Source organism: Klebsiella sp. P1954 (genome assembly GCF_018199955.1).
Classification (GTDB): domain Bacteria; phylum Pseudomonadota; class Gammaproteobacteria; order Enterobacterales; family Enterobacteriaceae; genus Klebsiella; species Klebsiella pneumoniae.
Window position 1 is genome coordinate 5,082,924 of sequence record NZ_CP073373.1, and the last position, 56,921, is coordinate 5,139,844.

At 59.4% G+C, this 56,921-nt stretch carries 55 protein-coding genes and 2 pseudogenes (2 of these 57 cut by a window edge); 41 read left to right on the plus strand and 16 right to left on the minus strand.

Features of this window, described 5'->3' with window-relative positions; translation table 11 throughout:
* The 3 genes in view from tdcC to pflB are tightly spaced (at most 28 nt apart) and all read left to right on the plus strand, a layout consistent with a single transcriptional unit that may run on beyond the window.
* Positions 1-963 carry the 3' portion of a threonine/serine transporter TdcC gene (tdcC, locus tag KB890_RS24420; RefSeq protein WP_004145486.1) on the plus strand. 369 nt of this gene lie to the left of the window's left edge, so only the last 963 of its 1,332 coding nucleotides appear in the window; its start codon lies off the left edge, out of view; the stop codon is at positions 961-963.
* Between the two features lie 27 nt (positions 964-990).
* Positions 991-2,199 (plus strand): propionate kinase, encoded by a 1,209-nt coding sequence (gene tdcD / locus KB890_RS24425; RefSeq protein ID WP_004175486.1) that lies wholly within the window; start codon positions 991-993, stop codon positions 2,197-2,199.
* Positions 2,200-2,227: 28 nt separating this feature from the next.
* On the plus strand, positions 2,228-4,522 hold the full coding sequence (pflB, locus tag KB890_RS24430) for a formate C-acetyltransferase (RefSeq protein ID WP_004180412.1): 2,295 nt from the start codon (positions 2,228-2,230) through the stop codon (positions 4,520-4,522).
* A gap of 50 nt (positions 4,523-4,572) precedes the next feature.
* Here pflB and KB890_RS24435 read toward each other — a convergent pair whose 3' ends face one another.
* The gene (locus KB890_RS24435) at positions 4,573-4,719 is read right to left on the minus strand and encodes a hypothetical protein (RefSeq protein WP_004225356.1); all 147 of its coding nucleotides are present in this window, start codon (positions 4,717-4,719) and stop codon (positions 4,573-4,575) included.
* Between the two features lie 289 nt (positions 4,720-5,008).
* On the opposite strand from KB890_RS24435, the gene KB890_RS24440 reads away from it, so the two are divergent.
* From KB890_RS24440 to KB890_RS24460, 5 genes are all read left to right on the plus strand, one after another.
* Positions 5,009-6,067 (plus strand): branched-chain amino acid ABC transporter substrate-binding protein, encoded by a 1,059-nt coding sequence (locus KB890_RS24440; RefSeq protein WP_004189329.1) that lies wholly within the window; start codon positions 5,009-5,011, stop codon positions 6,065-6,067.
* Positions 6,068-6,176: 109 nt separating this feature from the next.
* Positions 6,177-7,091 carry an ABC transporter permease subunit gene (locus KB890_RS24445; protein WP_004175489.1) on the plus strand — a complete coding sequence of 305 codons (915 nt, stop codon included), beginning with the start codon at positions 6,177-6,179 and terminating at the stop codon, positions 7,089-7,091.
* 9 nt (positions 7,092-7,100) lie between these two features.
* Positions 7,101-8,387 carry a high-affinity branched-chain amino acid ABC transporter permease LivM gene (gene livM, locus KB890_RS24450; protein WP_004148804.1) on the plus strand — a complete coding sequence of 429 codons (1,287 nt, stop codon included), beginning with the start codon at positions 7,101-7,103 and terminating at the stop codon, positions 8,385-8,387.
* Positions 8,384-9,259 (plus strand): ABC transporter ATP-binding protein, encoded by an 876-nt coding sequence (locus KB890_RS24455; protein WP_004148803.1) that lies wholly within the window; start codon positions 8,384-8,386, stop codon positions 9,257-9,259. The genes livM and KB890_RS24455 overlap by 4 nt, the downstream gene beginning before the upstream one ends.
* A complete protein-coding gene (locus KB890_RS24460) occupies positions 9,256-9,975 on the plus strand; it encodes an ABC transporter ATP-binding protein (RefSeq protein ID WP_004175491.1) in 720 nt (239 codons plus the stop codon). The genes KB890_RS24455 and KB890_RS24460 overlap by 4 nt, the downstream gene beginning before the upstream one ends.
* Before the next feature lie 5 nt (positions 9,976-9,980).
* Here the strand turns inward: KB890_RS24460 and KB890_RS24465 are convergent, their stop codons facing one another.
* A complete protein-coding gene (locus KB890_RS24465) occupies positions 9,981-10,874 on the minus strand; it encodes a LysR substrate-binding domain-containing protein (protein WP_002910720.1) in 894 nt (297 codons plus the stop codon).
* 283 nt (positions 10,875-11,157) lie between these two features.
* Here KB890_RS24465 and pckA point away from each other — a divergent pair, with 283 nt between their 5' ends.
* Positions 11,158-12,801, plus strand: a complete 1,644-nt coding sequence (gene pckA, locus KB890_RS24470) for a phosphoenolpyruvate carboxykinase (ATP) (protein WP_004180410.1) — start codon at positions 11,158-11,160, stop codon at positions 12,799-12,801.
* A gap of 49 nt (positions 12,802-12,850) precedes the next feature.
* Here the strand turns inward: pckA and KB890_RS24475 are convergent, their stop codons facing one another.
* On the minus strand, positions 12,851-13,327 hold the full coding sequence (locus tag KB890_RS24475) for a GNAT family N-acetyltransferase (RefSeq protein ID WP_002910717.1): 477 nt from the start codon (positions 13,325-13,327) through the stop codon (positions 12,851-12,853).
* Positions 13,328-13,427: 100 nt separating this feature from the next.
* Between KB890_RS24475 and KB890_RS24480 the strand changes: the two genes are divergently transcribed.
* The 3 genes from KB890_RS24480 to KB890_RS24490 all read left to right on the plus strand — a co-directional run bounded on the left by KB890_RS24480 (position 13,428) and on the right by KB890_RS24490 (position 16,774).
* Complete coding sequence (locus KB890_RS24480) at positions 13,428-14,354, plus strand: LysR family transcriptional regulator (protein ID WP_002910715.1); 927 nt, start codon at positions 13,428-13,430, stop codon at positions 14,352-14,354.
* A gap of 303 nt (positions 14,355-14,657) precedes the next feature.
* The gene (locus KB890_RS24485) at positions 14,658-15,953 is read left to right on the plus strand and encodes an MFS transporter (protein WP_004152313.1); all 1,296 of its coding nucleotides are present in this window, start codon (positions 14,658-14,660) and stop codon (positions 15,951-15,953) included.
* 11 nt (positions 15,954-15,964) lie between these two features.
* Entirely contained in the window at positions 15,965-16,774 is an 810-nt protein-coding gene (locus KB890_RS24490) for a substrate-binding domain-containing protein (RefSeq protein ID WP_004145468.1), read from the plus strand.
* Here the strand turns inward: KB890_RS24490 and KB890_RS24495 are convergent.
* A complete protein-coding gene (locus KB890_RS24495) occupies positions 16,749-17,648 on the minus strand; it encodes an L-proline-binding transcription factor PsrA (RefSeq protein WP_004152315.1) in 900 nt (299 codons plus the stop codon). The two genes, KB890_RS24490 and KB890_RS24495, sit on opposite strands and share 26 nt — an antisense overlap.
* A gap of 109 nt (positions 17,649-17,757) precedes the next feature.
* Entirely contained in the window at positions 17,758-18,240 is a 483-nt protein-coding gene (locus KB890_RS24500) for a cold-shock protein (RefSeq protein ID WP_002910657.1), read from the minus strand.
* 190 nt (positions 18,241-18,430) lie between these two features.
* Between KB890_RS24500 and KB890_RS24505 the strand changes: the two genes are divergently transcribed.
* A complete protein-coding gene (locus KB890_RS24505) occupies positions 18,431-19,129 on the plus strand; it encodes an RluA family pseudouridine synthase (RefSeq protein ID WP_020324968.1) in 699 nt (232 codons plus the stop codon).
* A gap of 25 nt (positions 19,130-19,154) precedes the next feature.
* Here the strand turns inward: KB890_RS24505 and KB890_RS24510 are convergent, their stop codons facing one another.
* Positions 19,155-19,694: a DUF2058 domain-containing protein gene (locus KB890_RS24510; RefSeq protein WP_002910652.1), complete on the minus strand. Its 540-nt coding sequence runs from the start codon at positions 19,692-19,694 to the stop codon at positions 19,155-19,157.
* A gap of 114 nt (positions 19,695-19,808) precedes the next feature.
* A complete protein-coding gene (locus KB890_RS24515; RefSeq protein WP_002910650.1) occupies positions 19,809-20,138 on the minus strand; it encodes a gamma-glutamylcyclotransferase family protein in 330 nt (109 codons plus the stop codon).
* Positions 20,139-20,250: 112 nt separating this feature from the next.
* Between KB890_RS24515 and KB890_RS27760 the strand changes: the two genes are divergently transcribed.
* The 17 genes and pseudogenes from KB890_RS27760 to KB890_RS24595 all read left to right on the plus strand — a co-directional run bounded on the left by KB890_RS27760 (position 20,251) and on the right by KB890_RS24595 (position 39,515).
* Positions 20,251-20,469, plus strand: a complete 219-nt coding sequence (locus KB890_RS27760; RefSeq protein WP_153933009.1) for a hypothetical protein — start codon at positions 20,251-20,253, stop codon at positions 20,467-20,469.
* Positions 20,470-20,705: 236 nt separating this feature from the next.
* Entirely contained in the window at positions 20,706-22,046 is a 1,341-nt protein-coding gene (gene tssK / locus KB890_RS24520; RefSeq protein WP_015874925.1) for a type VI secretion system baseplate subunit TssK, read from the plus strand.
* The gene (gene tssL / locus KB890_RS24525; RefSeq protein WP_004180407.1) at positions 22,043-22,696 is read left to right on the plus strand and encodes a type VI secretion system protein TssL, short form; all 654 of its coding nucleotides are present in this window, start codon (positions 22,043-22,045) and stop codon (positions 22,694-22,696) included. Before tssK ends, tssL begins: the two co-directional genes overlap by 4 nt.
* Positions 22,697-22,699: 3 nt before the next feature.
* Positions 22,700-24,397, plus strand: a complete 1,698-nt coding sequence (locus KB890_RS24530; RefSeq protein ID WP_004180406.1) for an OmpA family protein — start codon at positions 22,700-22,702, stop codon at positions 24,395-24,397.
* 186 nt (positions 24,398-24,583) lie between these two features.
* A pseudogene (locus tag KB890_RS24535) lies at positions 24,584-24,708 on the plus strand (hypothetical protein).
* Positions 24,709-24,858: 150 nt separating this feature from the next.
* Positions 24,859-26,871, plus strand: a pseudogene (locus KB890_RS24540) (type VI secretion system Vgr family protein); the annotation flags it as partial.
* A 55-nt stretch (positions 26,872-26,926) separates the two neighbouring features.
* Positions 26,927-27,624, plus strand: a protein-coding gene (locus KB890_RS24545; RefSeq protein ID WP_095033700.1) for an IS1-like element IS1B family transposase whose coding sequence is annotated in 2 segments (ribosomal slippage) — positions 26,927-27,176 and positions 27,176-27,624 — 699 coding nt in all. Because the reading frame shifts where the segments join, the coding sequence is not laid out codon by codon here.
* 269 nt (positions 27,625-27,893) lie between these two features.
* Positions 27,894-28,160 carry a PAAR domain-containing protein gene (locus KB890_RS24550; RefSeq protein WP_004180396.1) on the plus strand — a complete coding sequence of 89 codons (267 nt, stop codon included), beginning with the start codon at positions 27,894-27,896 and terminating at the stop codon, positions 28,158-28,160.
* 3 nt (positions 28,161-28,163) lie between these two features.
* Entirely contained in the window at positions 28,164-29,321 is a 1,158-nt protein-coding gene (locus KB890_RS24555; RefSeq protein ID WP_004180395.1) for a hypothetical protein, read from the plus strand.
* Positions 29,305-32,715, plus strand: coding sequence for an ImcF-related family protein (locus KB890_RS24560; protein WP_020323959.1), 3,411 nt, complete (start codon positions 29,305-29,307; stop codon positions 32,713-32,715). The genes KB890_RS24555 and KB890_RS24560 overlap by 17 nt, the downstream gene beginning before the upstream one ends.
* Before the next feature lie 133 nt (positions 32,716-32,848).
* A complete protein-coding gene (gene tssF / locus KB890_RS24565) occupies positions 32,849-34,612 on the plus strand; it encodes a type VI secretion system baseplate subunit TssF (protein ID WP_020323961.1) in 1,764 nt (587 codons plus the stop codon).
* Positions 34,613-34,641: 29 nt separating this feature from the next.
* The gene (tssG, locus tag KB890_RS24570) at positions 34,642-35,658 is read left to right on the plus strand and encodes a type VI secretion system baseplate subunit TssG (RefSeq protein ID WP_020806092.1); all 1,017 of its coding nucleotides are present in this window, start codon (positions 34,642-34,644) and stop codon (positions 35,656-35,658) included.
* Positions 35,639-36,175 carry a type VI secretion system lipoprotein TssJ gene (gene tssJ, locus KB890_RS24575; protein WP_020806091.1) on the plus strand — a complete coding sequence of 179 codons (537 nt, stop codon included), beginning with the start codon at positions 35,639-35,641 and terminating at the stop codon, positions 36,173-36,175. Before tssG ends, tssJ begins: the two co-directional genes overlap by 20 nt.
* 2 nt (positions 36,176-36,177) lie before the next feature.
* Positions 36,178-36,621 (plus strand): type VI secretion system baseplate subunit TssE, encoded by a 444-nt coding sequence (gene tssE / locus KB890_RS24580; protein WP_004175538.1) that lies wholly within the window; start codon positions 36,178-36,180, stop codon positions 36,619-36,621.
* Between the two features lie 19 nt (positions 36,622-36,640).
* The gene (locus KB890_RS24585; RefSeq protein ID WP_004152260.1) at positions 36,641-38,056 is read left to right on the plus strand and encodes a VasL domain-containing protein; all 1,416 of its coding nucleotides are present in this window, start codon (positions 36,641-36,643) and stop codon (positions 38,054-38,056) included.
* Between the two features lie 131 nt (positions 38,057-38,187).
* The gene (locus tag KB890_RS24590; RefSeq protein ID WP_002910453.1) at positions 38,188-39,102 is read left to right on the plus strand and encodes a sugar ABC transporter substrate-binding protein; all 915 of its coding nucleotides are present in this window, start codon (positions 38,188-38,190) and stop codon (positions 39,100-39,102) included.
* Between the two features lie 83 nt (positions 39,103-39,185).
* Positions 39,186-39,515, plus strand: a complete 330-nt coding sequence (locus tag KB890_RS24595) for a DUF1869 domain-containing protein (protein ID WP_020323957.1) — start codon at positions 39,186-39,188, stop codon at positions 39,513-39,515.
* 80 nt (positions 39,516-39,595) lie between these two features.
* Here KB890_RS24595 and ychF read toward each other — a convergent pair whose 3' ends face one another.
* On the minus strand, positions 39,596-40,687 hold the full coding sequence (ychF, locus tag KB890_RS24600; protein ID WP_002910443.1) for a redox-regulated ATPase YchF: 1,092 nt from the start codon (positions 40,685-40,687) through the stop codon (positions 39,596-39,598).
* A 117-nt stretch (positions 40,688-40,804) separates the two neighbouring features.
* Positions 40,805-41,389, minus strand: a complete 585-nt coding sequence (gene pth, locus KB890_RS24605) for an aminoacyl-tRNA hydrolase (protein ID WP_004180389.1) — start codon at positions 41,387-41,389, stop codon at positions 40,805-40,807.
* A gap of 272 nt (positions 41,390-41,661) precedes the next feature.
* Here pth and ychH point away from each other — a divergent pair, with 272 nt between their 5' ends.
* The gene (gene ychH / locus KB890_RS24610; protein WP_002910437.1) at positions 41,662-41,937 is read left to right on the plus strand and encodes a stress-induced protein YchH; all 276 of its coding nucleotides are present in this window, start codon (positions 41,662-41,664) and stop codon (positions 41,935-41,937) included.
* 221 nt (positions 41,938-42,158) lie between these two features.
* Entirely contained in the window at positions 42,159-43,205 is a 1,047-nt protein-coding gene (locus tag KB890_RS24615; RefSeq protein WP_004175547.1) for a MerR family transcriptional regulator, read from the plus strand.
* Here KB890_RS24615 and dauA read toward each other — a convergent pair whose 3' ends face one another.
* The 4 genes from dauA to lolB all read right to left on the minus strand — a co-directional run bounded on the left by dauA (position 43,206) and on the right by lolB (position 47,600).
* A complete protein-coding gene (dauA, locus tag KB890_RS24620) occupies positions 43,206-44,885 on the minus strand; it encodes a C4-dicarboxylic acid transporter DauA (protein ID WP_020324125.1) in 1,680 nt (559 codons plus the stop codon).
* A 124-nt stretch (positions 44,886-45,009) separates the two neighbouring features.
* Positions 45,010-45,957 (minus strand): ribose-phosphate diphosphokinase, encoded by a 948-nt coding sequence (prs, locus tag KB890_RS24625; RefSeq protein WP_002910407.1) that lies wholly within the window; start codon positions 45,955-45,957, stop codon positions 45,010-45,012.
* Between the two features lie 183 nt (positions 45,958-46,140).
* The gene (ispE, locus tag KB890_RS24630) at positions 46,141-46,989 is read right to left on the minus strand and encodes a 4-(cytidine 5'-diphospho)-2-C-methyl-D-erythritol kinase (RefSeq protein ID WP_004898981.1); all 849 of its coding nucleotides are present in this window, start codon (positions 46,987-46,989) and stop codon (positions 46,141-46,143) included.
* Positions 46,989-47,600 (minus strand): lipoprotein insertase outer membrane protein LolB, encoded by a 612-nt coding sequence (gene lolB / locus KB890_RS24635; protein WP_002910405.1) that lies wholly within the window; start codon positions 47,598-47,600, stop codon positions 46,989-46,991. The genes ispE and lolB overlap by 1 nt, the downstream gene beginning before the upstream one ends.
* 270 nt (positions 47,601-47,870) lie before the next feature.
* On the opposite strand from lolB, the gene hemA reads away from it, so the two are divergent.
* From hemA to kdsA, 6 genes are read left to right on the plus strand one after another with little or no spacing between them, the layout of a single operon-like run.
* Positions 47,871-49,127, plus strand: a complete 1,257-nt coding sequence (gene hemA, locus KB890_RS24640; protein WP_002910404.1) for a glutamyl-tRNA reductase — start codon at positions 47,871-47,873, stop codon at positions 49,125-49,127.
* Between the two features lie 42 nt (positions 49,128-49,169).
* Entirely contained in the window at positions 49,170-50,252 is a 1,083-nt protein-coding gene (gene prfA, locus KB890_RS24645) for a peptide chain release factor 1 (protein ID WP_002910403.1), read from the plus strand.
* Positions 50,252-51,100 (plus strand): peptide chain release factor N(5)-glutamine methyltransferase, encoded by an 849-nt coding sequence (gene prmC, locus KB890_RS24650; RefSeq protein WP_004180387.1) that lies wholly within the window; start codon positions 50,252-50,254, stop codon positions 51,098-51,100. The genes prfA and prmC overlap by 1 nt, the downstream gene beginning before the upstream one ends.
* On the plus strand, positions 51,100-51,492 hold the full coding sequence (gene sirB2 / locus KB890_RS24655) for an invasion regulator SirB2 (protein ID WP_004145428.1): 393 nt from the start codon (positions 51,100-51,102) through the stop codon (positions 51,490-51,492). Before prmC ends, sirB2 begins: the two co-directional genes overlap by 1 nt.
* A gap of 3 nt (positions 51,493-51,495) precedes the next feature.
* A complete protein-coding gene (gene sirB1 / locus KB890_RS24660) occupies positions 51,496-52,308 on the plus strand; it encodes an invasion regulator SirB1 (protein ID WP_002910395.1) in 813 nt (270 codons plus the stop codon).
* 39 nt (positions 52,309-52,347) lie between these two features.
* Complete coding sequence (gene kdsA, locus KB890_RS24665) at positions 52,348-53,202, plus strand: 3-deoxy-8-phosphooctulonate synthase (protein WP_002910393.1); 855 nt, start codon at positions 52,348-52,350, stop codon at positions 53,200-53,202.
* A gap of 86 nt (positions 53,203-53,288) precedes the next feature.
* Here kdsA and chaA read toward each other — a convergent pair whose 3' ends face one another.
* Complete coding sequence (gene chaA, locus KB890_RS24670; RefSeq protein WP_002910392.1) at positions 53,289-54,389, minus strand: sodium-potassium/proton antiporter ChaA; 1,101 nt, start codon at positions 54,387-54,389, stop codon at positions 53,289-53,291.
* A gap of 263 nt (positions 54,390-54,652) precedes the next feature.
* Here chaA and chaB point away from each other — a divergent pair, with 263 nt between their 5' ends.
* Together chaB and KB890_RS24680 are read left to right on the plus strand one after the other, a co-directional pair.
* Positions 54,653-54,883, plus strand: coding sequence for a putative cation transport regulator ChaB (gene chaB / locus KB890_RS24675; protein ID WP_002910389.1), 231 nt, complete (start codon positions 54,653-54,655; stop codon positions 54,881-54,883).
* 136 nt (positions 54,884-55,019) lie between these two features.
* Positions 55,020-55,700 carry a gamma-glutamylcyclotransferase gene (locus tag KB890_RS24680; protein ID WP_004152258.1) on the plus strand — a complete coding sequence of 227 codons (681 nt, stop codon included), beginning with the start codon at positions 55,020-55,022 and terminating at the stop codon, positions 55,698-55,700.
* A 217-nt stretch (positions 55,701-55,917) separates the two neighbouring features.
* Here KB890_RS24680 and KB890_RS24685 read toward each other — a convergent pair whose 3' ends face one another.
* Both KB890_RS24685 and KB890_RS24690 read right to left on the minus strand, forming a co-directional pair.
* Complete coding sequence (locus KB890_RS24685; protein WP_002910387.1) at positions 55,918-56,160, minus strand: DUF1883 domain-containing protein; 243 nt, start codon at positions 56,158-56,160, stop codon at positions 55,918-55,920.
* A gap of 237 nt (positions 56,161-56,397) precedes the next feature.
* Entirely contained in the window at positions 56,398-56,751 is a 354-nt protein-coding gene (locus KB890_RS24690) for a DsrE/DsrF/TusD sulfur relay family protein (protein ID WP_002910380.1), read from the minus strand.
* A gap of 67 nt (positions 56,752-56,818) precedes the next feature.
* Between KB890_RS24690 and nasR the strand changes: the two genes are divergently transcribed.
* Positions 56,819-56,921, plus strand: partial view of a nitrate regulatory protein NasR gene (gene nasR / locus KB890_RS24695; RefSeq protein ID WP_004180386.1) — the start only. 1,079 nt of this gene lie beyond the right edge of the window; 103 of the gene's 1,182 nt are visible here — the first part of the coding sequence; its start codon is at positions 56,819-56,821; its stop codon lies off the right edge, out of view.

Sequence of the window (56,921 nt, forward strand, 5' to 3'; positions counted from 1 at the left end):
ATGACTTTCTGGGAGAACCAGCTGCAGATGCCAGCTCTCAACCGCGGGGTGGTGGCGCTGCTCCTGCTGCTGCTGATGGCGTTTGTCATCTGGTTTGGTAAAGACCTGATGGTCAAGGTGATGAGCTATCTGGTGTGGCCGTTTATCGCCAGCCTGGTGGTGATCTCCCTGTCCCTGATCCCCTACTGGAATAGCGCGGTGATTGACCAGGTCAACCTCAGCGATATCGCCTTAACCGGTCACGACGGCATTCTGGTGACGGTATGGCTGGGCATCTCCATCATGGTGTTCTCCTTCAACTTCTCGCCGATCGTCTCCTCGTTTGTGGTCTCCAAACGCGAAGAGTATGAAGCGCAGTTTGGCCGCGAGTATACCGAACGCAAATGCTCACAGATCATCTCCCGGGCCAGCATGCTGATGGTGGCGGTGGTGATGTTCTTCGCCTTCAGCTGCCTGTTTACCCTCTCACCGCAGAACATGGCGGACGCCAAGGCGCAGAATATCCCGGTGCTCTCCTATCTGGCGAACCACTTTGCCTCGATGTCGGGCACCAAATCCACCTTTGCCACCCTGCTGGAGTATGGCGCGTCGATCATCGCCCTGGTGGCCATCTTCAAATCGTTTTTCGGCCACTATCTCGGCACGCTCGAGGGGCTGAACGGTCTGATCCTGCGCTTTGGCTATAAAGGGGATAAAACCCGGGTCTCCAGCGGCAAGCTCAATACCCTGAGCATGGTGTTCATCATGGGCTCGACCTGGGTGGTGGCGTATGCCAACCCCAATATCCTCGACCTGATTGAGGCCATGGGCGCGCCGATTATCGCCTCGCTGCTGTGCCTGCTGCCGATGTACGCCATTCGTAAAGCGCCTTCGCTGGCCAAATACCGTGGCCGTCTCGACAACCTCTTTGTGACCGCTATCGGTCTGCTGACCATCCTCAACATTGCTTACAAACTGTTCTAATCCGGCTCAGGCCACGCGGAGTACAACATGACTGAATTTCCGGTAGTACTGGTGATTAACTGCGGCTCGTCGTCGATCAAATTTTCCGTCCTGGACGCCGCAAGCTGCGACTGCCTGCTCAACGGCGTGGCCGAGGGCATCAACGCGGAACGGGCATCTCTCTCGCTCAACGGCGGCGAGCCGGTGGCGCTGGCGCAGCGCGGCTACGAAGGCGCCCTGCAGGCGATTGCCGGAGCATTAGCCCAACGCGACCTCATCGACAGCGTGGCCCTGATTGGCCACCGCGTCGCCCACGGCGGCGACCTGTTCACCGAGTCGGTCATTATTAGCGAGGAGGTTATCAATAACATTCGCCAGGTATCGTCCCTGGCCCCGCTGCATAACTACGCCAGTCTCAGCGGCATCGCCTCGGCGCAGCGGCTGTTCCCGGAGGTGATGCAGGTGGCGGTCTTTGATACCAGCTTTCACCAGACCCTGGCCCCGGAAGCTTTTCTCTATGGTCTGCCGTGGGAGTATTACCAGAATCTCGGGGTACGCCGCTACGGTTTCCACGGCACCTCGCACCGCTATGTGTCCCAGCGCGCCCTGGCGCTGCTCGGGTTGCCGGAGCAGGAGAGCGGCCTGGTGATCGCCCACCTGGGCAATGGCGCCTCGATCTGCGCGGTGCGTAACGGCCGCAGCGTGGACACCTCGATGGGGATGACGCCGCTGGAGGGGCTGATGATGGGCACCCGCAGCGGCGATGTCGACTTCGGCGCCATGGCGTGGATTGCCGGGGAAACCCGGCAGACCCTCAGCGACCTGGAGCGGGTAGCCAACACCGCCTCCGGCCTGCTGGGGATCTCCGGTCTTTCCTCCGACCTGCGGGTGCTGGAGCAGGCGTGGCATGAGGGCCATGCCCGCGCCCGCCTGGCGATTAAAACCTTTGTCCATCGTATCGCCCGCCATATTGCCGGCCACGCCGCGGCGCTGCAGCGTCTCGACGGCATTATTTTCACCGGCGGGATTGGCGAGAACTCGGTGCTGATCCGTCGGCTGGTGAGCGAACGGCTGACGGTCTTTGGCCTTGCGATGGACGCCGCCCGCAATCAGCAGCCCAATTCGGCCGGCGAGCGCCTGATCTCCGCCGACGGCAGCCGGGTGCGCTGCGCGGTTATTCCTACCAATGAAGAGCGCATGATTGCCCTCGATGCGATCCGCTTAGGCCGGATCCACACCGCGGCGGCGTTGGCCTGACTTTTTATTCTGTAGAGAGACGATGTTCATGAAAGTAGATATCGATACCCAGGATGTACGATACGCTGACGCCTGGCTGGGCTTTCGCGGTACGGCGTGGCAAACGCAGATCGACGTTCGCGACTTTATTCAGCATAACTACACCCCTTACGAGGGCGATGAGTCTTTCCTCGCCGACGCGACGCCAGCGACCACCGCCCTCTGGGAGCAGGTGATGGCCGGGATCCGCGTCGAGAACGCCACCCATGCGCCGGTGGATTTCGACACCAATGTCGCCACCTCCATCACCGCCCACGCGGCGGGCTATATCAACCAGCCGCTGGAAAAGATCGTCGGCCTGCAAACGGACCAGCCGCTGAAGCGCGCCCTGCATCCTTTTGGCGGCATCAAGATGATCAAAAGCGCCTTCGAGGCCTATGGTCGCGAAATGGATCCTGACTTTGAGTATCAGTTTACGGCGCTGCGTAAGACCCACAATCAGGGCGTTTTTGACGTCTATTCCCCGGATATGCTGCGCTGCCGCAAATCCGGGGTGCTGACCGGGCTACCGGACGGCTATGGCCGCGGACGGATCATCGGCGATTACCGCCGCGTGGCGCTGTACGGCATTCGCTACCTGGTCCGCGAACGTGAGCTGCAGTTTGCCGACCTGCAGCCGGCCCTTGAGCGCGGCGAGGCGCTGGAGGCCACCCTGCGCCTGCGCGAAGAGCTGGCCGAACAGCGGCGCGCGCTGCTGCAGATGCAGGAGATGGCGGCCCGCTACGGCTGCGATATCTCTCACCCGGCGCGCACTGCCCGGGAGGCGGTGCAGTGGCTCTACTTCGCCTACCTGGCGGCGGTGAAGTCGCAGAACGGCGGCGCCATGTCGCTGGGGCGCACGGCCACCTTCCTCGACATCTATATCGAACGCGATCTGCGCGCCGGTTTATTGAATGAGGAGCAGGCCCAGGAGCTCATTGATCACTTCATCATGAAGATCCGCATGGTGCGTTTCCTGCGCACCCCGGAATTTGATTCGCTGTTCTCCGGGGATCCCATCTGGGCGACGGAGGTGCTGGGCGGCATGGGGCTGGATGGTCGCACCCTGGTCAGCAAAACCACCTTCCGCTATCTGCATACTCTGCACACCATGGGCCCGGCGCCGGAGCCGAACCTGACCGTGCTCTGGTCGCAAGCGCTGCCGGCGGCGTTTAAAAAATATGCCGCCCGGGTCTCTATCGCCACCTCGTCGCTGCAGTATGAGAACGACGATCTGATGCGCAGCGATTTTCACAGCGACGACTACGCCATCGCCTGCTGCGTCAGCCCGATGGTGATCGGCAAGCAGATGCAGTTCTTCGGCGCCCGCGCCAATCTCGCCAAAACGCTGCTCTACGCGATTAACGGCGGGGTGGATGAGAAACTGAAGATTCAGGTGGGGCCGAAAACCGCACCGTTGCGCGATGAGGTGCTGGACTACGACACCGTGATGGCCAGACTCGACCACTTTATGGACTGGCTGGCGGTGCAGTACATCAGCGCGCTGAACATCATCCATTGCATGCATGATAAGTACAGCTACGAGGCGGCGCTGATGGCCCTGCACGACCGCGACGTCTACCGCACGATGGCCTGCGGCATCGCCGGCCTGTCGGTGGCAGCGGATTCGTTGTCGGCGATAAAGTACGCCCGGGTGAAGCCGGTGCGCGATCACCACGGGCTGGCGGTGGACTTTGTCATTGAAGGCGACTATCCGCAGTACGGCAACAACGACGATCGGGTCGATGCCATTGCCTGCGACCTGGTGGAGCGCTTTATGCGCAAAATTCAGGCGCTCCCCACCTGGCGTCAGGCGGTGCCGACCCAGTCGATCCTGACCATCACCTCCAACGTGGTATACGGCCAGAAAACCGGCAACACCCCGGACGGACGTCGGGCGGGGACGCCGTTCGCTCCGGGGGCCAATCCGATGCATGGTCGCGACCGGAAAGGGGCGGTGGCGTCGCTGACCTCGGTGGCGAAACTGCCGTTTACCTACGCCAAAGATGGCATCTCGTATACCTTCTCCATCGTGCCGGCGGCGCTCGGCAAAGCCCCGTCAGCGCAGGAAAACAACCTGGTGGGCCTGTTGGACGGCTACTTCCACCACGAGGAGACGGTGGAGGGGGGACAGCATCTCAACGTCAATGTGCTGAACCGGGAAAAGCTGCTCGATGCGATAGAACACCCGGAGCAGTATCCGAATCTGACGATCCGCGTCTCCGGCTATGCGGTCCGCTTTAACGCGCTGACCCGCGAACAGCAGCAGGATGTGATCTCCCGAACGTTCACCAGCCAACTCTGAGCGGCCACCGGGCCACAGGAGAGCCTTTACGGGCTCTCCTGTTATCATCTTCACATTACCGCAACAAAATAATCACCACTGTTGATCATATTCGCATTTTTGCACCACGCCGGCGCGCAGCGACCGCTAACTGCATCTATGTTTAGCTCACGGGCCGGTACGGATACCGCGTTGTCCGGCTCGCCACGTGATGGCAACCGATCTCCTGACCTGAAAGGGAATGCGCCCTTGCCGGATGCGGCACGGGTTGCCGTCGCGTGCGTACCGACCGGGGCGACTGTTCTCCGGTGTTCCACTCCTTCCTGGCGGGATTTTTGCTTCTTCCACCCTGGCCGTCCTGGCGCTGCGCCAACGTCGGCACCACACGGTAAGTGATATTTTCTGCGTCATTCGATGACGCCAGGCTTTACATCGCTGAGGAATATCCGAATGTCTTTGAAACTGAGAACAATGACGCTTCATGTTGTGATAGCAGGTTGTATGAGCATGGCCTTTTACGCCCAGGCAGACGTGAAGATCGGCGTCGCCGGGCCCTTTACCGGCCCCAACGCCACCTACGGCGCCCAGTACTGGAAGGGAGCCTCGCAGGCGGTGGCCGATATCAATGCCGCCGGCGGCATCAAAGGCGAAAAGATTGTGCTGGTGCAGGGGGATGACGCGTGCGAACCGAAGCAGGCGGTGGCGGTGGCCAACCGGCTGGTGGATGAAGCGAAAGTTTCCGCCGTGGTGGGGCACTTTTGCTCTTCCTCAACGATGCCGGCCTCCGAGGTATATGACGAAGCCGGGATCCTGACCATTACCCCCGGCTCGACCAACCCGCAGATCACCGAGCGCGGCATGAAAGATCTCTTCCGCATGTGTGGTCGTGACGATCAGCAGGGGGCGATCGCCGCCAACTATATGCTGGACGTGCTGAAGGCGAAGAAAATCGCCGTCATCCACGATAAAGACACCTATGGTCAGGGGCTGGCCGATGCCACCCGCGCGGCGCTGGCGAAGCGGGGTACCAAAGAAGTGTTGTACGAAGGCCTTTCCCGCGGTGAAAAAGACTTTAACGCCCTGGTGACCAAGATCGGCGCCCTCAAGCCGGACGTGGTCTACTTTGGCGGCTGCCATCCGGAAGCGGGCCCGCTGGTGCGCCAGATGCGCGAGCAGGGGGTGCAGGCCAAATTCTTCTCCGGCGACTGTATCGTCACCGAGGAGCTGGTCACGGCCGCCGGCGGGCCGCAGTTCACCAACGGCGTGCTGATGACCTTTGGTCAGGATCCGCGCACCCTCCCGGACGGCAAAGCGGTGATCGAGAAGTTCCGCGCCAGCGGCTTTGAGCCGGAAGGTTATACCCTCTACGCCTACGCCTCCATTCAGGCTATCGCCGCGGCCTGGAACGCCGTCGGTACCGATAACGCCAAAGCCAGCGACTGGCTGAAGAGCCACGACGTCGAGACGGTGATGGGCAAGAAAGCCTGGGATGGCAAAGGCGACCTCAAGGTGTCCGACTACGTGGTCTATCAGTGGGACGACAAGGGCAAATATCACCAGCTCTGATCGGCCACGACCTGAGGACGCTCTGTCCTTTTGACTTGCGAATTGTCACATGACGGCGGTTGACCGGGAACGGAACCCGGCGGCCGTCTGCCTGGCGGCTGGAGGGGCTATGACGGCGTTTTTTCTGCAACAACTGATCAATGGGCTGACGCTGGGCGCAGTGTACGGCTTAATCGCCATCGGCTACACCATGGTGTATGGGATCATCGGCATGATCAACTTCGCCCACGGCGAGGTGTATATGGTCTCCGCCTACCTGTGCGCCATCGGCCTGGCGCTGCTCTCTTTCTTCGGGATCCACTCCTTTCCGCTGCTGATTTTCGCCACTCTGGTGTTCACCATCGTGGTCACCGGCGTATACGGCTGGGCGATCGAGCGCATCGCCTACCGGCCGCTGCGCAACTCGACGCGGCTGGCGCCGCTGATCTCGGCTATCGGGATGTCGCTGATCCTGCAGAACTATGTCCAGCTGAGCCAGGGGCCGAACCAGCAGGGGATCCCGACGCTGCTTAGCGGCGCGTTGCGCATGACGGTGGGCGATGGGGTAGTGCAGATCACCTGGACCAAGGTGTTTATTCTCGTCGCGGCGCTGGTGGGGATGCTTATCCTGACCTGGATTATTCAGTATACCCGGCTGGGGCGCATCTGCCGCGCCACCCAGCAGGACCGGCGCATGGCGGCGATCCTTGGCATCAATACCGACCGGGTGATCTCCCTGGTGTTTGTCATCGGCGCGGCGATGGCCGGTCTGGCCGGCGTGCTGGTGACCATGAACTACGGCACCTTCGACTTCTATATCGGATTTATTATCGGCATCAAAGCCTTCACCGCCGCGGTGCTGGGCGGGATCGGCTCGCTGCCTGGCGCGATGCTGGGTGGTCTGCTGCTTGGGGTGGCCGAAGCCCAGTTCGCCGGGCTGGTGAATTCGGATTACAAAGATGTCTTTTCCTTTGCGCTGCTGGTGGCGATCCTGATTTTTCGCCCGCAGGGGCTGCTGGGACGTCCGCTGGTGGCCAAGGTCTAAGGAGGCTTTATGGGTGAAATTACGCGCCAGCCTGCGCGGGCTATCCAAAACGCGCTGATCGACAGCGTACTGGCCGGCCTTTGCGCGTTAATTGTCTTTGGTCCGATCGTCGGCGTGGTGCTCAAAGGGTATGGTTTTACCCTCGCGCCTGCGCGGGTGGCGATTCTGGTGGCGGTGGTGATGGCCGGCAGGCTGGCGCTCAGTCTGCTGCTGCAGAGCCACAGGGGAAAAGCCTTTATTGCCCGCTTTGAGGGGGCGGATGACGGGGTATACGTCCGGCCGCCGGGCTACCGCTCGCGGCTGCGCTGGATAATACCGCTGCTGGTGGGGCTGGCCATTGTCTTTCCGTTTCTCGCCACAAAATATCTGCTGACCGTGGCCATTCTTGGGCTGATCTACGTTCTGCTTGGCCTGGGGTTGAATATTGTGGTGGGCCTCGCGGGCCTGCTCGATCTGGGCTATGTGGCGTTTTACGCCATCGGCGCCTACGGCCTGGCGCTGGGCTACCAGTACCTGGGCCTCGGCTTCTGGGCGATGCTGCCGCTGGGGGCGGTGATGGCGGCCCTCGCCGGGGCGTTGCTGGGCTTTCCGGTGCTGCGTATGCATGGCGACTATCTGGCCATCGTCACCCTCGGCTTTGGCGAAATTATCCGCCTGGTGCTTAACAACTGGGTGAGCTTCACCGGCGGCCCTAACGGCGTACCGGTGCCATCCCCCACGCTGTTTGGCCTCGAGTTTACCCGCCGGGCGAAAGATGGCGGCATCCCCATCCATGAGTTTTTCCACGTCAGCTACAACCCCAACCTGAAATTCATCTTTCTCTACGCCGTGCTGTGTCTGGTGGTGATGCTGGTGCTGCTGGTGAAGCATCGCCTGACGCGGATGCCCATCGGCCGCGCCTGGGAGGCGCTGCGCGAGGATGAGATCGCCTGTCGGGCGATGGGGCTCAATCACGTGCTGGTGAAGCTCTCGGCGTTTATGCTCGGCGCGTCGACGGCCGGGATCGCCGGGGTGTTCTTCGCCAGCTATCAGGGGTTTGTTAACCCGACGTCGTTCACCTTTTTTGAGTCGGCGCTGATCCTGGCGATTGTGGTGCTCGGGGGAATGGGCTCCACCCTGGGTGTGGTACTGGCGGCGTTTGTTCTGACGGTCACCCCGGAGCTGCTGCGCGGTTTTGACGAATATCGGGTGCTGCTGTTCGGCGTGCTGATGGTGATGATGATGATCTGGCGGCCGCGCGGCCTGGTGCGCACCAGCCGCAGCGGGGTTGCGTTGCGAAAAGGAGTCGCGCCATGACCGACAGCATCTTACGCGTTGAGCATCTGATGATGCATTTCGGCGGCATCAAAGCGCTGAATGATGTCAATCTGGAGGTGGAGCGGGGGTCGATCACCGCCCTGATCGGCCCCAACGGCGCGGGCAAGACCACGGTGTTTAATTGCCTGACCGGTTTTTATCGGGCGACGGGGGGCAGTATCGTGCTGCGGGCGCGGGAAAAGGTCACCGATGTTATTCAGGTGCTGGGGCAGAAGCTTCACCCGGACGATTTTCTCCACCCGGCGCAGCTGGGGAGGCGGATCTATTACAAGATGTTCGGTGGCACCCATCTGGTGAACCGCGCTGGCCTGGCGCGCACCTTCCAGAATATACGTTTATTCCGCGAGATGTCGGTGATCGAGAACCTGCTGGTGGCCCAGCATACCCAGGTCAACCGCCATCTGCTGGCCGGGATCCTCAATACCCGTGGGTATCGGCAGGCGGAGAGTCAGGCGCTGGATCGCGCTTTTTACTGGCTGGAGGTGGTGGAGATGGTGGACTGCGCCAACCGTCTGGCGGGGACCCTCTCCTACGGACAGCAGCGGCGGCTGGAGATCGCCCGCGCCATGTGCACCCGTCCGGAGATGATCTGTCTGGACGAGCCGGCCGCCGGTCTCAACCCGGTGGAAACCCAGGCGCTGAGCCGGATTATTCGCTTTCTGCGCCAGCAGCACGGCATTACGGTGCTACTGATCGAGCATGATATGGGGATGGTGATGGAGATTTCGGATCATATCATCGTCCTCGATCACGGGGACGTCATCGCCCGCGGCGCGCCGCAGGCGATCCAGGCCAACGCCAGCGTGATTGCCGCCTATCTAGGCGCTGAGGAAGAGGAGACGCGCCGATGAGCCAGCCTTTGCTTGCCTTTAATGAGGTGGATGTCTTCTACGGGCCGATCCAGGCCCTGAAGCAGGTCTCCCTCACCGTCAACGAGGGGGAGACGGTGGCGCTGATCGGCGCCAACGGCGCCGGTAAATCAACGCTGCTGATGTCGGTCTTCGGCCAGCCGCGCATTGCCGGCGGGGAGATTTTCTATCGCGGGGAGGCGATCAGCCGGAAATCGACCCACTTTATCGCCAGCAACGGCATCGCCCAGGCCCCGGAAGGGCGGCGCATCTTTCCCGATATGACCGTCGAGGAGAATCTGCTAATGGGGACCATTGCCATTGGCAACCGCTATCAGGCCGAGGACAAGGCGCGAATGTACCAGCTGTTCCCCCGGCTGGAAGAGCGGCGGGGACAGCGGGCGATGACCCTCTCCGGCGGCGAGCAGCAGATGCTGGCCATCGCCCGGGCGCTGATGAGCCGACCGCGCCTGCTGCTGCTGGATGAGCCGAGCCTGGGGCTGGCGCCGCTGGTGGTGAAGCAGATTTTTCAGATCCTGCGCGAGCTGACGGCCCAGGGGATGACGCTGTTTCTGGTGGAGCAGAATGCCCGCCATGCCCTCAACCTGTCGGACCGCGCCTACGTGATGGTGAACGGCCAGATCCGCCTGAGCGGTAGCGGCCAGACGCTGCTCAACGACCCGGAGGTGCGTAAGGCATATCTGGGGATCAGCGGCTGAGGGGGTTATTCCCGCGGTTCGTTACGGGTTTTAATGTGCTGCCAGAAACGTTCGGCGGCCTGGTTAAGCCGCGAGCCGGAGCGGTAGAGCCAGGCGCCGATCGGCAGCGACAGGCTCTCATCGAGGATCGTCAGCCGGCCTTCGTCCAGCTCGCGCTGAATAGAGTATTGCGGCAGCCAGCCCACGCCGTCGCCATTGAGGATCATGCGCTTGAGCAGCTCGCTCATGGAAGAAACAAAGGTGAGAGAGAAGGTGATCTCCGGCGTGCGGTCGATCACCTGGTTCACCTGGCGCCCCATATAGCTGTCGTTGGCGTATTTCATCAGCGGCAGCACGCCGCGATGTAAATGAAACAGCGGGCGGCCATGTTCGTCGCAGGGGGAGACCAGGTGCAGGTAAGAATCAAAAATTTTATGATTAATAAACGGATAGTTCATTAATTCTTCATTATAGAAGGAGAGGATAAAATCGCTTTTTCCCTCTTTCAGGTTAAATACGGCGTCGTTGACGTTAATCGATTCAACATGAAAAGTCTTATTTTTACGGTCGGTGTAACCGGCGATGATCTCCGGCAGTAATAACACCGACAGCGAAGGGGCGGCGTCGATTCTTATTTTCTGGGTAGTGTTATTTAAGCCTTTAATACGGCTGATCTGAAAATCCATGTCATCGAGCATATTTCGCGCATAGCCGACAAAAATTTTCCCGCGGTTGGTCAGCTGCAGAGGGTTGGCGCTACGATCGAAGATGCTGAATCCGAGGGAAGCCTCCAGCGACTGGATGCGTCGGCTGAACGAAGACTGAGAGATGTTGCGGGCTTTGGCCGCCAGGGTAAAGCTGCGCGACTCCTCAAGGGCAATCACATCATACAGCCATTTTACTTCCAGATTTGCCAACACCGATCCAGTCCTCAAAAACGCAATAAAGGCTATGCAATTTTAGCATAGCGCATAGAAACTATGCAATTAACATAATTATCGACAGGTGTTAACATTTTTTGGAAAGTTGAGATTTATGAATGCATATCGGCGACCCTACATGAGCACGATATGAAATCGCGACTCACGGTTATTTATTGCTTTATTTCATTGTCCAGGACTTATCTTATTAAATAGCCGGCGACGATGACGAAAGCAATGAATAACCCAGGCCTCTTACCTTAAATAGTTTGTCAGGAGTTCCATGTCACAACAAATTGAATCAGTAAAAATGGCTCTGCAGGAGCTGGGGATTAATGCAAGCGGCGAATTCTATTACAACCCTGATTACGATTTGCTTATTGCACATGAAACCTCTCCTGAGCTGACCGGCGCGGCCCGCGGCGTGATGACCGACTCTGGCGCTGTGGCTGTTGATACCGGGATCTTCACCGGCCGTTCGCCGCGCGATAAATACATCGTCCGCGACGAACAGACTCGCGACACCGTCTGGTGGGCAGACTCCGGCCTCGGCCGCAACGACAACAAACCGTTATCGCCAGACGTGTGGCGCAGCCTGAAAAGCCTGGTCGCGGGCCAGCTGAGCGGCAAAAAACTGTACGTCATCGACGCCTGGTGCGGCGCCAGCCCGGACACCCGTCTTGGCGTACGCTTCGTCACCGAGGTGGCGTGGCAGGCCCACTTTGTCAAAAACATGTTCATCGTGCCAAGCGCCGACGAGCTGGCCAGCTTTACGCCAGACTTCGTGGTGCTCAACGGCGCGGGCTGCACCAATGCCAACTGGCAGGCGCAGGGGATGAACTCCGAGAACTTTGTCGCCTTTAATCTGAGCGAGCGTATTCAGCTCATCGGCGGTACCTGGTACGGCGGCGAAATGAAGAAAGGGCTGTTCTCGGTCATGAACTACCTGCTGCCGCAGAAAGGCATCGCGTCGATGCACTGCTCGGCCAACCGTGGCGAAGCAGGGGACGTGGCGCTGTTCTTCGGCCTCTCCGGGACCGGGAAAACCACCCTGTCGACCGATCCGCATCGTCAGCTGATCGGCGATGATGAGCACGGTTGGGACGATGACGGCGTGTTTAACTTCGAAGGCGGCTGCTACGCCAAGACCATCAATCTCGATCCGCAGGCGGAGCCGGAGATTTATGGCGCCATCCGCCGCAATGCGCTGCTGGAAAACGTGGTGGTGCGCGCTGACGGCAGCGTGGATTATGCCGACGGCAGCAAAACCGAAAACACCCGCGTCTCCTATCCGCTGTCGCATATCGACAATATCGTCAAGCCGGTGTCCCGCGCGGGCCATCCGTCGAAGGTGATTTTCCTTGCCGCCGATGCGTTTGGCGTCCTGCCGCCGGTCTCCCGTCTGACCACCGAGCAGATGCAGTACCATTTCCTGTCGGGTTTCACCTCGAAGCTGGCGGGCACCGAGCGCGGCATTACCCAGCCGACGCCGACCTTCTCCGCCTGCTATGGCGCGGCGTTCCTGCTGCTTCACCCGACCCAGTACGCCAGCGTCCTGGCGGCGAAGATGGCGGAATCCGGTGCCGAAGCCTGGCTGGTCAACACCGGCTGGAACGGCGAAGGCAAACGCCTGTCGCTGCGCGATACCCGCAGCATCATTAGCGCGATCCTCAACGGCACTACCGGCCCGCTGCGCGAGGAGACCATCCCGGTGTTCGGTCTTGCGATCCCGCAGAGCATTCCAGGGGTAGACAGCGCGGTGCTGGATCCGCGTAATGGCTGGAGTTCAGCGGATAAATGGCAGGAGAAGGCCGAGAGCCTGGCTCAGCTGTTTATGGATAACTTCAAGCAGTACAGCGATACCGAAGCGGGCGCGCGTCTGGCGCTGGCCGGTCCGCAGCTGCAGAAGAGCGCGGTCGAAGCCTGATCCGCGGCCAGCAGGTCGACGCCTGGCGCCGACCTGCTGGTGAGCCGCTTTACTCCGCAAAGGCCCGCAGCGCATCGCCAGTGAGGCGATAACGCACCCACTCATCCTGCGGCTGCGCGCCAATGCTCAGATAGAAATCAATCGCCGGCTGGTTCCAGTCGAGCACGCTCCACTCCAGACGCCCGCACTGACGTTGTACAGCATATTGCGCGATGGTTTTCAGCAGCGCTTTTCCTGCGCCGATCCCGCGATAGTCGGGGGTGACGTACAGATCCTCCATATAGATACCATTGCGTCCAAGCCAGGTGGAGTAGCTGGTGAAGAACACCGCGTAGCCCACCGCTTTGCCCGCCACCTCGCAGATCAGCGCTTCGGTTTTGCTGCCGCTGGCAAACAACGTCTCTCTGATCTCCTCTGGCGTCGTCACTACCTCTTCGGGGGCTTTCTCGTAGACCGCGAGTTCATAAATCATGTCGTAAATAGCGGTGGCGTCGTCCGGGGTGGCCTGGCGGATCGTGATGCTCATGGGGCGTCCTTTATCAATAGTCAAAAGAGAGAGCAAAATTGCTGACCCTGAGGATAAGCGGTATTGTGAAAAGAATTAAGTGCAATGAAATCAGCAAACGATGAATATTATGCATCCTGTCCTGCGCCGGATTGACCTCAACCTGTTGCCGGTCTTTGACGCGGTCTATCGCTCCCGCTCGGTACGCCTGGCGGCGGAAGAGCTGGCGATGAGCACCTCGGCGCTGAGCCATGCGCTTTCCCGGCTGCGCAGCGCCCTCAACGATCCGCTGTTCTACCGCGAAGGCCACCGGATGTGCCCCAGCGTCTATGCCAGCCAGCTGGCGCCCTCTATCGCTTCGGCGCTGAAGTTTCTCAACCAGGAGCTGACGCCGCCGGCGGCGTTTGTGCCGGCCGCCAGCACCGACTGCATGCAGATTGCGATCACCGATTTCACCGCGTTCTGCGTCTTTCCGACGCTGATGCATCACCTGCAGCGTGAGGCGCCCGGGCTGCGGTTTGAGCTCCGTTATCTGCCCCACAGCCCTGCGCTGACCGAGCTGCTGGCGGGCGAGGTCGACCTGGCCCTCGGGTTCAATACCCCTGACGAGCCAGCCCATCCCGATCTTGAGGAGATTAACTGGCTGCGGGACGAATATGTGGTCATCAGCCAGGCCAACCGGACGGCGCTGACCCTGGACGCCTACCTTGCGGCCCGTCATCTGGTGGTGACCCCGTGGAATGAGCGGCAGGGGGTGCTGGACTGTGAGCTGGAGCGACAGGGCTATTCGCGGCAGGTGGCGATGAAAACCCCCTCGATGCTGAGCGCGCCCTTTATTATTGAGCAGAGCGACCTGTTGATGGCGCTGCCCCGGCGGGCGGCGGAGACGATGGCCCGCGCCGCCCGGCTGACCATTTTCCCGCTGCCGTTTCCGGTTCCGCCGTTTGACGTCAAGATTTACGCCCACCAACGCAGCGGGAAACGCGAGGCTACCCGCTGGCTTATCTCCCTGTTGCAGACGCTGGTGGGGGAGTCCACCGCTTCCTGACGCGCTTTCCAGCCGGCAGGGTATTTCGTTACCCCAGGCCAGGTTTTATGCCTTCAACCCACGGCGACATATCCTGGCCCCGGTCACAAAACGGAAAACTGACTTTTTCGCCGTCACCCGCGGCGTGGTTAGGACGGTGTGTGTTAAATGATTGTATGTAAAAGTAATGTTAATTAGTTAAATGTTATTCATGCGTAAAATGCATTAGTGGATGCGTTTATTACGCTTATTTCGTTCCCGGTTCTGTTTCAGTCTTCAGCGACAGGCGCGCGACAACGCGTGGATAACAAACTGGAGACCTGCATGCATTCAACAACCTCACAGATGAGTACCCGTGACCGGATCGGCGCCATTCTGCGCGTCACGTCCGGTAACTTTCTCGAACAGTTCGACTTTTTTCTGTTCGGGTTTTATGCCACCTACATCGCCCATACCTTTTTTCCGGCGAGCAGTGAATTCGCCTCGCTGATGATGACCTTCGCAGTCTTTGGCGCCGGCTTTTTGATGCGCCCCATCGGCGCTATCGTACTTGGCGCCTATATCGACAAGGTGGGGCGGCGCAAGGGGCTGATCGTCACCCTGTCGATCATGGCCACCGGCACCTTCCTGATCGTGCTGATCCCCTCTTATCAGACCATTGGCCTGTGGGCGCCGCTGCTGGTGCTGATCGGCCGTCTGCTGCAGGGCTTTTCCGCCGGCGCCGAGCTGGGCGGGGTGTCGGTCTATCTGGCCGAGATCGCCACCTCGGGCCGCAAAGGCTTTTACACCAGCTGGCAGTCGGGCAGTCAGCAGGTTGCCATCATGGTGGCAGCCGCGATGGGCTTTGCCCTCAACGCGGTACTGGAGCCGAGCGCTATCAGCGACTGGGGCTGGCGTATTCCGTTCCTTTTCGGCTGCCTGATTGTTCCGTTCATTTTTATCCTGCGCCGTAAGCTGGAGGAGACCCAGGAGTTTACTGCCCGCCGCCATCATCTGGCGATGCGCCAGGTATTCGCCACCCTGCTGGCGAACTGGCAGGTGGTTATCGCCGGGATGATGATGGTGGCGATGACCACCACCGCGTTCTACCTGATCACCGTCTATGCCCCGACCTTTGGTAAAAAGGTGCTGATGCTCAGCGCCTCTGACAGCCTGCTGGTCACGCTGCTGGTGGCGATTTCCAACTTCTTCTGGCTGCCGGTGGGCGGGGCGTTGTCCGACCGCTTTGGCCGCCGATCGGTGCTGATCGCCATGACCCTGCTGGCGCTGGCTACCGCCTGGCCTGCGCTGACCATGCTGGCGAACGCCCCGAGCTTTTTGATGATGCTGAGCGTGCTGCTGTGGCTGTCGTTTATCTACGGCATGTACAACGGGGCGATGATCCCGGCGCTGACCGAAATTATGCCCGCCGAAGTGCGCGTGGCAGGTTTCTCGCTGGCCTACAGCCTGGCGACCGCGGTGTTTGGCGGCTTCACGCCGGTGATTTCCACGGCGCTGATTGAGTATACCGGTGATAAAGCGTCTCCCGGCTACTGGATGAGCTTTGCCGCCATCTGCGGTCTGCTGGCCACTTGCTACCTCTATCGCCGTAGCGCCGTAGCGCTGCAGACGGCACGTTAATCAGGGAGAAGATGATGCGTAAAACGACAGGAACCCTGCTCGCCACGCTGCTGCTGGCCGCCACCGGCGGCAGCGCGTTGTCCGCTGAGGTCACCGTGATGATCTCCGGCGGCTTCAAAGCGGCGCTGGAAAAGCTGGCCCCGGCGTGGGAAAAACAAACCGGCAACCACCTCGTGGTGATCCCTGGCCCGTCGATGGGAAAAACGCCGCAGGCGATCCCTAACCGTCTGGCGCGCGGCGAACACGCGGACGTGGTGATCATGGTCGGGGACGCGCTGACCAGCCTCGAGAAAGCGGGCCGTACGCAACCGGATTCGCGCCGGGAGCTGGCCGACTCGCCGATCGGCGTGGTGGTGAAGGCGGGGGCGCCGCTGCCGGCTATCCACAACGCAGACCAGCTGCGGGCGACGCTGCTGGCGGCGCCATCGGTCGCGTACTCCGACAGCGCCAGCGGACGCTATGTCAGCTCGACGCTGTTCCACACCCTGGGCATTGATGACGCGATGCAGAGTAAAGCGCAGATGGTGGAGCGCATTCCGGTGGCCTCGGAAGTGGCCAAGGGACGGTATGCGATCGGTTTTCAGCAGGTGAGCGAACTGCTGCCGGTGCCCGGCGTAACCTTCGTCGGCGAACTGCCGGATAACCTGCAGTACATCACCCGCTTTGCCGGGGCGGTGACCATCAGCGCCGACCACCCGCAGGAAGGCAAGGCGCTGCTGACGTATCTGGCGTCACCGGCGGCGCAGGAGACCATCCACGCCACCGGTATGCGAAGCGTAGCCGCCGCCGCGCCGGTCAGCCAGAAGGATACTGTTCAATAATCAGCTTCTCCAGCTCTGCCGCCACGTAGGACTGAATACGGCCGCTGAGGCGGATCAGGCCTACCGTACGCGTGACCACCGGGTCGGTGAGCGGCACAGCGCGGAGAACGGAATGCTCCCCGGCGGGCATCGACATCGCGGGCACGGCGGCAATGCCGATGCCCGCTTCCACCATCCCCAGCATCGTGGTGACGTGGCGGGTTTCGCAGATACTTGGCCGCGCCGGCGTCAGATGCGCCAGTTCCCGGTCAAGCAGCGTCCGGTTGCCGGAGACCCGATCCAGGCCAATATAATCCTGTTCAAAATACGCCTGCCAGCTTAGGTGCGTCTTGCGCGCCAGCGGATGATCGTGCCGACAGGCGGCCACATAGCGGTCGTCGGCAAGAGGGGTGAATTCGATACTGGCTGGCAGGTTTTTGGCAAAGCAGAGGCCAAAGTCAGCCTGTCCGCTGCTGACCGCCTCGATCACATTCCCGACGCTGCTGTCAATCAACCGGATGCGCACCTGGGGATAACGCGCCTGAAAGCTGCGGATGATTTCCGGCATAAAGTAGTAGGCGGCGGAGGGCACTGTCGCCACCGTCACCAGCCCGGTGCGCGCCTTGCTGACCTGGCTGATATCCGCCAGCACCGTCTCGACATGGGCCAGCAGCTGCTCCGAACGTTCGGCAAAATTTTGCCCATACAGCGTGAGGGTCACCCGTCGGGTGGTGCGATCGAACAGCCGGTTGCCCAGCGCCGTCTCCAGCTTTTCGATGCGTCGGCTAAGGGCCGACTGCGACAGGCAGATGGATTCGGCCGCCAGCCGAAAACTGCCATATTCCATCAGGGCGCGAAAGGCGTAGAGATCGTTGAAGTCAAAATTTACGGGCATGGCGGCATCCTTATCGGCTGTCTGGCGCCATCGCCCCGTCCGGCGAGGGGCGATGGCGGGTAGCATATCGGGCAGGACTTCGGGCGCGCGGGAAACCGCGCGCCAGGGCTTACACCTTAAGCAGTTTTACCGTGGCATCGATATCGATTTCGTCTTCCGAAAAGATCAGGGTTGTCCCCTGAAAGGTGGTGATCGCCAGCTTTTTCACCGAGCGCATCTCTCCCGGCTGCACCGTGGCTTTTGGCCGGATGCTGTTCATCAGCAGCCCGACCGACAGCACGGCGTTTTCTTTATCGACGCGGGTCTCGACCGGCTCTTCTTCCCGGTACACCACATAGGATTTGATGGAGGTCAGCTTCAACCGCTCGCCGGCAATATAGATATATTTGCTTTCCGGAATGACCTTCACCGCGTAGGCCGACAGCCCTTTATTGTTGGTGGTAGGTTCGAAAGTCACCGCCGCGTCTTTCTTGATAAGATCAGGATTGGCGACCTTAATCACGTGAAAATAACGATTTTCGCCGTTTTCATCTTTGATAAATCCAAAACCTTTATCTTTAAACCACGTTGTGATTGTTCCGTTCATCGCCATTACCGTATTACTCGTTGGTTAACACAAATTTTGCAGCGCGCAGTGTAAAGCACATTGCCTGTACAGGCTATGCCTTTGCGATAAGTGTGGGTGATAAATGACGCCGCCGCGAGGGCGGATTGTGCGCCAGCATCGTGCCGGCGGCCAAAATGGGGTACTATCGCCAGCCACTCCTTCTTCGGGCCGCCTGATGTCCACCATTATCGATACCTTTGTCGCGCCGCCGTGTCGCGAACAGATCACCCTCTTGTATCAGGACGAACACCTGGTGCTGATCAATAAGTCCGCCGGGCTGCTGAGCCTGTCGGGCAAAGATCCGCGCAACCTCGACTCCGTGCATCATCGGCTGGTACAGCGCTTTCCGGGCTGCACCCTGGTGCACCGCCTGGACTTCGGCACCTCCGGCCTGATGGTGATCGCCCGCAACAAGGGCATTAACGCCTTGCTGTGCCAGCAGTTCAGCCAGCGCACGGTGGACAAGGTCTATACGGCGCTGCTGTGCGGCCACCTGGCGGAAGACGAGGGGATAGTGGAGGCGGCAATCGCCAAAGATCCGGCCCATTTCCCGCGCATGGCGCTCTGCGCCCGCCACGGCAAACCGGCGCGTTCGCGCTATCGGGTCATAGACCGCCTGTATCAGGCGCGAGAAGGCGAGAGGGCGCTGGCGTTAACCCGGGTGACGCTCACCCCGGAGACCGGACGGACCCATCAGCTGCGTATTCACTGCCAGCTGCTGGGCTATCCGATCCTTGGCTGCGATCTGTACGGTGGCCGGGAGCTGCCCGGCACGGAATGCGCTTCGCGGCTGATGCTGCACGCCAGCGAACTGCGCTTTGTCCACCCCGTCAGCCATGAGCCGATGCACATCCAGCAGGCGAGCCCGTTTTGATCGCCCGCGGCGGGAAAGCCCGGGGTTACCACATCAGATCGTCGGGCACCTTAAAGTCGGCGTACGGATCGTCTTCATCCTGCTCATCCTGACTCAGGGCGCTGTGCAACACGATGCTGCTGGCGTCGCGCTGGGCAATTTTCTCAGCCACCACCGCCGGAATAATCGCATATTCACCTTCGGGCTTGTTATCCACCGCCAGGCGGGCAATCGCCAGACGGCCGTTAATCAGCTGGGTCTGGGTGGGCTTGTCGACCATGATTTTTTTGATCAGATTATTATCGGTAAAGTTAAAGCCGATATCGCCCCGGGCGACCGTAATGCGGTTCATCTCGATCAGCTGCTTCACCTGGGCTTTATACTCTTTCGCCAGCACCGCCTGCTTTTGCTGCTCGCTAAGCTGTTTATCACGCTCCAGCTGGGCTTTTTTATTTTCTTCCACCGCTTCCCGGGCCTCACGGGCCTGAACGCGGGATTTTTTCGCCGTTCTCTGGACTTTAGCCATTTTTTTGCTGCTGACCAGGCCGGCTTTGAGCATCTGCTCTTGTAAGGTGAGTTTTGTCATCTGCGTGTCTGAAACTGAGGAAACATCTGGCAAGTATACCTGCATTGGCAGAAACGACGCCAGACTCGCGATCGCGCTGGGCTGCTGTACCATGCCGCGCAGCGCGGTGGGGGATTACCCCCGGGGCTGAAGCTGATAAATCCAGGCGCTGATCTGCTGTCCATCGTCGGTGGTCACTTCCACCGGCACCCGATCGTACCCCTCCTCAAAGTCGTCCAGCATGGGCCAGTGCGCCGCCAGCCGATCGGACAGGAACAGATAGCCGTTGACCCGTGGGCCGTGAGCGTCGAGGACGATCCCCGGGAAATCGGCGGCTGCGCCCCAGCCGCGCGCGTAAAAGGTGCCGGTGACGTAGCCGGGACGCCACTCGCCCCCGATCGCCTCCAGAATATGCGCATTGCTGCGACCGGGACAGAGCGTCCCATAGACAAATAGTGGTTTCATTTTCTCTCTCTCGTTCGCCCTGACACCCGCCCACAGCGGAGCGGGAAACCAAAATACGGGGTAATGCAGCGCCTGGCAATGGCCGGGTGGGGCGGGGCGCTCCTCCGGGTATCTGGCAGTTGCCGGGGGAGATTCTGGACTCAGCGCTACTGAGGGTATATCGATTGCGGTGATATTTTTATTATTATTTATATTTAAGGTAAATATAAATATTCCTGACGGAGGGATTAATTTGCTAATTAATATTCAACAGGAAAATAATAAAAGGGTCGCTTATGGAATATTCCTTCTACATGTGATGACCGAGAGCAATAAAGCTACCTTGGGTTGAATTCAGATATTATTTAGGGCCAGGCGTTACCTCCCCCTGACTCTTTCGCTTTATGATAAACATCCCTTGACCAAAAATATTATCTGACTTCGAAACTCTCGCGGGCAGGGGAGATATTTCCTTTCCCTGAAGCGGCAGGTAATAAATCCAGCCGAACACACGGCGGATGAGGGATATCCGTCCGGGCATTTGGTCCTGTCTGCAGACCAATGAAAGCGAAAGGCACAGGAGGTGCAATGAAGATTTTCCGCCCATTATGGCGCGACGGGGCTTTTCTGGTCCCGCAGCAGTTTCAGCAACAGGCCCGCTGGGACGCGCACGTCGCCGATACGGTCTCCCGCATGGCTCTCGCCCACCCGTGGGGGGTATTGCGCGCGGAGTTTGACGCGAGCGCGCTCACCCTTTCCCGGCTCAACGCTACCCGGCTGATCGTGCGTTTCGCCGACGGAACGCTGATTGACACCGAGCTGGCGGATATTTTGCCACCGGTCCGCGATGTATCGGACGTGATGCAGGACAGCGTGGAGGTTCTGCTCGCTCTGCCGCTGCTCAGCGCCAGCGGCGGCAATCTTGATGACGGCCAGGAGAGCGCCCGCCCGCGCCGCTGGCGCGCCGAGCAGGTGACCGTCCAGGAGCTGGCCGGCCATGAACGCAGCGAGCTGGCCGTTCTGCGGCACGCGCTAACGCTGCGTCTCTCCACCGAGGAAAATGCAGCCTTTCTCACCTGCCCGGTAGCGCGTCTGGTGCGCGACGCCCAGGGGCAGTGGATCGTTGACCCGGAATTCATCCCGCCGCTGCTGTCGCTGGCGGCAAGCCCGACGCTGGTCAGCGAGCTGGGCGAGCTGTTACATCGCCTGCAGGCCCGACGCAGACGCCTGATGGCCATGCGTCGTGAAAGCAATGCGCGGATGGCTGATTTTGCCGTGGCGGATGTTTCCCTGTTCTGGCTGCTCAACGCGCTGAACAGCGCTGAACCGGTGCTCAGCGAGCTGCATCAGGACCCTTCGCGCCATCCGGAGCTGCTCTATCGCGAACTGGCCAGGCTGGCCGGCAGTCTGCTGACTTTCTCCCTTGAACATCATCTGGAAGCAATCCCCCGCTACCGGCATGCCTCGCCAGAGCAGGTATTCCCGCCGCTGTTTGCCCTGCTGGATACGCTGCTCGAAGTCAGCCTGCCCTCAAGGGTGATCGCCATCGCTCTGGAGCAGGGCGCCGACCGGGAGATCTGGCGGGGCAGGCTGCACGATGCGCGGCTGCGCGAGGGGGCGGATTTTTATCTGTCGGTGCGCTCTTCACTCCCCCCTCACCAGCTACAGAGCCGCTTTCCGCAGCTCTGTAAGGCGGGTAGCCATGATGATGTCGCCGAGGTCGTCAATATTGCCCTCAGCGGCATCGCGATCAAACCGCTGAGCCATGTGCCGGCGGCCATTCCGCTACGTCTGGAAAACCAATATTTCGCTCTGGATCTCTCCACCGACGCCGCCCGCGCGATGCTGGAGGCCGGCAACTGCACCTTCTATACCCCGGAATCGCTTGGCGACGTGAAACTTGAACTCTTTGCGGTACTGCGCTCATGAATACCTCTGAAAGCGATCTGATCAACAAAACTTTTTACCCGGGCTGGCTGATGGTCAGCCAGTTACGCTGCGGCCAGCCGGTGACGGATGGCGAGGCGCTCTATCGCCAGGCCTGTCGATGGGTGACCGAGGCGCGCGAGGCGCTGACGGCGGGGGGAGTCAGTGAAGCCAGCGCTGAGCAGATGCTCTATGCCTACTGCGCGCTGCTGGATGAGAGCGTCCTCAACCGCGCCAGTCAGGATGATGGCTACCGCAGGTGGCGCAAGGATCCGCTGCAGGCGCGCTTTTTCAGCACTCTCAACGCCGGGGAAGAGCTCTGGGAACGGATCCGCCAGCTGCTGCGAGAGCCCACGGCGGATGCGGCAGTGCTGACTTGTTTCTTTCGTACTTTACAGCTGGGATTTGTCGGACAGTACCGCGCCGAGGATGACGAACGGCGTGAGGACGTGGCGCAAGCGCTTGGCGCGCGGGTCCCGCCGTTCAGCCTGACCCAAGAGGCGCCGGTGGTGGTTCGTGCCTCCCGGCTGCGCAGCGGACGGCGGATGTACTGGTGCGGCTGGGCGGCTGGCATTGTGGCGCTGGCGGCGCTGTGGTTGACCTTCTCCTCCGTGCTGTCACAGATGGTGGCGCAGATAGCAGGGCAGGGATAAGAAATGCGTGATAATGCCCGTCGTCTGCTTACGATACTGACCGTCATCCTGGCCCTGTGGCTAGTGCTGGGCTTCTGGCCGCTGTCCATCGGCAACCAGGTGATCTTCAGTCTGTGCATCCTGCTGGCGGGCGGCGCGGCGCTCTGGCGTCAGCGTCGCCGGGCAGTCAGCCGTCAGCGATCGGAAATCGTCCTGCCGCCCGAGGATTTTCAGGGGGCAGTGGTTCTGGTCTGCGGGGATACCGACGGTCTGTTTCCCGGGCGTTCGGCGCACGGCGAAACCCGTCACGGCTGGTATCTACGGGGAGACAGCGCGGAGCAATTGCCGGGGCTGGCGCAGTACCTGGCGGCGGCGCGTCCGGCACTGGTATCGCAGGTTTCCGTGCTGCTGGCGGTGGTACCGGAGCACCACCCCTCCGGGGAGCATCTGGCGCAGTCGCTGCGCGACTGGCGGCGGAGTATCGTCCAGTGCCGAACCTGGCTAAACGGTCTGCCGCCGGTGTGGAGCGTGTTCTGGGTGACGCCGCCAGGCGGCCAGGCCGCGGAAAGCCGCTGGTTTACCATCACGCCGGAGAGGGCTGGTCTCCAGGTGCAGCTGAAGGGACAAGCGCCCCAGGCGGTTGCCGGGTGGCAGCGGGAGGGCAGCCCTGCCTCACGCCTGCATCAGACGCTGTGGCTGGAGAGCATTCTGACCTTGGCCGAAAACGCTCTTTTCCGGCCATTCCGCGCCCGGCAGGCGGAACTTCCTCCGCTGAACCTGTGTGCCGCGGGCATCTGCCTGACACCGGTAGCGGCGGTGGCGAATAACCTCTGGCAACAGCAAATCGCCGCGATCACCACGCTCTCCCCGGGCAACGACGCGGCGCCAGGTCCTCACCCGCTGCCGGATCTTCTTCTGTCGTCACTGCCGCACCGCCACGGGGTCAGCCGCCGGATGCGCGATGCCGGTCTTTCCGCTGGGGTGGGCTTCCTCTTTCTGGCGCTGGCGATGCTGGCTTCCTTTATCAACAACCAGCGCCTGGTGCGCAGCGTCGGCGATCATCTGGCGGTGTACCACCGCCTCAGCGGCACGCCGCCGACGCCGAAGCTGCAGGCGCAGCAGCGTCTGCGTGCCGACAGCCGCCTGCTGGATGACTGGTTGCGCCGGGGGGAGCCGCTGCGTTATCGGCTGGGGCTGTATCAGGGGGGGCGGCTGATCCCCTTCGTGGAAGCCGCTATCAATGACTGGGCGCCGCCCCCGCCGCCGCGTCCGGTCATCAAGCAGGTTGTGCAGGGGCCGCAGACGATCCGCCTCGATAGCATGGCGCTGTTCGATACCGGCAAATCGGCGCTGAAACCGGGTTCGACAAAGCTGCTGGTGAACTCGCTGCTGGGCATTAAGGCCAAACCCGGCTGGCTGATCGTGGTGGCAGGCCATACCGACAGCATCGGCAACGATAGATCCAATCAACAACTCTCCCTGAAGCGTGCCGAGGCGGTCCGCGACTGGATGCGCGATACCGGCGATGTGCCGGAGAGCTGTTTTGCGGTGCAGGGCTACGGCGCAAGCCGTCCTGTCGCCAGCAACGAGACGCCAGAGGGGCGGGCGCAAAATCGCCGGGTGGAGATCAGTCTGGTCCCGCAGAAGGACGCCTGTCTGACGCCGGGCACGGCTAATACGTCAGGAGCCGGGGCTGACGCCTTAAAAAACGAAACCGAGTAACCCGCGAACCCGATCGCGGACGTTGAACAACAACAATCTGCCTGCCTGACCTTGTGCGCTACGGGTCCCTGATAAACAGGAAACAGCGATGGGCGGTAGCGTGCCTGCAGCCAGTCAAACTTGTCGGCAAAGCGGGGCCTCTGCGGGGATTAAGCGCAGGAAAGGGGATGGATAAAGGAGATCAGTATGGATAGCGCTAAGGACAGTGGCAGAGAAATGCTGGCGGCGATAAACGTTGAAGGCTCCGGTTTCTGGCTGCTTTTTTTATTTCTCAGTCAGTGAATATAAATATCCCTGGGGTTGCCTTTTAGTTACGAAACTCCTGGTGGGGTATCTGATATATCGATATGCACATAAATATATTTATGATGAATGAGATGATTGTCATTAAACAAAATTAAACAGGGCGTCCTGTGAATTGATTTTTGATGGTCATTACAGCGGAGTAAAACAGGAATATAATGGATACCTCTTCAATAATTACCGGTACCACCCTTAACCGTTACCAGCTGGATATTCCTTCATGTACCGCATCGCTGGATGTGGAAGAATTCAGTGGGGCAGAAAAACTGAGTGAACTTTATTATTACACTATTACGTTTACCAGCGCAGAGAAAAATATTGATGCCGCACAGCTCCTGAGCAAACCCGCCATGCTGACGATGGGCGGCGGCGCACTGCAGCAGCTGGCGGACTGCAAACGCGTCCATGGTGTGATTACCACCTTCCGGCGCGTCAATCGTTCTGAAGATCAGTCGACCTATCAGATAACCCTCCAGCCGTTTCTCTCCCTGCTGGATAAACAGTTTCGCAGCCATCGTTTTTTCGTCAACAAATCGGTACCGGAGGTGGTGGAGCAGGTATTGCAGGAACATCACCTCCATGACTGGGAGTATGAGTTTAATCTCAAGCAACACTATCCGCGGCGCGAGCAAATTAATCAGTATCAGGAGAGCGACCTGGCGTTTATCCAGCGCCTGCTGGCAGAGGTGGGGATATTTTATTTCTTCACCCTGCAGGAAGAGGCCCAGAGCGAAGTGGTCCACTTCGCCGACGCGCAGCGGGCGCTGATGTTCGATAAGACACTTCCTGTAAACAGCCCGTCCGGGATGAGCGACAGCGGTGCGGAATCGATATGGGGTCTGAGCATCACGCACAATGTCGTAGAGGCGAACGTCACTACCCGGGATTATAACCCCCGCGATGCGCAGAGCGTTCTCCAGTCGGCAACAGCGGATATGACCCGGGGAAATGGTGAAGGCATCACTTACGGTGAGGTATACCACTATAAGCTTCGCCATCGGGAGCGTGGCGATAAAATCGACCCGCAGACGGAGACCGCCAACTTCTATGCCCGCCTCGACCATGAGCGTTTTCTGGCTCACCAGACGCTTATTACCGCGAACAGTACTGCAGCCTGGCTGGCGCCGGCCCAGGTGCTGACCGTTACCGACAGCCTGCCGTCGACCCTGCCTGCGCCCGTACAGGATCCGCTGTTAATCACCGGCACCGGTTTTACCGCCAGCCGCCGGGAGGCGCTGCGGGTGTCCCTGCTGGCGGTGCCCTACAGCGAAACATTGTGCTGGCGTCCGCCGCTGCTGCCGCGCCCGAAGGTGACTGGCACCATGACGGCGCGGGTGACCAGCGCGAAGGCGAATGATATCTATGCCTGGCAAGATGCGTCCGGCCTGTACCGGGTGAAATTTGACCCTGACAGAGATGAGAAAGGGCAGGGGCAGGAAAGCATGCCGGTGCGTCTCGCCAAACCCTACGGCGGCGACGTGTACGGCTTTCACTTCCCGCTGATCCAGGGCACGGAGGTGGCGATTGCTTTCCACGAAGGCGACCCTGACCGGCCGTATATTGCGCATGCGCTGCACGACTCGCGGCATGTCGACCCTGTGACGGAGAAAAACAGCACCCGCAATGTGATTCGTACTCCGACCAACAATAAGCTGCGAATGGAGGATAAGCGCGGCGAGGAGCATATCAAGCTCAGCACCGAGTACGGCGGCAAGACGCAGCTGAACCTGGGGCATAACGTGAATGCGCAAAGGGAGTTGCGGGGCGAGGGTGCGGAACTGCGTACGGATAAATGGGTGAGCATCCGGGGCGGTGCGGGAGTGTTTATCAGTGCGGATAAACAGCCTTCGGCAGGCGACAGGATGCTGGCAATGGAGGAGGCGATTGCGCAGCTTGAAAATGCCCTGGGTATTGCGAAAAGCCTGGCGTCGGCAGCGGAATCGGCTCAGGCCCTGCCATCGGATACCGGCAACCAGCAGACGCTGAACGATGCGCTGAAAGAGCTGGCGCAGCCGGGGATAGTGCTGAATGCGCCGCAGGGCGTGAGCATCAGCAGTCCGCAGGCGGTACGGTTGTCTTCGGGTAGCGCCAGCGTGGGGATTGTGTCACAGCAGAATACGGACATTAGTGCGCTGAAACGTTTTACGGTGGCGGCGGGAGAAGCCGTCAGCGGTGATGCTGCCAACTTACTGATTTAGTGTATGATGGTGTTTTTGAGGTGCTCCAGTGGCTTCTGTTTCTATCAGCTGTCCCTCCTGTTCAGCTACTGACGGGGTGGTGCGTAACGGCAAAAGCACCGCCGGACATCAGCGCTATCTCTGCTCTCACTGCCGTAAAACATGGCAACTGCAGTTCACTTACACCGCTTCTCAACCCGGTACGCACCAGAAAATCATTGATATGGCCATGAATGGCGTTGGATGCCGGGCAACCGCCCGCATTATGGGCGTTGGCCTCAACACGATTTTCCGCCATTTAAAAAACTCAGGCCGCAGTCGGTAACCTCGCGCATACAGCCGGGCAGTGACGTCATCGTCTGCGCGGAAATGGACGAACAGTGGGGATACGTCGGGGCTAAATCGCGCCAGCGCTGGCTGTTTTACGCGTATGACAGGCTCCGGAAGACGGTTGTTGCGCACGTATTCGGTGAACGCACTATGGCGACGCTGGGGCGTCTTATGAGCCTGCTGTCACCCTTTGACGTGGTGATATGGATGACGGATGGCTGGCCGCTGTATGAATCCCGCCTGAAGGGAAAGCTGCACGTAATCAGCAAGCGATATACGCAGCGAATTGAGCGGCATAACCTGAATCTGAGGCAGCACCTGGCACGGCTGGGACGGAAGTCGCTGTCGTTCTCAAAATCGGTGGAGCTGCATGACAAAGTCATCGGGCATTATCTGAACATAAAACACTATCAATAAGTTGGAGTCATTACCGTCTGGCAATTGGCGTTCGAAGTGAAAAATTATTAATGTAGGGGATATCACCTGGGGGAAGAAGTATGTATTAAGTAAAGAGAGGCGTGCAGATATTCCAGATATTATTTTATGTTTATTGTTCTTCCTTTGATAGGAGTGGCCGTTTTTTGTCTGTTATTAAATGTTATTGCCTCACTCATTAGGTTGAAATAGATGCGATTGAGTATTCTAATTAATAATTACTGTATCGCTGATATATAAAAGGAAATTCAATGTCCAAAGGTTTTGTATTACTCGGCCATAAAACCACGCACGGCGGTGCTGTTATTTCCGCATCCTCCACCATGATTGTAAATGGAAAGCCCGTAGCGCTGGTGGGGGATAAAGTCAGCTGCCCGATTCCGGGACATGGCACTAATGCCATTATTGAGGGAGCGCCGGAATGGTCTTCCGATGGTAAAGCCATCGTGGTCGATGGCTGCAAATGTCAGTGCGGTTGCCAGGTGATTTCCGGCGCGCCGGAATGCGCGATAGGATAAAAAATGGGCTGGGTACGAACAAAAGCATTGACCATGGAGCAGCCATCGGCTCCTTCACTGACCCGATGGCTGTTTGCCGGTGTACTGATGGCGATTATCGGTGTCCTGCTCTTTATCCTCCATGCCTCCGGCACCGTAAAAATTATCTCAGTGATAAATATCTGGTGGGTATCCCTGATGCCTGCAGGATGCTGGTTGCTGATTTTTTGCCTGCGTTGCTACCTGTGGGACAGGGATCTGAAAGCGCATCAGTTCTTGCTGAAAGAGGCGGAATACGGACAGCAGAGGTGGGAAGACTGGGCCGGGCGCTGGCTGGCCGTTCTGAGCAGTGCAGTGCTGTTGCCGGATCATATTTCTGCGGCGCATTGGGGGAGTGAGCGGCCTCAGCAATACGGACTTGCCCGCAGGATTAATTACCTTCCGGCAGAAGAGCCCGTGCAGTTGAGTGCGATGCATGCGCTGCTGACCAGTATAGAAGAGCGCGTGCAGTGCCTGCCGGAAGAGCTACCGCTGTATGTCACCCTGATCACGGATAATCCCTCGCCTGAGCTGACCAGCAGTTTCAGTAATCTCTGGAAAGAACACATTCCTGGCCGCGCCGTGCCTGATGATATTACCGTTACCGGCTCATTCTCACTGTCGGAAGTGGAGGAGCGCCTGAAGCAGCCTGTACTGACGGTCAATTTACTCCTGGTCATCCAGCTCAACGGTGGTACAGCATACTCCGACGGGCTGGCCGTGCTGCTGCTGACCAGCGATGATGTGGCGCAAAAATACCATCTGCCGCACTCATCACGGCTGTTACGTCCTATGCCCTTAGATATGACGAACTTTGAAGACGATATCACCCTGTTTCTGGAAACCCAGACTGTCGCCTGCCATACGCCCTCCGTTATCGGGGACGCAAAAAAATGGACGGAAAGAAGCGCCGCGCTTATCACGCAGGGCGGCAAAATGCATACCCCATGGAAAGCTGAAGATATCGCGCTGCTGGAAAAATGGTGCGGTATTCCGGGACCCGCAGCGCCCTGGCTCCTGACCGCGCTGGCAGCCGATCTGGTCAGCCTCCGTAAACAGCCCCTGCTGGCGTTATTTTCCAGCGAACAGGAACATTTTATCAGTACCATCACCCCAGGGAGTGAAGATGAATATACCGGGTAATGGCCTGGGCCGGTTTGGCCTGGCCGGGCTTACGTTGGCCGGGATGGCTGCAATATGGTGGGGGATCACCCGCTATGGCGGCATGCTGAATATCAATACGCGGGGCGAGCAGGTACTGGTGTTTGTCCTGGTCTGTCTGGCGTTGGTATTTGTTTTTTACCTTCCTGCAATGTCCCGCCGTGTGAAGGAGAGTTTATATCGCCGGCAGTCGCAGCAGGCCAGCGTCTTACCCGGCGAAGAAGGGCGCGTGGCGCTGACACCTCCCCATCCTATTACGGTGGGGGAAATTCGCCAGACTCTACGCTATCAGTATGGACGCGCCTGGTCCCGCAAAGTCCGTATTCTGCTGATAATTGGCTCAGTCAGAGACGTAGAACAACTGACCCCAAAGCTCACGCAGGAACTCTGGCAGGAAGATCAAGGTACATTATTGCTGTGGGGTGGAGACCCTGGGGCAGCGGTAGATAACGCCTGGTTCACAGCGCTGCGTAAACTGCGTTATCGCCCGGCTGATGGTATGGTGTGGATAACATCGGGCTTTGACGGCGTTTTGACAACGATGAACAGAACGAAGCCCAGGCTCACGCCAGATGAAATGGACAGTGTGTCTCACTCTCTAAAGCTACGCTTCGAAGCTCTTGGCTGGAAACTACCCCTATACGTCTGGTCGCTGTATGAGGGGGGCAACGAAAAAAATGGACGTATCACTCAGCCTGTAGGCTGCCTGTTACCTGCAGGTTGTACGCCGCAAATAGTTGCCGAACAGTTCACTGCCCTGGCGTCGTTACTGATAGAGCAGGGCATCCAGCAGATATGCGGGCAACCACAGCACAATTTTTTACTCGCGCTGGCCGACCAGTTGACCCGTAAACCGGAAACGGTGGTGGAACCGTTATCGATACTGCTTAATCCATACCGACCATTGCCGCTGGCCGGGGTGGTATTTAGTGAGGCGTCAGTAGAGGCTGGTCGCAGTGTCCGTCATCACTGGGGACGGGATAACCGCTGGGAAACGATACCAGACTCAGTGCTGTGGTTGCCAGCCGGTCTACGTCCGCGCAAACAGGGAGTCAACTGGATGCGTGGGATGAGCGTGGCCGCCGCCGCCCTGATGTTACTCTGGGCCGCCTCAATGACAGTCTCTTTTATCGCCAACCGCCACCTGGTGGCGATCGCACAGGAGCAGGTGCGGCTGGCCTCAGCGGAGAAACAGCCGCTGGCCGTACGCCTGCATGCGCTCTCCGCGTTACAGAAAACGCTTTCTCAATTGGAATACCGCTCGCAGCACTGCGCGCCGTGGTACCTCCGCGCTGGCCTCAGTCAGAACGATGACCTGCTGGCGGCGCTGTTTCCGCGCTACGGGGAGATGGCGCAGCCGCTGCTGCGCGATGCGGCGGCGCATCATCTGGAAGAGCAGCTCACCGCCTTCGTGCAGCTGCCGCCGGACAGCCCACTGCGTGAGAAGATGACGAAGACCGCTTACGGACAACTGAAACAATATCTGATGTTGACCCGCCCGGAAAAAATGGACGCCGCGTGGTTCGCCACCACGCTAATGCAGGACTGGTCGCAGCGCTCAGGCATCGCCGACGCCGTCTGGCAGGGCAGCGGCCCTTCGCTGCTGGCATTTTATGCCGCCAGTCTGGTGTCGCATCCGCAGTGGCGTCTGCCTGTCGATGATGGTCTGGTCAGCCAGGTGCGCACACGGTTAATTCGACAGATGGGCCAGCGCAACAGTGAGTCCACGCTTTACCAGAAGATGCTCGCGCAGGTGGCGAATCAGTATGCCGATATGCGCCTGGCGGATATGACTGCCGACACCGATGCTTCGCGTCTGTTCAGCACTGATGAGGTGGTGCCGGGCATGTTTACCCGTCAGGCCTGGGAGCAGGCCGTGCAGCCGGCCATTGAGAAAGTGGTCGCGGAACGCCGCGATGAAATGGACTGGGTGCTGAGCGATACGAAGCAGACTGCCGCGCAGTCGACGTCGCCGGAAGCTCTGCGAGCCAGGCTGGCGGAGCGTTATTTCGCTGATTTCAGCGGCGCCTGGCTGGATTTCCTCAACAGTCTGCGCTGGCAGCGCGCGGCGACCCTCTCCGATGCTATCGACCAGCTGACCCTGATGGCCGATGTGCGCCAGTCGCCGCTGGTGGCGCTGATGAACACCCTGAGCGTGCAGGGGCGAACCGGCCAGACCGGGGAAGCCATCGCCGATTCGCTGGTCAAATCGGCCAGGCAGCTGTTCAACCGTGATAACTCGCCCGTCATCGATCAACGGTCCGGCGCGCGCGGTCCTCTGGATGCCACCTTCGGGCCCGTACTGGCGCTGCTGGACAATCGCGACGGCGGGACACCCACCAGCCGTCTTAGCCTGCAGACCTTCCTGACCCGCGTCACCCAGGTGCGTCTGCGCCTGCAGCAGGTCACCAACGCCACCGATCCGCAGGCGATGACCCGGTTGCTTGCGCAGACGGTATTCCAGGGCAAGGCCGTGGATTTAACCGAAACGCGCGACTACGGCAGCCTGGTGGCGGCGGGGCTGGGCCAGGAGTGGAGTGGATTTGGGCAGACGCTGTTTGTTCGCCCGATGGAACAGGCCTGGCAGCAGGTGCTGACCCCGGCGGCGGAAAGTCTCAACGCCCAGTGGCGCAGCGCGGTGGTGGAGGACTGGAATAGCGCTTTTGGCGGTCGCTACCCCTTTAAAAATACCAGCAGTGAAGTCTCTCTGCCGCTGCTGGCAAAATACCTCAACAGCGAGACCGGGCGCATCGCCCGCTTTCTGCAGACCCGGCTGAACGGCGTGCTGCATAAAGAGGGGAGCCGCTGGATGGCGGACAGTATCAATGCTCAGGGGCTGACGTTTAACCCGGCCTTTCTGCAGGCGATGAATACCCTGAGCCATCTCTCCGACGTCGCGTTCGCCAACGGCGAAGCGGGATTGCATTTTGCGCTTCGCCCCGGCACGGCGGACGGCGTGATGCAGACGGAGCTGGTCATCGACAGTCAGAAACTTGTCTATATGAACCAGATGCCGGTCTGGCGGCGGTTCAGCTGGCCCGCTGACACCGAAGCGCCGGGCGCCAGTCTGAGCTGGGTCAGTACCCGGGCGGGCACCCGCCAGTATGGCGATTTCCCGGGCGCCTGGGGGTGGATCCGTCTGCTGGATAAGGCGGTGGTCAGCGCTTATCCCGGAACGAGCAGCAGCTGGAGCCTGAGCTGGAAAGCGCCGGATGGTCTGTTGCTGAACTACACGCTGCGTACCGAGGCGGGGGAAGGACCGCTGGCGCTGCTGGCGCTGCGAAACTTTACGCTACCGGAGACGATATTCAGCGTGCGCGCGTCTGCTGAACGTGTTCCGCTGACCGACGATATACCCGGCGAAGAGGGATACTGAACCTTCTCCCTCACTGATTGGCGTTAACCTGCAACGCCAGGCCTCCTTCGCTCATGGCCGCCCGACGGCCAACTAATCTGACCGCGCAGCCATGCTGCGTGTCTCCCTGTAGACGAATAATGGAATATTCATAATGGACGATTTAACCCTGCGATATTTTGATGCTGAAATGCGCTACCTGCGCGAGGCGGCAAAAGCGTTCGCGCAGGCTCACCCCGATCGGGCGGCGATGCTGGATCTCGATAAAGCCGGTACGCCGGACCCTTACGTTGAGCGCCTGTTTGAAGGCTTTGCCTTTTCCGTAGGTCGCTTGCGCGAAAAAATTGATGATGATCTGCCGGAGCTGACCGAGGGGCTGGTCAGCATGCTGTGGCCGCACTATTTGCGCACTATTCCATCGCTATCGATCGTGGCGCTGACCCCAACGCTGCCGGCGATGAAGATGGCGGAAACGGTGCCCGCCGGGTTTGAGATTAGCTCCCGCCCACTGGGGCCGAAAAATACCGTGTGCCGGTACCGAACCACCCGCGATCTGACGCTTAACCCGCTGGCGATAGAGGAGGCGGTGATGACGGCGGAGCCGGACGGACGTTCGGCCCTGCGACTACGATTCGCCTGTAGCGAGCTGGCTGACTGGTCGCAGACCGATCTCCGCCGCCTGGCGCTGTACCTGGGGGAAGACGCCGTTACTGGCAGCGCCCTCCATCTGTGGCTGACCCGACGCCAGGCCGCCCTGTACCTGCGTCTGCCGGGTCAGACAGAGCGGGTAAGCCTCGACGGCTATTTTTCCCCGGGGGGATTCAGCGAGGAGGATCGTTTATGGCCGAAGGGGGAGAGTGCTTTCAGCGGCTATCAGCTGCTGCTCGAGTATTTCACCTTTCGCGAAAAATTTATGTTCGTGCAGCTAAATGGCCTGGAAAACATCACCCTGCCGGCGGGGATATCGCATTTCACGCTTGAGGTGGTGTTCAGCGAGGTCTGGCAAAGTGATTTACCCGTCAGCGCAAGCAGCCTGCGCCTGCACTGTGTGCCGGTGATTAACCTGTTTACCCTTGAGGCCGATCCGTTGACCATCAGCGGGCTGGAGAGCGAATACCTCCTGCGTCCGAAGCGCCTGCAGGACGGGCATACCGAAATCTATTCTGTCGACAGCGTGACCGGCTCCGGGCGCACCGGGGAGGCGCGCTATGTGCCTTTCACCCGCTTTCGTCACCAGGGCGGGATGATGCGTCGCCATGCTCCTGAGCGCTACTACCACACCCGCGTAAAACGGGGCGTAACCGGCATGCACGATACCTGGCTTATCCTCGGCGGACAGCAATGGGAGGCTGACCGGGAGCTGGCGCGGGAAACGGTCTCCTTGCGCATCACCGGCACTAACGGCCAGCTGCCGCGCCGGGCGCTACAGAGCACGCTGCTGGATCGCTGTGAGTCGATATCAGCCACGCCGCTTACCGTCCGCAATCTCTGTAGGCCCACGCTGCCGGCCTATCCCCCGGCGGAAGACCGCTACCACTGGCGGGTCATGAGGCATCTGGGCACCCGTTTTCTCAACATGATGAGCAGCGCCGAGGTGCTGCGCGGCACGCTGTCGCTCTACAACTGGCGGGAGGATGAGCTCAATAATCGCCGTCTGGACGCCATTCTGGCGGTCAGCCATCACCGAATTCAGCGTTTCGAGCAGGGCTTCCTGCTGCGCGGGCTGGATATCGAAGTGACGCTCGACGGTAGCGGATTTACCGGTGCGGGCGATGTCCACCTGTTTGGCGACATGCTCAACCGCTTTTTCGCACTGTATGCCGATATGAATCAGTTCAACCAGCTGACGCTCATTGTTCAACCTGAAGGGAAATGTATCCGGTGGAAAGAGAATCACAGTCTGCGCCTGCCCGGCTGATGGCGCAGCTCCGGCCTCAGTTGCCGTACATGAATTTTTACCGCTTCTGCCAGTTGCTGGAGAAGAACCATCCGAAGGCGCCGATCATCGGCAGCGGCTGGCTAGTAGGTGATGAACCCATACGCTTTCGCCCGCATCCGGGGATGGGCTTTCCGGCTGGCGAAATCCGTGGAATGGACGATCCTGAACCGCCCCCTCCGCCGGCGGTTCGCGTGACTTTTATGGGACTCTACGGCGTGGAATCCCCGCTGCCGACCCACTATAGCGATGACATTGCGCAACGGCGGGAAGGCGTCGAGGCCACCGAGGATTTCCTCGATATCTTTAACCATCGGCTGATCGCCCAGTATTACCGTATCTGGCGCAAATATTCCTACCCGGCAACCTTTCGGGCGGGCGGCACGGACAACATCTCGCAGTATTTGCTGGGCCTGGCGGGGCTGGGCATACCGGGATGTGCCGCCGTTGCCGCAGCGCCGCTGTCGCGATTTCTGGCGCTGCTGCCGGTGATGATGCTGCCGGGGAGATCCGGGGAAGGCATGGAGGCGCTGGTGGCGCTCCTGGCCCCGGGGACCCGGGCGACGGTGTACCACCACGATCCCTGCCGGATCCCCTTGTCGCAGCCGTTAACGATGAGCGTCCGTCAGCCGGTTAGCCTGCAACATAGGCCAGTGATGGGAATCCACGCCACGGATGTGAACGGTCAGGTATTGCTGCAGCTGGCCACGGAAAAGCCTGATGAGGTTCGCGGCTGGCTGCCCGGCGGCGAACTGTTCAGCGACCTGATGGCGCTTCTGCACGTCTGGCTCGGATCTCATCTTGACGTGCGGCTGCAGCTTTGCGTCGCCCGCCATTTACTGCCGGATGCGCAACTTTGCTGCCAGCAGGAGCATGCCGTCCAGCTCGGCCGTACCGCTGTGCTGCGTCCGCTGGATGCGCAGAAGCAGGCTGACGACAGAGTCACGATTTATCTGGGGCGCTATCAGCGCGTCCGGGAAAATATCCACCGCAGGGAGAGCGATGAAGATGGCGATTACCGCAGTTAAACCCTCCGCCAGGTTGCTGGCATTCCTCATGGTTACCGTCTTAACCGGCTGCGGCCTGACGCAGACCGTGAAAGACGGCGCCGTTTCCGTGACCCAGTCCATTTTTTATCCCCAGGTGAAAACCCTGCATCTGGATCTTCGCGCCCGGGAAGGCGTGAATAACAACGCCAAAGGCGCCTCCCTGGCGACGGTGGTGCGTATTTATCAGCTGAAGGACCGGCAAGCGTTCGACAATACTGACTACCCGTCGCTGTTTGCCGGCGATGGCCAGGCGCTGCAGACGGACCGGGTGGCGGAAAAAGATGTTCGCCTGCGTCCGGGCGAATCGGTGACCGTCGATATGCCCATGGAAACCAGCGCGCAGTTTGTGGCGGTGGCGGCCATGTTTATCGATCCAGACCTGACGCAAAACAGCTGGCGGCTGGTACTCACCCGGGACGAACTTGATCCGGCGAGGCCGCGCATTATCGAAGCCAGCCAAAATCAACTGACGCTGCACCCGTTTAAGGAGAAGTGAAAATGCCTCGTCCCTCCCTGTATGACATCCTGTACGGCAATTTCGCCGGCGGGCTTGACCTGAATACCGTCAGCGAAACGGATCAGGTCATCCTGTCGGTGCTCGATAACATGCAGCGCATCCTCAACTGTCGGGCCGGAACGCTGGCGCATTTGCCGGACTACGGCCTGCCGGATATGACCGCTGTCCTCCAGGGGATGCCAGCGTCGGCGCATCAGCTGATGAGCACGTTGTCGGCGGTGTTGCTGAAATACGAACCGCGCCTGCAGCGGATCGCGGTGGTGATGCTCGATCAGCATGCGCCCGGCGAACTGCGCTATGCCATTGATGCGGAGCTGAAGGATATTGGCCTGGTGCGTTACGGCACGGAGTTTATGCCCGAGGGCAGGGTGTTGATCCGCCACCTCAAACGTCAGCAGTACCTTGACGCCCGCTCCGCCCTCTAATCTCTCGCTGAAAGACATCATGATGACAACACACCACGACCGTCACTATAAAGCCGGTGGCGACCCGCGCACGCTGGCTGATTTTATGGCCCTGCGTGCGGAAATGAACAAGCTCAGCCACCCGGCGCGGCCGGATATTAACTGGCCGTATGCCGAGCAGCTTGCCCGCGGGCTGTTGGAGCATCACGGCGCGGACCTGCAGACTGTCGCCTGGTATACCCTGGCCCGCGCCCGGCTGGGCGGGGTGGCAGGGATCAATGAGGGGCTGACGCTGATGGAGTCGCTGCTGGTTCGTCAGGGGAAAAACCTGTGGCCACAGGCGCTCCCGGCCCGGACAGAGATCTTCCGCACCCTGAGCAAGCGGCTGCGGCAGGTGATCCGTACCCTGAATCTTACCCCAGAGGATGTTGATTCGCTTGAGCAGGCTGAACGTTCGCTGCAAAGCTTCGACGCAGTGCTCCAGCGCCTTGAGATCGCTCCTGAAAACCAGCTGAGCGACCTGCGGGCGCTACTGCACAGCACGGCAACTCGCTTCGAGAGCCTCGACCCTGCGCCAGCGCTTCCCACCGCGCCGCCGGTGGCGGTGTCTGACGCGGAACTTCCCGGCACTCTGGTCAGCGAAGAGGATGCGGCGAAGGCTGAGCCAGTGCCAGACCTAAAACGTAGACCAAAGGCTGAGCCGCTGGCTCCGCCTTCACCTGCAAAGCGGCCCGCGCCGGTGGCGGCGTCTACTCCGGCAGCCGCGCCGCGCTGGAAGCCGTTTATCGCCGGAATGGTTACCATGCTGGCGGTAACGGGTATCGCCGTCGGCGGATGGCTGGCGCTGCGTCAGTCCGACTTGCCGCCCATTTCGGTCACCCAAAATGCCGGACCGATACCGGGCCTGCCGGCGACAACGCCCCCGGGGCCGGTTGATCTGCCACAGACGCAGCGCCAGCTTGGCGAGCTTGCCCGCCTGGCGCCGGACTGGGCGGTCAGCTACGGCGACCAGCTGGTCCACCAGGCCCTTATCCGCTGGCCGGATCAGGCGCAACCGCTGGCGCAGCAGTGGCGGCAGCAGCTGAGTGCTGGCGCATTGCCCGCGGAAAATCTTACCGGCTGGTCGGAGGGCATGCAGCAGCTGCAGCGGCTCGCCGACCAGCTCAATGCCCTCGACGAGCAGAAGGGGAAGTACCTGACGGTGAGCGAACTGAAAACCGCAGTATTTGCCATCACACAGTCGTTTAACCGCGCTGTTCCGCTGGAGGAGCAGCTGCGCCAGCTGGCCGCGCTTCCCGTTGATCAACCCTGGCCAGCCGCGCGGGGAAGCCTCGCGGAGCTGCATCTGCAACAGCTGATAGTGGAGTATGCCCTGCTGAAGCGAAAACAGCCGGCGTCGCCGACCGCTGCGCTCCCCGCAACCGGTGAGCCCTCGGTGAGTGAGGCGGTGAAATAAAGTGTGCGCATGGCAACATTTTCTTTACATCAATATTGCAAGAACCGAACGCCCTTCGTAGTCTGAAAATGATTTAAATATACCGTTTGTAGTTGTATTGAAAATTTTATTTCGATCTCTGAGGGCATACTATGAAGCACTGTAAAATCATCCTGTTAGTAGGCCTTCTGGCCAGTTCCGCTTCGGCATTAGCGGAGAAGATCGGCGTCTCAATGGCCTACTTCGATCAAAACTTTCTCACTATTATCCGCCAGTCCATTGAGAAAGAAGCTCAAGCCCGCCACGTCGACGTACAGTTTGAAGACGCCCGCGGCGACACCGGACGCCAGGCCGATCAGGTGCAGAGCTTCATTGCCTCCGGCGTGGACGCGATCATCGTCGACCCGGTGGACTCCGCCAGCACCCCGCAGCTGACGAAGATGGCGCAGCAGGCCAAAATGCCGCTGGTGTATGTGAACCGGACGCCGGGGGATAAAACGTTACCGCCCGGCGTGGTGTTTGTCGGTTCGGACGAGCGGGAGTCTGGCACATTGCAGATGGAGGCGCTGGCGAAGCTGGCGAACTACAAAGGCAACGTCGCCATCATGATCGGCAATCTCACCGACGCCGGCGCGCTGCAGCGCACCAAAGATGTGGAGCAGGTGGTGGCCAAGTATCCGGCAATGAAAGTGGTGCAGAAACAGCCGGCCAACTATTCCCGCAGCGAGGGAATGGATCTGATGCAGAACTGGACGGGCAACGGAGAAGCGATTGATATTGTGGCGGCGAACAACGATGAGATGGCGATTGGCGCGGCGATGGCGCTGGAGAAAAGCCAGAAGAAGCTGCTGATCGGCGGGATCGACGCCACCCCGGACGGGCTGAAAGCCCTGGCCAGCGATAAGATTCAGGTGACGGTTTTCCAGGACGCCGTCGGTCAGGGCAAAACGGCCTTAGCGGTAGCGCTGAAGCTGATTAAAGGAGAAAAGGTCGAGTCTCATGTCTGGATCCCGTTTGAGTTAGTGACCAAAGAAAACATGCAGACCTATGTGGAAAAGAGTCATTAACGGCAAGGCGCAGGCGCGCGAACCTGGCTGATAAAACCGGGCTGATAATGTGACGCCCGGGCAACTAAATCGGAGGAAAAGGCATGGCAACGGCAAGAAGCGGCTATACGCTGCAGGTGATAAAGGCAGGGCAGCAGGGGCATGTTGAAATGAGATGGGGTCATCTCGCAGACGTTGATACGCGCGCGGCGGCGGCGGCTATCATGCAGCATATCGGGCGTTCTTCGTCCTCGCGGGGCCAGCAGGAGATCAGCCTGTCGCTGACCAATGCCGCCAGCGGCATCTCGGTGGAGCTTCATCACCCGGCCTCTGGGGAAAGCACCACCCCGGCTTTTATTGAGGCTGAGTTAAAGAAAATTGTGCAGATCGTTGATGGCTACGAGGCGGCAGAAGATACCCATATTGTGGAGTAGCGTGTCGCCTGGGTAAAAAAAATCCACGCCGCTGCGTGGATTTTTTTGCGCGGTGGCGGCGAAAACGCCAGTTAGCGGGATCAGACGTTGAACAGGAAGTTCATCACATCGCCATCTTTCACGATGTAGTCTTTACCTTCAGCACGCATTTTACCGGCTTCTTTCGCGCCCTGTTCGCCTTTGTAGGCAATGAAGTCTTCATAAGCGATGGTCTGCGCGCGGATAAAGCCTTTTTCGAAGTCGGTGTGGATCTTACCGGCTGCCTGCGGCGCGGTCGCTCCCACCGGGATGGTCCATGCGCGAACTTCTTTCACGCCCGCGGTGAAGTAGGTCTGCAGGTTCAGCAGAGCGTAACCGGCGCGGATCACGCGGTTCAGGCCCGGCTCTTCGAGGCCCAGCTCAGCCATGAACTCGTCACGCTCTTCATCGTCCAGCTCGGCGATGTCCGCTTCAACGGCGGCGCACACCGGCACCACCACAGACCCTTCCTGCTCGGCGATGGCGCGAACCTGATCGAGGTACGGGTTGTTCTCGAAACCGTCTTCATTGACGTTCGCGATGTACATGGTCGGCTTCAGGGTCAGGAAGCTCAGATAGCGGATGGCCTCTTTCTCTTCTTTGGTCAGATCCAGCGCGCGCAGCATACCGGCGTTTTCCAGCTGCGGCAGGCATTTTTCCAGCGCGGCCAGCTCAACCTTCGCGTCTTTATCGCCGCCTTTGGCTTTTTTGGAGACGCGGTGAATCGCGCGTTCGCAGGTATCAAGGTCAGACAGCGCCAGTTCGGTGTTGATAACGTCGATATCTTCCGCCGGGTTCACTTTCCCCGCGACGTGAATAATATTATCGTTTTCAAAACAGCGAACCACATGGCCGATGGCTTCGGTTTCACGGATGTTGGTCAGAAACTGGTTGCCAAGACCTTCACCTTTGGACGCGCCTTTCACCAGGCCCGCGATATCCACGAACTCCATGGTGGTCGGCAGGATGCGCTGCGGTTTGACGATTTCAGCCAGCTTGTCCAGACGCGGATCGGGCATCGGTACGACACCGGTGTTCGGCTCAATGGTACAGAAGGGGAAGTTGGCCGCTTCAATACCCGCTTTGGTGAGCGCATTGAACAGGGTGGATTTGCCGACGTTGGGCAAACCGACGATACCGCATTTGAATCCCATGATTTAAATCACCTTAATCTTTGGATAATCAATCTGTTACAAGGAACAGATTGCAGAAAATTGAATAGCTTTGCCTATTATACACGGTGCGCGGCAAAAATGCCGCACGACAACGGCTTATTGCGCCTTAAAGGCGTGCAAACGGTTGGTCGCTTTGGTCAGCCCGTCCTTTAACCAGATTTCGGTACAGCGCGCCGCTTCGTCGACAGCGTCATCGATCAGTTTCTGCTCGCTGGCCGGTGGTTTGCCAAGCACAAAGCCGACAACCTTGTTTTTGTCGCCCGGATGGCCGATTCCGACGCGTAAACGGTGAAAGTTCGGGTTATTGCCGAGCTTACTGATGATATCCTTCAGGCCATTGTGGCCGCCATGGCCACCGCCAAGCTTAAATTTCGCCACGCCCGGCGGTAAATCCAGTTCGTCATGGGCGACCAGAATTTCATCCGGGTTGATGCGATAAAAGGTCGCCATCGCGGCCACGGCTTTACCGCTGAGGTTCATAAAGGTAGTGGGGACCAGCAGGCGGACGTCCTCGCCCGCCAGGTTGATGCGCGAGGTGTAGCCGAAGAATTTGCTCTCTTCGCGCAGCGGCGCACGATGGCGATCCGCCAGTAAATCCACATACCAGGCGCCAGCGTTGTGCCGGGTGGCGGCATATTCCGCACCGGGGTTGGCCAGGCCGACAATCAGTTTAATGGTCACGTTTTCTATCCTGCATGGGGCATTCTCTGCCGCGTAGTGTACTGTCTGCGGGCGCGCTTGACAAAATTCTGGCTATTAGACAATACCCGCATTGATGATTTACTCACTAAATCATTAGAATTTGATATGGTTCATAGACTTATTTGTAAATTTTTGTCTATTCGCTGTTCACTAATGTGATCGTGGACGCACTCCGCAGAAGAGACCTTGTCTATACTACACCTATAAGATTTGGGGACATTCCCTGGCAACCCAAAGTCCGGAGGTGACACATGAAACGCAAAAACGCTTCGTTACTCGGTAACGTACTCATGGGGTTAGGGTTGGTGGTGATGGTTGTGGGGGTAGGTTACTCCATTCTGAACCAGCTTCCGCAGCTTAACCTGCCACAATTCTTTGCGCATGGCGCAATCCTAAGCATCTTCGTTGGCGCAGTGCTCTGGCTGGCCGGTGCCCGTATTGGCGGCCACGAGCAGGTCAGCGACCGCTACTGGTGGGTGCGCCACTACGATAAACGCTGCCGTCGTAACCAGCATCGTCACAGCTAACCGTAGCATGATTTCGCGCATCGGCCGCTGAAGGCCGATGCGCTTTTCTGTGTCTCACTTTATCTCTTCCTCTTTTTCCCGCCATATTACGCCCCCATTCCGTCCTGGCCTTCGTGCTGCTATGGTTGCCAGCAAAAATGAATAGCAAGCGCGGTTTTTGCTTGACCCTGACGTTACGTCAGGCTGCAGAGTAGCGGACCTGGCCACAGAGAGGAGCAGTCATGTTAATTCAGGTGGGAGAGCTGGCGAAGCGTGCCGGACTGACGGTACGTACGCTGCATCATTATGAACAGACGGGGCTGTTAACGCCTTCGGCCAGAAGCGAGGCGGGCTATCGGCTCTATAACCTGTCCGCGGTTCAGCGCCTGCATATGATAAAGGCGCTGGCGCAGGCCGGGCTAACGCTCGCCACAATCAAGGACTATCTCGATCGGCAAACGCTGTCGCTGCCCGAGCTGCTGACGCAGCAGATAGATATGCTCAACGCCCAGCTACGCGATGTTGGCAGGCTGCGCGACCGACTATTGGTGCTGCGCGAGGCGCTGGCGAGCGGCAATGAACCCGATCTGGAGTCCTGGCTACAGACGCTGGAGTTAATGAAAATGTACGATCGTTGGTTTAGTCAACAGGAGTTAGCCGCGCTGCCGTTTGCGGCACAGGATGAACAGCGGGCGCAGGCGTGGCGCGAGCTAACGGAGGAGGTGCAGACGCTGATGGCGAGCGGCTGCCCGACGGACAGTCCGCAGGCGATGCGTCTGGCGACGCGCTGGATGGAGCGCCTGGAGCAGGATACGGCCGGGCGTCCGGAGTTTCTGACCCGCCTGAACGAGATGCATGCCGCCGAGCCGCAGATGGTTGAACAGACCGGCGTCACGCCGGCAATCATCGCCTATATCACCGAGGCCTTTGCCGAAAGCAAACTGGCCATCTGGGCGCGGTACCTTGACGAAGAAGAGATGGCGTTCACCCGCCAGCACTATTTTGACCGGCTACAGGAGTGGCCTGCGCTGGTGGCGAAGCTGCATCAGGCGTGCCGGGAGGGCGTAGCGCCGGACTCGGCGTCGGGTCAGGCGCTGGCCCGGGCGTGGCTTGAACTGTTTCAGTCCTACGCCGGTACCCGGCCGCAGACGTTGCAGAAGTTTCGTCGGGCAATGGAGCAGGAGCCGCATTTGATGAAGGGCACCTGGATGACGCCGGCGGTGCTGAGCTGGCTGCAGCAGGCGACCGGATCCTTGATGCGGCAGGCGCAGGGACCTGCCGCCGGGTGATCACAGGTCAGCCAGCGCGGCCTGACGATCGGGGTAGAAGCTCAGGCGTCCGGGCAGCGGCTTGACGCCGGCGCGCGCTAGCGTGCGTAGCGGCTGAAACTCGAGGTTAGATACGCGCAATTCACAGCCTTCCGGCAGCTTGTTCACAAAGCGCTGGAAGGCATCCAGGCCACCGGCGTCGAGAACCGGCACCGCGTCCCATTTCAGCACCACGATGCGCTTGCCGGCGATCCGGGTCTCCAGATCGTTGAACAGGCCTTCGGCGGCGGCAAAGAACAGCGGCCCAATTACCCGCAGCACCAGCACATCGTCTGGCACCTCGACGTTGACCGGCGCCAGATGAGTCATGCGTGCGATACGGCGCATAAACAACAGCGAAGCCAGCACGATCCCGACGCTGATAGCGATCACCATGTCAAACAGCACCGTTAGCGACATGCACATTAGCATCACCACGATGTCGTCCTTCGGCGCGTGGCGCAGCAGATTGATGACTTTATGCGCCTCGCTCATATTCCATGCCACCATCAGCAGCAGGGCGGCCATCGCCGACAGCGGCAGCCAGGAGAGCAGTGGGGCGAGGATCAGCAGCGCCAGGATCACCAGCAGGGCGTGGATCACGGCGGCAACCGGCGATGTGGCGCCGGCGCGGACGTTCGCCGCCGAGCGGGCAATCGCCGCGGTGGCAGTGATCCCGCCGAAGAACGGCGCGACAATGTTGCCCAGCCCCTGGCCAATCAGCTCGCTATTGGCTTTGTGCTTGGTGCCGGTCATGCCATCAAGCACCACCGCGCACAGCAGAGATTCAATGGCGCCGAGCATCGCCATTGAGAAGGCGGCAGGCAGCAGAGCCTGCAGCGAGGCCCAGCTCAGGGTAAAGTTTGAGCCCGGCATATCCCAGGGCAATACCAGCTGCGGCAGCAGCTGCGGAATGCCATTGCCCTGAGTGCCGTCCACCAGCTGATAATGGAACTGCGAGCCGATCGTCGCGACATCGCCGCCGAGCAAGTTGACCACCAGCATGACCGCACAGCCGCCCAGCAGCGCCGGGAGGTGGCCCGGCAGGCGGATACCCAGCCGCGGCCAGAGGATCAGAATGCCAAGAGTAACGACGCCGATGGCGGCATCGCCAACGTTAATGGTCGGTAGGGCCATCGCCAGCGCCGCCACTTTCTGCAGATAATGCTCCGGCACATGGGGCATCTGCAGGCCGAGGAAATCTTTAATCTGCATGGTGCCGATGGTGATACCGATCCCCGAGGTGAAGCCGAGGGTGACTGACAGCGGGATGTATTCGATCAGGCGGCCAAAGCGCGCCAGGCCGAAGAGGATTAAAAAGATCCCCGACATCAGCGTCGCCACCAGCAGTCCCGCCAGACCAAACTGCTGGGAAACCGGATAGAGGATCACCACAAAGGCGGCGGTCGGACCGGAAACGCTAAAGCGTGACCCGCCGGTCAAGGCGATCACAATTCCTGCCACCGCTGAGGTATAGAGGCCGTACTGCGGCGGCACGCCGCTGCCAATCGCCAGCGCCATCGCCAGCGGAATCGCAATGATCCCGACGGTGATCCCGGCGATCAGGTCACGCGTGAAGCGGGCGGTGGTGTACTTTTCTTTCCAACAAGCGTCGATGAGGGCGCGGAAAGGCATCACATGTGAGGAAAATAATCTGTTCACAATAATGTTTCATCCATGAGCGCATCATCTGTCAACTAAATGGCAGGTGAAGGAGGCATTGATCATACAAATAAGGTGCGGAGACAAAAAAACCCGCCGCAGCGGGTTTTTGTGCTGGGCTCGATTAATGTTCGAACATAGCAGAGATAGATTCTTCATTGCTGATACGGCGAATAGCTTCAGCCAGCATACCGGAGAGCGTCAGAGTACGCACTTTATCCAGCGCTTTAATTTCTGGTGCCAGCGGAATGGTATCGCAGACGACAAATTCATCAATGACAGAGTTTTTGATGTTCTGGATAGCGTTGCCGGAGAAGATTGGGTGCGTCGCGTAAGCGAATACGCGTTTCGCGCCACGCTCTTTCAGCGCTTCTGCCGCTTTACACAGGGTGCCGCCGGTGTCGATCATATCGTCGACCATCACGCAGTCACGACCGGCAACGTCGCCGATGATGTGCATCACCTGGGAGACGTTGGCGCGCGGACGGCGCTTGTCGATGATAGCCATATCGGTATCATTCAGCAGTTTAGCGATAGCGCGGGCACGCACGACGCCGCCGATGTCCGGAGAAACCACAATCGGGTTGTCCAGGTTCAGCTGCAGCATATCTTCCAGCAGGATTGGGCTGCCGAACACGTTATCGACTGGCACATCGAAGAAGCCCTGGATCTGTTCTGCGTGCAGGTCAACGGTCAGCACGCGGTCAACGCCGACGCTGGACAGAAAATCCGCCACCACTTTCGCGGTGATTGGCACACGAGCAGAACGAACACGACGGTCCTGACGAGCATAACCGAAGTAAGGGATAACGGCGGTGATACGACCTGCCGAAGCACGACGCAGAGCATCAACCATAACAACCAGTTCCATCAGGTTGTCATTGGTGGGAGCACAAGTGGACTGGATGATGAAAATATCACCACCGCGTACGTTTTCATTGATTTGTACGCTGACTTCGCCGTCGCTAAAACGACCTACAGCGGCGTCGCCAAGAGAAGTGTACAGGCGGTTGGCAATACGTTGTGCTAGTTCCGGGGTGGCGTTACCAGCAAAAAGCTTCATATCAGGCACGAGAAGAACCTCAGGCATGCGTCCAGTGGTGGATGAATGGGCCAATAATGTGCGGGATGGCGCCATTCGATCCAGTCGGTGTATTTAAAGAGCACGATGCAACGTCTGGAACAGGGTGACGTTGTCACCGTAACTCAATTTCCCCGGCTGACTCATTATCAATGTGCCATCACGGCGCAGGATTCAGAGCAGGGCCTGCTTGAGCGGCGAAAGGTTAACTCCGCGCGCCACAAAGCCATTTAGCCATGCCGGGGCAGTGTCCAGCACCTGGCGGGCAGCGGATTCGGTGTTAAATTCAGCAAACACACAGGCCCCTGTGCCGGTCAGGCGTGACGGCGCATATTCTAACAGCCAGGAAAGCGCGGCATCAACCTCGCGAAAACGTTTTCTTGCGATAAGCTCGCAATCGTTGCTGAATTCACAATTTAATAACGTATTAATTGACCGGCGCGGGGTATTTCGTGGTAGCTCCGGATCGCGAAAAATGATCGGCGTCGGAATACTGACCCCCGGGTGGGCCACCAGGTACCATTTTTCCTCGGGTTCTACCGGCGTCAGTATTTCACCCACCCCCTCGGCGAAGGCGGCATGGCCGCGCACGAAAACCGGCACATCGGCCCCCAGCTGAAGGCCAAGAGTCGCCAGCTCATCTTCCGAGAGACCGCAGCCCCACAGATGGTTGAGCGCCACCAGCACGGTGGCGGCATTGGAGGAGCCACCGCCCAGGCCGCCGCCCATCGGCAGGCGCTTATCGATACTGATATCGGCGCCGCTGCCCGCCGGCAGGCGATCGCTTTCGCTGGCGGCATGCATCAGCAGACGCGCGGCGCGAACGATCAGATTCTCCTCGTCCGGCACGCCGGCCACCGGCGTCAGCAGGCGCAGTTGGCCGTCAGTACGCGGTTCGATGGTCAACGTATCGCCGTAATCGAGAAACTGAAACAGCGTTTGCAGGGTATGGTAACCATCGGCCCGCTGGCCGGTGATATATAAAAACAGATTCAGTTTTGCAGGAGAGGGCCAGCGGGTCATCATTTCACGATCCAGTTATCCATCTTCAGCTTGATGCGCTGAGCGCCATTGTTCAGCTCGACATTGGACGGTAGGGCTGGCTGGGTATCGCTGGTGTAGCCGCCGTAGGTCACGTGCCAGGTTTTGCCGTTTTGCGTATAGTTCAGTTCACGCAGACGGTACCGATCGTCCAGCGAATAGTCGGTGGCGTCGCCCGGCAGGCCGATGATCCACTGGCGCAGGCTGTTCAACGGGATCGGCATCCCGGTCAGACGGCCAATCATCTCTTCGGCATCAGTGGCGGTATAGGTCTGGCCTTTGTTATCGATCAGCTGCACGCTGCCCGGCTGCGCGGTCAGCGACAGCTCGGTGCTGCCCAGCGGGTTGGTCAGCAGCAGGCGATAGCGGTCCTGGCCGGTTTGCTGCCAGAAGAAGCGGGCATAGACTTTTTGCTCATCGGAAAGATAGGCAAACGCCCCGCGGGTCTGGAACTGATTGAGGCTGCGGACAGCCTGCTGGTGCTGACGCCACTGCGGCGAATCCGGGCTTTTGCCAGGCCCTTGCGGCGTATGAAGAGAACAGGCGGTGAGGACGAGGCTGGCCAGCGGCAGCAGGCGGAACAGTCGATTCATAATGATGACAAATCCTTGATGTCTACAGGGAAAAACGGCGACAGGGAACAGCGGGCCGATTTGTGTAGCAGGTTACATTTATAACCCTTAATGCTAGCGTCGCCGGGCGATAGCGTCTACGTTCAAGTTGTCTGAAATCAAAAAATTAACCTTAATGGCGGTCTTGCTTTAACTATTACTCCAAAAGGGGAGCCTCTCTTTTATTGATTACGCGCATCCTGTATGATGCACTCAGACTAACCTTAGCAACGCTGGTACTACTCCCTCACAATGACCCTTTTAGCTCTTGGCATCAATCACAAAACAGCTCCGGTCGCCCTGCGAGAACGCGTCACGTTTTCGCCGGAAACGCTCGATAAGGCGCTGGAGAGCTTGCTGGCTCAGCCGATGGTGCAGGGTGGGGTGGTGCTGTCGACCTGCAACCGCACGGAACTCTATCTCAGCGTCGAAGAGCAGGATAACCTGCAGGAAGCGCTGATCCGCTGGCTGTGCAACTACCACGGCCTCAACGAAGAAGACCTGCGAAAAAGCCTTTACTGGCATCAGGATAATGACGCCGTCAGCCATCTGATGCGCGTCGCCAGCGGCCTCGATTCGCTGGTGCTGGGCGAGCCGCAGATCCTCGGCCAGGTGAAAAAAGCCTTCGCCGACTCCAGCCGCGGCCATCTTAACGTCAGCGAGCTGGAGCGGATGTTCCAGAAATCCTTTTCAGTGGCTAAGCGCGTGCGTACCGAAACCGATATCGGCGCCAGCGCGGTCTCTGTGGCTTTCGCCGCCTGTACCCTGGCGCGGCAAATCTTTGAATCGCTCTCCAGCGTCACCGTGTTACTGGTCGGCGCCGGTGAAACCATTGAGCTGGTAGCGCGCCATCTTCGCGAACATCATGTGCGCAAAATGGTGATCGCCAACCGCACCCGTGAACGCGCCCAGGCGCTGGCGGAGGAAGTGGGCGCCGAGGTGATAGCCCTCAGCGATATCGACGAACGGCTGAAAGAGGCCGACATCATTATCAGCTCCACCGCCAGCCCGCTGCCGATCATCGGCAAAGGCATGGTGGAGCGTGCGCTTAAGGCGCGGCGTAACCAGCCGATGCTGCTGGTGGATATCGCCGTCCCGCGCGACGTTGAACCAGAGGTCGGCAAACTGGCTAACGCCTACCTCTACAGCGTCGACGATTTGCAAAACATTATTCAGCATAACCTGGCGCAGCGTAAGGCTGCCGCGGTGCAGGCGGAATCGATCGTCGAGCAGGAAACCAGCGAATTTATGGCCTGGCTGCGTGCGCAGAGCGCCAGCGAGACCATTCGCGAATACCGTTCTCAGTCTGAGCAGGTCCGTGAGGAGCTGACGGCGAAAGCGCTGGCCGCGCTGGAGCAGGGCGGTGATGCCCAGGAAATTATGCAGGATCTGGCGCGCAAGCTCACTAACCGCCTGATCCACGCGCCAACCAAATCTCTTCAGCAGGCCGCCCGTGACGGGGACGACGAACGTCTGCATATTCTGCGCAACAGCCTCGGGCTGGAATAGCGCACCTTTCTCTTATTTTCAGGACAGGGTGAATTCACGCCTATGAAGTCTTCTATTGTTGCCAAACTGGAAGCGTTGTACGAGCGCCATGAAGAAGTGCAGGCGCTGCTCGGCGATGCCGCGACGATTGCCGATCAGGATAAATTCCGCGCGCTGTCGCGGGAGTATGCTCAACTGAGCGATGTGGCGCGCTGCTATACCGACTGGCGTCAGGTGCAGGAGGATATTGAAACCGCGCAGATGATGCTCGACGATCCGGAAATGCGCGAAATGGCGCAGGAAGAGCTGCGTGACGCCAAAGAAAAAGGCGACCAGCTGGAGCAACAGCTGCAGGTTCTCCTCCTGCCGAAAGATCCTGATGACGAGCGTAACGCCTTCGTGGAAGTGCGCGCCGGGACCGGCGGCGACGAAGCAGCGCTGTTTGCCGGCGATCTGTTCCGCATGTACACCCGTTACGCAGAATCGCGCCGCTGGCAGGTAGAGATCCTCAGCGCCAACGAAGGTGAGCACGGCGGCTTTAAAGAGGTGATCGCCAAGATCAGCGGCGACGGCGTTTACGGTCGGCTGAAATTTGAATCCGGCGGCCATCGCGTGCAGCGTGTGCCGGCCACCGAATCGCAGGGGCGGATCCACACCTCCGCCTGTACGGTGGCGGTGATGCCGGAGCTGCCGGAAGCCGAAATGCCGGACATTAACCCGGCGGATCTGCGCATCGATACCTTCCGTTCCTCCGGGGCAGGCGGTCAGCACGTTAACACCACCGACTCGGCTATCCGCATTACCCACCTGCCCACCGGCATCGTGGTGGAGTGCCAGGACGAGCGTTCTCAGCATAAAAACAAAGCCAAGGCGCTGTCGGTGCTGGGCGCGCGCATCCGCGCCGCCGAAGTGGCCAAACGTCAGCAGGCGGAAGCCTCCACGCGCCGCAACCTGCTGGGCAGCGGCGACCGCAGCGACCGCAATCGCACCTATAACTTCCCGCAGGGCCGCGTGACCGACCACCGCATCAACCTGACGCTCTACCGTCTGGATGAGGCGATGGAGGGCAAACTCGACATGCTGATTGAGCCGATTGTCCAGGAACATCAGGCCGATCAGCTGGCGGCGCTGTCCGAGCAGGAATGATGACCTTTCAGGCCTGGCTGCAGCAGGCGATCGCCCGCCTGGCGGAGAGCGACAGCCCGAGACGCGACGCCGAGATCTTGCTGGGACACGTTACCGGCCGGGCGCGAACCTGGATTTTGGCCTTCGGTGAAACGACGCTCTCTGCTGACGAGGCGGCGAGGCTGGAGGCGCTCTTGGTGCGACGCCAGCGCGGGGAACCTATTGCTCATCTGGTCGGGCAGCGCGAGTTTTGGTCGCTGCCGCTGTTCGTCTCCCCGGCGACGCTGATCCCCCGCCCGGATACCGAATGTCTGGTAGAGCAGGCGCTGGCGCGTCTGCCAACCGCGCCGTGCCGTATTCTCGACCTCGGCACCGGGACCGGCGCCATTGCCCTGGCGCTGGCCAGCGAACGTCCGGACTGTGAGGTCACCGCGGTGGACGTGATGCCGGACGCCGTGGCGCTGGCGTTGCGCAATGCCGAACATCTGGGCATCGCTAACGTGACGATAAGTCAAAGCGACTGGTTTAGCGCGCTGGCCGGGCAGCGCTTCGCCACGATCGTCAGCAATCCCCCCTATATCGACGCCGCCGACCCGCATCTCGCCGAAGGCGATGTGCGCTTTGAGCCGTTGACGGCGCTGGTCGCAGGCGACCAGGGGCTGGCCGATCTGGCGCATATCATCCGCGAGGGACGGCAGTATCTGCAGCCCGGCGGTTGGATGCTGCTGGAGCATGGCTGGACTCAGGGCGAGGCGGTTCGCGCGCTGTTCCGCGAAGCGGGCTATCTGGACGTCGCGACCTGTCGCGACTATGGCGACAATGAGCGTCTGACCCTCGGACGTTTACCCGACATGGAGAATGTTGGCTGATGAACTTATTCACGGCTGTCCTCTACCTGCACATTGCCACAGTGGCGGTGTCGGTAGGATTGTTCGTTTTACGTTACTGGTGGATGTATCACCAGAGCCCGCTGCTGAACCAGCGGTGGGTGCGAATTGCGCCGCACTGCAGCGATACGCTGCTGTTTCTCAGCGGCGCAGGGTTAATGGCGATAACGCACTACCTGCCGTTCACAGAAGACGGCGCATGGCTGACTGAAAAGCTGTTTGGCGTTATCATTTACATCGCATTAGGTTTTATCGCGTTGGGCCGTCGTCGTCCGCGCAGCCAGCAGAGCCGCTTTATCGCGTTCCTGCTGGCGCTGGTGGTGTTGTTTATCATCATTCAACTCGCCATCACAAGAATACCGATACTGGGGTAGGTCATGGGGTCATTAGCGGATTTCGAATTTAACAAAGCGCCATTGTGTGATGGCATGGTCCTCATTTCTGAACAGGTCCGCGACGATTTTCCGTCGCGTTTTGTCGAGGAAGAGCTGCAGCGATTGCTGCGCCTCGCGCAGGAGGAGATTGCGCCGTCGTGGGACCAGGAGCGCCAGATAGAACGATTGCTGGAGCTGTTTTACGACGAGTGGGGCTTTGGCGCCTCGCAGGGCGTGTATCGTCTTTCCGACGCGCTATGGCTGGATAAAGTGCTGGTTAACCGCCAGGGGAGCGCGGTGTCGTTAGGCGCGATCCTGCTGTGGATCGCCCAGCGCCTGGCGCTGCCGGTGGTGCCGGTGATCTTCCCGACCCAGATGCTGCTGCGTGCGGACCCGGAAACCAGCGAAGAGATGTGGCTGATTAATCCGTTTAACGGCGAGACCCTCGACGAGCATACCCTGGAGGTATGGCTGAAGGGCAACATCGGGCCGGTGGCGGAACTGTTTAATGAAGATCTCGACGAAGCGGATAACGCCGAGGTGATCCGCAAGCTGCTGGACACCCTGAAGTCGGCGCTGATGGAAGAGCGGCAGATGGAGCTGGCCCTGCGCGCCAGCGAAGCGCTGCTGCAGTTTAATCCGGAAGATCCGTATGAGATCCGCGACCGCGGGCTGATATACGCCCAGCTGGACTGCGATCACGTGGCGCTGTTGGATCTGAGCTATTTCGTTGAGCAGTGCCCGGAGGATCCGATCAGCGAGATGATCCGCGCGCAGATCAACACGATTTCGCATAAACAAATTACATTGCATTAGTCTGGAACCATTCCGGTTACACCCTGATAAGGCGAACTTATGAAACAAAAAGTGGTTAGCATTGGTGATATCAACGTAGCGAACGACCTGCCGTTCGTGCTGTTCGGCGGGATGAACGTGCTGGAGTCGCGCGACCTGGCGATGCGTATCTGCGAACATTATGTCACCGTTACGCAGAAGCTTGGTATTCCCTACGTCTTCAAAGCCTCCTTTGATAAAGCCAACCGTTCCTCCATCCACTCCTATCGTGGGCCGGGTCTGGAAGAAGGGATGAAGATTTTCCAGGAGCTGAAGCAGACCTTTGGCGTGAAAATCATCACCGACGTTCATGAAGCCAGCCAGGCGCAGCCGGTAGCTGACGTGGTGGACGTGATCCAGCTTCCGGCTTTCCTCGCGCGCCAGACTGACCTGGTGGAAGCGATGGCGAAGACCGGGGCGGTGATCAACGTCAAGAAGCCGCAGTTCGTCAGCCCGGGTCAGATGGGCAACATCGTCGATAAGTTTATCGAAGGGGGTAACGACAAAGTAATCCTCTGCGACCGCGGCGCTAACTTCGGTTACGACAACCTGGTCGTGGATATGCTCGGCTTCGGCGTGATGAAGAAAGCCTCCAACAACTCGCCGGTCATTTTCGACGTCACCCACGCGCTGCAGTGCCGCGACCCGTTTGGCGCAGCCTCCGGCGGTCGTCGTGCGCAGGTGAGCGAGCTGGCCCGCGCCGGTATGGCGGTAGGTATCGCCGGTCTGTTTATTGAAGCGCATCCGGATCCGGACCACGCGAAATGCGACGGCCCGTCCGCGCTGCCGCTGGATAAACTGGAGCCGTTCCTCAAACAGATGAAAGCGATTGACGATCTGGTGAAAAGCTTCGACGAGCTGGATACCAGCAAGTAAGCCTGACTGCATCAGTAAAAAAGCCTGCCGGCGTCAAAACCGGCAGGCTTTTTTTCGCCCGGACTCCGCCGGGTGGGAAAACGGGGTCAGGCGAAAATGGTCATCAGATAGGCGGCGAACAGCGCCATGTGGGCCGCGCCGTTCAGCACATTGGTGCGTCCGGTGGAGAAGGAGATATGGCACAGCACCAGCGAGGCGACCATCACCACCATCTCCGGGGCGCCAAGGCCAAAGCGCAGCTCATTGCCGGTCAGGAAGGCGATGAGGGTGACCACCGGGACCGTCAGCGAGATGGTGGCCAGCACAGAGCCGAAAAACAGATTCATCGCCCGCTGTACCTGATTGTTGAGCACCGCTTTCAGGGCGCCAAGGCCTTCCGGCGACAGGATCAGCAGAGCCACCAGGAAGCCGGTAAAGGCCACCGGGGCATTCATGCTGGTCAACAGCGTTTCCAGCGGGTTAGCGTTCATTTTGGTAACCGCGATCACTGCCACCAGGTGCACCAGCAGCCAGGCGGTATGCCACCCGCTGCTATGGGCGGACGGTTTACCGTGGTGCGGGTCGTCATCGTCGCTGTCGTCTTCATGCTCATAAACAAACAGGCTCTGATGGGTTTTGGTCTGAATAAGCAGGAAAACGCCGTACATGGCCGCCGAAATTACCGCCACCAGCAGCGATTGCCCGGTGCTGAAGTTCGCGCCCGGCAGCGCCATCGGAAAGACCAGCACGATAATCGCTAGCGGAAACAGGGCGATAAGATACTGCTTAATGCCGAACAGATTCATATATTGGGTGGCGAATTTACGCCCGCCCAGCAGCAGAGAGAAACCGACCAGACCGCCGGTGACGATCATAATAATGGAGTAGAGGGTATCCCGCATCAAGGTCGGCGCGGCGTCGCCGGTGGCCATTAAGGCAGAGATCAAACTGACCTCAAGGATAACCACCGACAGGCTTAAAATCAGGGAGCCATAGGGTTCGCCCAGGCGGTGGGCGAGGACGTCGGCGTGGCGGACCACGCTGAAGGCGCTGCTCAAAATGCCGACCAGCGCGAGGATATTGATCGCGATAACCACTGGCAGTGACTGGCTGCTGCCCCAGAAAAACAGCACCGCCAGCGCCAGCACCGGAAAGACGAGGGAAGACTCCTTATGGCGGGTTTTTACCGCCTCATGTGCATGGGTCATGAACCATCTCCATTTATGCAGGTGTTATAATTATAAAAACGTAGGGCGGTAAAGTAACAGATCTTGCTAAATTACCGCTGGTTTTTTACTTAAATTTACGGGTATCGAGGGATATCTTGATTAGTTTATTATAATTTATGTTTACTTATATTTAGTTCTTATTATTCAGATAATTACTAAAATAATTTTTCTACTCATTTTGACCTTGATAGCCAGCCGACTGCGTACCAGACTTAAACTTAATGCTCAAACAGGAGGTCAGTATGCCCTATCGCAGTAAACAAGAACTCCCCGACAGCGTTCAGCATGTACTGCCTGCCCATGCGCAGGAAATTTATAAAGAAGCGTTTAACAGCGCCTGGGATCAATATAAAGATAAAGACGAGCGGCGCGATGACGCCAGCCGCGAAGAGACGGCGCACAAAGTCGCCTGGGCGGCGGTGAAGAACAGCTATGAGAAAGGCGATGATGATAAGTGGCATAAGAAAAAATAATCGCTGACGCCGCTTTTTCGCTTGCCAGCGCCCCGCTGATTGCTTATTGAAAGATAAAGCTGGATAATATTTCAGCAATATTGACGGATGCATGAGACGAACGCCGGGAAGCGGGCAGTGGCGGAGGTAGTAAACAGTGTTAACTCGTGATTTCTTAATGAATGCGGATTGTAAGACAGCGTTTGGCGCTATTGAGGAATCGCTACTCTGGTCGGCAGAACAACGTGCAGCCTCGCTGGCGGCGACGCTGGCCTGCCGCCCGGATGATGGCTCAGTATGGATCTTTGGCTACGGTTCGCTTATCTGGAACCCGGCGCTCAATTATCGCGAGTCCTGCACCGGCACGCTGCCGGGCTGGCACCGCGCGTTTTGCCTGCGGTTGACCGCCGGGCGCGGTAGTGCCTGCCAGCCGGGACGCATGCTGGCTCTCAAAGAGGGCGGCCGAACCACCGGCGTCGCCTATCGTCTGCCTGACGACACGCTGGAGGAGGAGCTGACCCTGCTGTGGAAGCGGGAGATGATCACCGGCTGCTATCTGCCCACCTGGTGCAAGCTGGAGCTGGACGACGGACGGACGGTGAATGCCCTGGTGTTTATTATGGATCCGCGCCATCCACTGTTTGAACCGGATACCAGTGCCCAGGTTATCGCCCCGCTGATCGCCCGGGCCAGCGGGCCGCTCGGCACCAACGCCCAGTATCTGTTTTCGCTTGAGCAGGCGCTGCGCAAGCTGGGCATGCACGATGCCAGTCTCGATGACCTGGTGGCCAGCGTCCGCGCGCTGTTGGGCGAGAGTCCGACGCCGGGCCTGGCCTGAGCGCGCGCAAAAGAAAACGCCCGGCATGACCGGGCGTCCGATTGCTGACCAGTAAGGAAAAAGCGTGGTTTTTCCTTACTGGTGGTTATCAGCCGAAAATCAATAAATTGATTTTCCTTGTTATTTTTCTGGTGCAATCTGCAAGTACAATGATTGCATGAGGTTTGTCATGAATCCCACGCCCGGCATGACCGGGCATGTGTTCTGGCAGTGACGGTCAGGCCGGCACGTAGCTGATGGAGTGCTCCAGCGACTGGCTGTGACTGTCGATAAGCACGTTCCAGGTGCCGCTGTAGGGCACCGTCAGATAGGCGCTGTCCCGATCCTGCACGCTCAGAATATCCGCATGACTGTCGCCCGGGACCTTCGCGCTCATCAGATGAATATGGCAGCGCTCTGAGCACCGCACCACCAGCGTGTCACCACCAAATAACGTCAAACTTGCTTTAACCATCGCCATTTTATACCCCGTTTCTGTCCCGCTACAGCATCCTGCCCACCCAGTCCTCGCGTGATATTGTTCACACTTTGCTCTGTGCATCACACCAAACGGCGCGGGTCGGGATGCTGATTTTGATCAAAAAAAGGGATAAAGATTAAACAAAAATGACGTTGTTCCTGAAAGCATTCAGCTAACGTTTTTTTTACCTCTGCAGGCGGCGAAACCTGATATTTCCTGCCGTTTGGCGCCCCAGATTCAGAAGGTCAGCACTTTATCTGCCGCCAGGGTCCACTGGGCCAGCTCAACGAGAGTGCCAACCTCCACGCCGTCAACCAGCGGCAGTGCGCTGACCCCGCGGCCGTCCGCGCAGGTTTTACACAGCTTCACGGGAACCTGCTGGGCGGTGAGGATCTCCAGCATCTGCTGCACATTATACCCTTCTGCCGGCTTCTGCCCCCGCAGCCCGGCGGTGACGGCGTCGGACATCAGAAACAGCTTGAGATCGAGGTCGGACTGCTGCTCGCGCAGGGCAATGGCCAGGCGCAGGCTGTTGAACAGGGATTCGCTGCCGTAGGCGGCGCCGTTGGCGATGATCACAATACGTTGCATACAAACTCCTTCTTAAAGGCACGGTTATTGCTTTAGGCAGTATAAAGCGTTAACCCGGAGGAGGGGTATGAATAATACGACTGGTCATGCGCACGATGCGACGGCCTGGCTGCAGCTGGCGCGTCGCCTGCAAAAACAACAGCTTCAGCAGCTTAGCCAACTGGGGGAAC

Excerpts from the sequence above, each read along its gene's own strand:
- sirB1 (WP_002910395.1), top strand. The coding sequence starts at position 51,496 with ATGGGGTCATTAGCGGATTTCGAATTTAACAAAGCGCCATTGTGTGAT.
- ychF (WP_002910443.1), bottom strand. The coding sequence starts at position 40,687 with ATGGGATTCAAATGCGGTATCGTCGGTTTGCCCAACGTCGGCAAATCC.
- KB890_RS24585 (WP_004152260.1), top strand. The coding sequence starts at position 36,641 with ATGATGACAACACACCACGACCGTCACTATAAAGCCGGTGGCGACCCG.
- KB890_RS24445 (WP_004175489.1), top strand. The coding sequence starts at position 6,177 with ATGACGGCGTTTTTTCTGCAACAACTGATCAATGGGCTGACGCTGGGC.
- KB890_RS24460 (WP_004175491.1), top strand. The coding sequence starts at position 9,256 with ATGAGCCAGCCTTTGCTTGCCTTTAATGAGGTGGATGTCTTCTACGGG.
- tssE (WP_004175538.1), top strand. The coding sequence starts at position 36,178 with ATGCCTCGTCCCTCCCTGTATGACATCCTGTACGGCAATTTCGCCGGC.
- KB890_RS24490 (WP_004145468.1), top strand. The coding sequence starts at position 15,965 with ATGATGCGTAAAACGACAGGAACCCTGCTCGCCACGCTGCTGCTGGCC.
- KB890_RS24615 (WP_004175547.1), top strand. The coding sequence starts at position 42,159 with ATGTTAATTCAGGTGGGAGAGCTGGCGAAGCGTGCCGGACTGACGGTA.
- tssG (WP_020806092.1), top strand. The coding sequence starts at position 34,642 with ATGAATTTTTACCGCTTCTGCCAGTTGCTGGAGAAGAACCATCCGAAG.
- KB890_RS24555 (WP_004180395.1), top strand. The coding sequence starts at position 28,164 with ATGGGCTGGGTACGAACAAAAGCATTGACCATGGAGCAGCCATCGGCT.
- KB890_RS24455 (WP_004148803.1), top strand. The coding sequence starts at position 8,384 with ATGACCGACAGCATCTTACGCGTTGAGCATCTGATGATGCATTTCGGC.
- KB890_RS24560 (WP_020323959.1), top strand. The coding sequence starts at position 29,305 with ATGAATATACCGGGTAATGGCCTGGGCCGGTTTGGCCTGGCCGGGCTT.
- pflB (WP_004180412.1), top strand. The coding sequence starts at position 2,228 with ATGAAAGTAGATATCGATACCCAGGATGTACGATACGCTGACGCCTGG.
- tssL (WP_004180407.1), top strand. The coding sequence starts at position 22,043 with ATGAATACCTCTGAAAGCGATCTGATCAACAAAACTTTTTACCCGGGC.
- ychH (WP_002910437.1), top strand. The coding sequence starts at position 41,662 with ATGAAACGCAAAAACGCTTCGTTACTCGGTAACGTACTCATGGGGTTA.
- sirB2 (WP_004145428.1), top strand. The coding sequence starts at position 51,100 with ATGAACTTATTCACGGCTGTCCTCTACCTGCACATTGCCACAGTGGCG.
- KB890_RS24475 (WP_002910717.1), bottom strand. The coding sequence starts at position 13,327 with ATGAGCATCACGATCCGCCAGGCCACCCCGGACGACGCCACCGCTATT.
- KB890_RS24495 (WP_004152315.1), bottom strand. The coding sequence starts at position 17,648 with ATGCCCGTAAATTTTGACTTCAACGATCTCTACGCCTTTCGCGCCCTG.
- tssJ (WP_020806091.1), top strand. The coding sequence starts at position 35,639 with ATGGCGATTACCGCAGTTAAACCCTCCGCCAGGTTGCTGGCATTCCTC.
- tssK (WP_015874925.1), top strand. The coding sequence starts at position 20,706 with ATGAAGATTTTCCGCCCATTATGGCGCGACGGGGCTTTTCTGGTCCCG.
- KB890_RS24480 (WP_002910715.1), top strand. The coding sequence starts at position 13,428 with ATGAATATTATGCATCCTGTCCTGCGCCGGATTGACCTCAACCTGTTG.
- chaA (WP_002910392.1), bottom strand. The coding sequence starts at position 54,389 with ATGACCCATGCACATGAGGCGGTAAAAACCCGCCATAAGGAGTCTTCC.
- tdcD (WP_004175486.1), top strand. The coding sequence starts at position 991 with ATGACTGAATTTCCGGTAGTACTGGTGATTAACTGCGGCTCGTCGTCG.
- prmC (WP_004180387.1), top strand. The coding sequence starts at position 50,252 with ATGACCTTTCAGGCCTGGCTGCAGCAGGCGATCGCCCGCCTGGCGGAG.
- chaB (WP_002910389.1), top strand. The coding sequence starts at position 54,653 with ATGCCCTATCGCAGTAAACAAGAACTCCCCGACAGCGTTCAGCATGTA.
- KB890_RS24690 (WP_002910380.1), bottom strand. The coding sequence starts at position 56,751 with ATGCAACGTATTGTGATCATCGCCAACGGCGCCGCCTACGGCAGCGAA.
- prfA (WP_002910403.1), top strand. The coding sequence starts at position 49,170 with ATGAAGTCTTCTATTGTTGCCAAACTGGAAGCGTTGTACGAGCGCCAT.
- kdsA (WP_002910393.1), top strand. The coding sequence starts at position 52,348 with ATGAAACAAAAAGTGGTTAGCATTGGTGATATCAACGTAGCGAACGAC.
- KB890_RS24595 (WP_020323957.1), top strand. The coding sequence starts at position 39,186 with ATGGCAACGGCAAGAAGCGGCTATACGCTGCAGGTGATAAAGGCAGGG.
- lolB (WP_002910405.1), bottom strand. The coding sequence starts at position 47,600 with ATGAATCGACTGTTCCGCCTGCTGCCGCTGGCCAGCCTCGTCCTCACC.
- livM (WP_004148804.1), top strand. The coding sequence starts at position 7,101 with ATGGGTGAAATTACGCGCCAGCCTGCGCGGGCTATCCAAAACGCGCTG.
- hemA (WP_002910404.1), top strand. The coding sequence starts at position 47,871 with ATGACCCTTTTAGCTCTTGGCATCAATCACAAAACAGCTCCGGTCGCC.
- tssF (WP_020323961.1), top strand. The coding sequence starts at position 32,849 with ATGGACGATTTAACCCTGCGATATTTTGATGCTGAAATGCGCTACCTG.
- KB890_RS24500 (WP_002910657.1), bottom strand. The coding sequence starts at position 18,240 with ATGGCGATGAACGGAACAATCACAACGTGGTTTAAAGATAAAGGTTTT.
- KB890_RS24685 (WP_002910387.1), bottom strand. The coding sequence starts at position 56,160 with ATGGCGATGGTTAAAGCAAGTTTGACGTTATTTGGTGGTGACACGCTG.
- pckA (WP_004180410.1), top strand. The coding sequence starts at position 11,158 with ATGTCACAACAAATTGAATCAGTAAAAATGGCTCTGCAGGAGCTGGGG.
- KB890_RS24485 (WP_004152313.1), top strand. The coding sequence starts at position 14,658 with ATGCATTCAACAACCTCACAGATGAGTACCCGTGACCGGATCGGCGCC.
- KB890_RS24510 (WP_002910652.1), bottom strand. The coding sequence starts at position 19,694 with ATGACAAAACTCACCTTACAAGAGCAGATGCTCAAAGCCGGCCTGGTC.
- KB890_RS24515 (WP_002910650.1), bottom strand. The coding sequence starts at position 20,138 with ATGAAACCACTATTTGTCTATGGGACGCTCTGTCCCGGTCGCAGCAAT.
- KB890_RS24530 (WP_004180406.1), top strand. The coding sequence starts at position 22,700 with ATGCGTGATAATGCCCGTCGTCTGCTTACGATACTGACCGTCATCCTG.
- KB890_RS24440 (WP_004189329.1), top strand. The coding sequence starts at position 5,009 with ATGGCCTTTTACGCCCAGGCAGACGTGAAGATCGGCGTCGCCGGGCCC.
- KB890_RS24590 (WP_002910453.1), top strand. The coding sequence starts at position 38,188 with ATGAAGCACTGTAAAATCATCCTGTTAGTAGGCCTTCTGGCCAGTTCC.
- ispE (WP_004898981.1), bottom strand. The coding sequence starts at position 46,989 with ATGACCCGCTGGCCCTCTCCTGCAAAACTGAATCTGTTTTTATATATC.
- KB890_RS24550 (WP_004180396.1), top strand. The coding sequence starts at position 27,894 with ATGTCCAAAGGTTTTGTATTACTCGGCCATAAAACCACGCACGGCGGT.
- KB890_RS24505 (WP_020324968.1), top strand. The coding sequence starts at position 18,431 with ATGTCCACCATTATCGATACCTTTGTCGCGCCGCCGTGTCGCGAACAG.